Genomic DNA, 57,671 nt, shown 5'->3' with positions numbered 1-57,671 from the left:
TGATTTTAACATTATCCGCAAGCCATGATAAAACTGATCTTACAGCATTAATTTTACTTCCAGTTCCTAAATAATCATCTAAAAAACCATCGTCTGGAGGAACACCGCCTGCGGGTACATATCCTGCCGGTCCCTGATTGGCATTATTTAACCTATCAATTAACCAGTTCTTATCTATCCTTGTTTCGACTATCGAAGCTTCAGTTAGCGGAATTTGATGGTTAATATCCGATGTTCCTGATGCTGGAATTCCATTCGTAAAGTTATTAAACGCTGCCTGGAAACTACCGGCCGCAGTCGCGCCCCATCCTCCACGGATTGAACCGTTATCAATACGGTCGGCTACCGAAGCAAACGCTTCCATGTCGGACAACTTCGTATAAAGACTTCCTTCACTGCCGCCGCCGCCGCCCTGGCCATCCTTAAGGAAGTAATTTCCGTCAATGCCATTGTTAAGCTGGTCTAAAACGAAATCCCACTGAGCTTGCGAAAGATCCCCCAGCGGATCATTCATCATGATCGGGTTATTACCTGAATACTGGTAAACCGTCATGCTCTCCGCACTTTCGGCCTCGGGATCAACCGCTATCCACCTACCCAATGCAGCATCGTAATTACGGTAAAATGTCTGCTGCAGGTCGGGCAGGTTGCCATAGTCATTCTGCCATTCGCTTCCGCCATTGTATAATCGTTTATTATCAGTTACAGGAGTGGCTACGGGACTGTTCGCTAACGATAGGCCGAAACCATAATAACTGTTCTCCTGGCGTACTACCGCAGCCGCGCTGCCATTATCTTCGAAACTGATGCGGGCGTTGCCCTGCTGATCAGCAATTACATATTCCTGTTTCAGCGTTACAGTTCCCCCGGACCCGGTATTCCTCACCCGCCCTTCCGGCATAGCAAAATAGCTGATCACACCGTTCAAATATACCAATCCATCTACATAATCGGTAGTGGTACCTAAGGTATTATTGTCATAAGCCTGCTTCCGGACTAGTGTGCCGTCTGCACCATACGTGTAATTAATATACCGGCCGGTTGAGGTGGTTACTGTGATCTTGTCGGTCCGGTTCAACACGTTATAGCCAAGCGTAAGTCCTTTGTAAGGGTCGGCTGTGAGATTACCGTTTACATCGTAGGTGTAATTTCCTGTCGTTGTGCCCGTCATGTTACGGAATCCGAAACTTACATAATTCGTTCCCGTCAGATCCGTTACGCTTTTCAGCTGGTTCGGGTTGTTATTGTCATAAGTATACGTGAGGTTGTCGATCCCGGTGATGCTCCCTGTTGTGGTAATTGTGTTTCGTTTCAGCGTTAAAATATTACCTCCTTCGTCATAGGTGATCCCATTTTCAGAAAATCCGGCAGAATTTGTGTCAAATGCACCGGTAGCAGCTGTTGCCCGCTCAATATAGTTTGCACTTATATAACGGTTAAGACCATCGAACAAATATTTATACGCCCGTTCGTTGCCTGCTGTACCCGTTGCATCCCTGCTCATCCATTTCACCCCGGATAAGTTGCCGTTATAGCGTTTGGTATTTCCAAGATTAACATCTGCCTGATCATACAGCATTTCTATCCCAAACAGGTCATTGCTGTCGTCGTTCTTTATTCCGTCATTGCTCAGCTTACTGTTATTGATGCTTAGCAACTGTCCCCTGATATTATAACGCATATCCACGCTTTGCAACCAGGTTGTATTGCCGGCATTGGTCGACCCTAAATTTTTTTCGGTCGCCTGCCCCAATTCGTTATAGTTATATGCGGCTACCCGGACTGCTGTGGCTCCGTTGTATTTCTGATCAACCGCGGTAACCCGGTACATGTGGTCATAGCTCAGATTGGTTTGTACAGTCAATGACACAGTCGCGCTGCTCTTTTTGACAACCAGGCTTACCTGTGGCGTGCCGTTAAAATTAGGCACTATGGTTTTGGTATCTGTTAGCGCCGTAGCTCCGGTGTAATATACCTGATTGTTGCTCTTCACCTGGATGGCATTACCCCTTTTATCATAAAAGGTTACTTTGGTAAGCAGGGTATTGGTCAAGCCAGCGCCAACGGTGGTTTGGCTGATGACGGTGGGAACGCCTTTAAGCGGTGCTGTTGTCGCGCTGCCTTCCCCGCTGAGCCCCTGTGCTGTATAAGTGAAATCGGCTGCCCCGTCCTGGTTCAGGTCATAATTGTCAAAATAAGCGTAGGCCAGTGGCATGATCCCGGTTGTGGGGAAACTACTGTTGGTATAATAGCCGCTGTTAACGACTGTTCCCGAGCGGTTTTCAAACCAAGTGGTATTGTAAATGGCAAGCCCGCTTACATAAGTTTGCATATTTGCGCGGCCGATATTCGTATTGTCAAGGTAGATCCCCTGGCTGATCGTCCGGTTTTTCGAGTCGTACTTGATATAGTTCCATTTATTAACCAGGGCCATATTGGCATCCTGTAACAGCACCGGCCGGTTAAGCGGATCATAAACGATCACCATTTTACCTTTTGCTGGCACCGTCTTTTCAATGATCCGGCCCCTGGCATCGTACAGGTATTTAAATACAAGGTTACTCAGGGGGGCAACCGACAGGTTATAGCTGTTGGCCGACAAAAGCGTGGTGGCCTTCGGCGGAACGACATAGCTGATAGCCCCAGCCAGGTTATAGATATAATAGGTATCCAGGTTGCCCCCGCTCAGGATCTGCCGCTTCAGGATTGTGCGGCCGGCAATATCCGCGTAGCTCAGCGTTTCCACATTATCTTCGTCGATGCCATCCGTAACTGAAAGGGTATTGTCTGCATAATAAGTGCCTGCCGTAAAAGTGCCGTCGGCATTCCATGTCAGGATATTACCATCTGCTGTAGCGCTATTATAACGGTATTTTACTGTTTTATAATGGTTGCCGCTTACCGTCGGTTGAAAACCGTTGCCGACCTTCCCGACTGACAAAAGCCGCTGTAAAGGGCTATTTTCAAAAACCTGCTGGCTGTATGGGTAATTGTCGTCAGCTACTTTGTCAGCAGTACCGTTATTGTAAAACGCCGCCTGGTCTGTCGTTGCACTTGCCCGGTAACTTCCAATTACGTCTGTACTTTTACCTGCATAGGGCAGATAGCTCATCGTTTGTCTGCCCAGGTTATCGTAAACAAGGGGCTGGATAATATCATTTTGCAGTGGACTGGCCTGAACGGCCACTTGCTGTACCTCCCTTCCCAGGCCGTCGTAATAAATTCTGGAAGTTTGTTTGCCGTTCAGGGGCAAAGCTTTGAATGCAGCGTCGGTCTGTACGGGTTGCATAGCTGCTTCATGTTGTACAAAACCCAAATTAGCCTGGGCAAAACCGGTCGTATATTGAACTAACAACAGTAAAACTGTAATGGAAAAAGGCTTGAGGTTCATTTATTTTTCGCTTAGGTCAGGTTAATGGCAACTATTAAATACCACAGATAATGTAGGTGTAAATTCCAAAGTCGAGCACGTTGCAATTGCTCAGATCCGCATTAAAAGTGTATGTATTTGAACTGGCATAGGCAGAACAATCCGTCCAGCAGTCACCGGCCAGTTGGACGCTGGCATATCCCGATTGCGTTTTGGTATTATAAGGCCCTCCGGTCATTGCTACGACAACTCTATATGCGCCCTGCGGAACGGTGGAGCTACCCAACTGTGACTCAATAAAGGAATATAGCAGGTTAGCCCCTGAACTATCATAAAACTTTACACTGCTGATAGCCGCGCCTGAATTTGTATTATTATGATAGGTTAGATTAACGTTCAAAACATCGACGGAAACTGTTTTAGCAGGTACCACCTTATCTCCGAAAAGGGGTGAGTGCAAAGTTGCGGTTATGGACATTTGACCAGTCGTTGTATAGGTGTGATTTGGGCTGATCAGGCCACTTGATGTTACCGTCCCTGTTCCATCGCCAAAGTTCCAGTCAACGGTAACGCCGACAGCTGAACATGCGTCCGGGCCGCTTAAGGTAAATGTTCCGGGATGCCCTTTATAAAACTGGTTGTTACTTATTGAGGGATTGGCAATACCTTGTACATCCCCGTGAGACAGGTATGAGTTCCTTTCTATAATGTTTTTGTCCTGGTCTAATTTGTACAACATCCTTCCCCATTGGTCATTTACAAAATAGCCAGAAACACCATTGGTATTGGTCTCTGATGTTTTGTAATGATATACCGGATCGAAAGATGCCGTAGCCGCTGTAGCGACTTCGGGATACAGAAGGATATCATCTACTGAAATGTTCTGCGTGGATGATATGCTTAGTGTAAATGTTGCGGCCAACGCAGTAACCGGCACTTTTAGTTCATAATACTTCCAGGTCCCGGAATAACTGATCTGCCGGGCCAGGGTTGTACCGCCCGTAAAAGTAAGGTTCAGTGTTCCGGCGGTGGTGGCGTTGATCCATACCGAAAAAATGTAATTCGCCGAAGTAGTATTTTTTGTGATCGAAGGGGAAGCAAGCGTACCTGTTGTTGCCGGTAACCCGTAGGATGCGCCGGTATGACTGCCAGTTGGAGTGAAGCTGCCACTGCCACCGATAGTAAATCCATATGATGGCGAAGTAGGGACGTCCGTATCGAAGTCGCTGAATGCCATTTCACCAAATTTCGCTCTGGCAAAACTTGCAACAGGCTGACCGCTCATGTGATCCGTAAATCGTGTATTGTTATTTTTGTTATTGTCATCACCCGTTACCAAGTACCCGTAGTTGTCATATTTGGTAAAATTCCCGGCAGTGAAATAACGACTGTCGGAAGCAGATGTCTGATTGGTGCCATTGACACTGAAAGGAGTAAAAGCAGTAGGACTTGCCGCAGAAGGTACTCCATCAGGCTGTACCATGGTCAGTTGCTTTGAAGGCAGGTAACGGGTGTTACTTCCGAGCGTTGTCGCGCTGTAAAGCTTCAGTGATGCGCTTGTGGTAACTGTAGCAGAGCCTTTGGTCGCCTGCTGATAGCTTTCAACGGGCAGGTTCATATTCAGGGCCGGTTGCTGCATGTAGTAAAGCGCGTTAACGTTGGCGTTAGAACCGGCTGCGGCTGACGGATAATCTTTTACATAGGTATAGTTATTAGTCAGGACGCTGCCGTCACTATTGGTAACCTGCTGGCGGGTAAGCTTTTTATGGTTGGCACTGGCATAAAAATAGTTTGTTGTCTTCGTCCGGGCCTGGCTCAGGGTCGGCGAATCGTAAACCTTCTCGGTTACCTGGCTTACCAGTTCACCGGCATTATAATAGATATTGTATTTATTATAACCTTTTGACGTTAAGCCTGCAAATGTAATATCATCATATTTAAAAGCGGTTATAACAGCGGGTATGGCGTTCACTCTCTGATAAGTAAAAGTCCGCTCACTTACTTTTGTGCCCGCATCGTTAAATGCCGTCATTTTTAAGGGCAATCCTCTTTCGAAGTCATAATTTGGGTTCGGCACAAACGGATAGGAATATAAATCATTTTTCACATTCCAGTTGTTCGTATTACAACTGCTGCGGGCAGCGTAATTGATCGTGGGCGCCCACTCTGCACTACAGCCGGCGCAGGCAGGAGCTGCGCTGCTATCCCAATAGGTAGCAGGCATGTAAAATTGATACAGTGAACTCCCAGAGCCGGCCTGGCTTTTTTTTACATAACTGTAAACAATGGTATGATCTTCAACGGAAAGATCGTAATCAGACAATACAGTTACATAGTCCCACAAGCTCTGCCCGGTATTACCGGTAACGGCTGGCGCAGTAAAAGCGAACATCGGTAAGGTAACAGGTTTTCCGCTTGAAACAGCGCCTCCGGGAACTACATAGCTATAATTGCGGACAATATTATTGGCTGTATTTATACCATCGTAATCGGTGAGTTGCTGCACCCTGATCCCCCCTCCGATAACGCTTTGATTTGAAGGAACATCAAGGTAGGTATTTTGTTCGTAGGTGATAGTCGTTGAGCCACCTTGTGCATATCCAACGGTTCCAAGACATCCTATACAAACCTCGGCTTCACCTCCTAAGCTATTCATCGGCGGGCGATTATTACCCGCTGTGGAAGCATAAGTATAGCTTCCTCCACCGGTAGATGGATTGTAGATGGCGTACCTAGGATACGCTGAATTTGATGGATTAATCCAGACTTTAGGCAAGAGTGTTGTATTTGTCGTCGGCGAATAATATCCCCAGTAGTCAACCTTTACTGTTCCCGAATCGGGTAAAATTGTTGTATAATTCCCGTTTGAAACACTTTCGGCCTTGTAATTAAATGTATAGCTGACAGGAGAACTGCATCCAGCATCTGAAAAGCTTCGCAGGAATGCCCTGCTGTATCCGGTCGCTGAATAAATCACCGGTGTATAGGTGAACTGGAAATTATGTCCAATGCCCGTTATAGAGGTAATAATCGTCTGACCGGTCTGGCCTGGGGCAATTAGGGAGCTGCGGTTGAAGCTTAAACCGGTAGTTGTCGTTCCAACATCAAAAGTGTTGATTGTTGACAATTGCTGCGCCGACAATTTTTGTTGAATATAATATTGTACACTTGGTGTTGAAGAACCTGAAATATGTAATATAACCGGGTCGGTGCCGCTTCTGTCAGGAACAGTCACATAATTTAACTGGATGCCGTTCCCGCTTGGATCTGTCATACTGGTCAGGTGCCAGTTATTGTAAAAAGTTATCCCATTCTGGAATATTTTGTACTTCCGTACAAGGTATTGCGCATTGCCATTTGAACCCAGGACCGTTTTCTGCGTGATCTTATCGGGTGCCGCAAAAACGTATTTGATACCTTTGTCGTTGATGATCGTAAACGAATTGACCAAGCTTGCTGCGGCACCCGTGCCGCCGTTGGTGGTATAGGTAATGATCAGATCCTGGTAACTTACCAGTTTGAATTTGGCAGTTGCCCTGTCATAAACCAGTTGGCAAGACAATCCCGGCGCGTTCACGTCGAAAATATCCGGCTCCGTGTCTTCATTGGTGTCAACGAAATACCCATTGATATAGTTGACATCAGCGGTTTCATCCGGGCACGTAAGGTAATTGTTGTCATTTGCAATATTAAAGCCTGAAATAAATGCGGAGTAGTTTGTTTTCATCCAGCCATTTGAATAAACATTCTGGTCATCATAGCTGACATCATCAGGGATACCACGCAGCCTCCTGCTGATTTGCCCTCCCGCGATTACCTCCCAGCTCATGCCGGCTGTGCTTTCTACTTCTTTAGGCTTGATGCCGTTCGTACTGTATGCGAGACTGATGGGGAGGGATACCTGGCCTTTACTTAAGGTATAAACCGGGATGCTTACGTTCAGCGAACCTGTTGCTAGATTAACATCGACAGGCGTCTGTGCCCGTAAAATGCCGCAAAAACAAAGGCATAAGAACAGGCAAGAAACAAGATGCTTCTTATTCATTTTAGAAATCAAGATTAAATGTGCGTTATTTGAACCGTACGGTAAGTAGTTATGAGGTCAGGAGCGATCCTGGAAATAGTTTTTTTCATTGCGATAAGGTTGTTTGTCTGGCTCTAAAATAAATATTTAATATTAAAAACAAAACCTCTGGACAATTTATTCAGCTTTGCCCGCCTATTAGCAGATTGTACGAGTGATATATATCAGGAATGACCAATTCGCACTTTCAGATATGACTGATTGCTGGTATGGAGTGCGCGCAGTAACAGAGGGAAATCACGGGGAAATCAGCATCCGGGATTTCTCTATTGTTAGATAAGTGATCGACCGGATAATTGGATAATCTATTGAAAACTATTACTCATCTGGAACATGGGCAGGTACATGGCTATCAGGATCATACCTACTATCAACCCTAAAAAAATGATGATCAGCGGTTCCATCATGCTGCTGATCGTAGAGGTTTTATATTCCACTTCATCGATATACTGCTCCGAGATCCTGGCAAAGAAATAATCCAGTTGGTTGGTTTCTTCACCCACTTTCAACAACTGGATCATTTTGACGGGGTAGATCTTGAACTGCTGCAAGCTTTGGTGCAGGGATTTGCCTTTTATGATGTCGTCTTCCACTTTTTGCAGGGATGACTCGATAGGATAGTAACCGATCATTTGCCGGCTCAATGCAATGGCCCTCAGCAGGGGCAAACGGGCGTTGATCAGCAGGCGCATCGAATTGCAAAAACGGGCCAGGTAGATCTTTTGGACAATGTTGCCGGCTAGCGGGAGGCGTAGCACCAAAGCAGAGATAAACTGCCGGTAACGCTCTGTTTTACGGCTGTACCAGGTTAAGCCTGCAATGATCGCTATCACCATCACAAAACCATAAAAGTTATTTTCCATAGCCTGCGATACGCTGATGATCTTTTCCGTGATCCAGGGCAGCTGACCGCCAAAACGTTTAAATACATCACCGAACATCGGTACCACGAATTTCAGCATAAAGAACACCGCACCTAAGGACGTGCTTAATACCACACATGGGTAGGTGAGTGCCGAAACGATTTTCCGGCGCTGTTTGATCTTGTTCTGATAGAATTTCGCCAGATCACCGAGCACTTCGGTCAGCTTGCCGGTCTCTTCGCCGATCTGCAAGCTGTAAACCTCATAAAGCGAGAATTTGCCGGTTTGCTCCAGCGCCTGTGAAAAGGGCACCCCCTTCAATACAGCTTCCTGGATGGTATTGAACAACTGCTTATCCTTTTCTTTTTCCTGGTCGGCAGTAATGAGCTCAAAGCTGCTTTTGAGGTTGATGCCTGCCAGCAGCAGGGAGCTGAGTTCCAGGTATAAGGCTTCTTTCTTTTTATCACTCAGTTCCTTCCTGCCGAAACTGATGTCTTTATTGAGCAAAGCCGACAGGCTGCTTTCGCTGCCCTGCCTGGGTGGTTTTGGCGCTTTTTTAGGTTCGTACCTGCTCAGGTCAATGGATGGCATCAGTTTATAGGCTGGAATAGGTTAACGGAACTATATGTTTTATGGTAATGATACGGAATTTTCTGACCTTCTGTCAATAGTACGATTTGCAGGTCATCAATTTTCTTCGCCTCCCCGTCGGTCGGATTGCCCTCAACAGGAACAGATTCAAATGAGGTGATAAAACTTTCAGTGCTTACTTTAAACGTATCCGTAAGCAGCTTTTGGCGGATCACCCGGTCGGCCTGAAAACTGTAAATAACGGTATCGATATGGCTGCTCATGGTCACCGTATTGCTATCCCTGTATATCATTTCAGCCTTGTCGATATCCCGGTTCAGGCGTTGGTCGAGCAAGGCGAGCATGCCGGTGGTATTATTACGGTCAACAAAAGAAAGGTATGAATGGCTGATGATGGCGTAAGCACTGTACATCAGGCCGATCGCAATGGCCGAAATGAGCATGGCGACAGTAAGTTCCATGATCGTGAAAGCCGGGAGCCTGTTTTTATTCCTCATGGTTTATGATCACTTTTTTTAGCCGGGCTACCTGCTCATGATCAGGATCAAAAGCGGTCAGTGTAATGACCGATAACCCGGGTTCGTTTTCAAATGGTGTTATTTCCTGTTTGATGGTCATATCGTCAACGGTGATCGTTTGATCGGTATGATCTTTTGCCTGTTCGGCCTGAAGCAAGGTGTGCTGTAATAGGGCCTGCGCTTTCAGCTTTTTGGCAGAAAGTGATAAGCGGTTTACATTGGTAAAGATCATCATGGCGATACCGAACACCACAATGATGATGATCATCGAGATGATCACTTCCAGTATGGTAGAGCCCCTGACGCTATGCCTGTTTTTCAGTTTGCTTCCAGCCATTGTAAGATTTTTTTTGGTCTCCCGGCAACGGGCGTGAGATCACTGCTCAGGTAATAGGGAGAAAGCGCCCGGGAGTCCAGGCTGACATTGATCAGGTAGTTTTCGTACCGGGTGAACTCACTTTGGTATAAAAAACGTTTGGTGAATACGCTGCCGTTTATTGTTGTTCCGGCCCGCAGGTTCAAGATCCCCATGGAATAAACCTGGCCCAGCACCCTGGCCTTTTTGCCTAGTGAAATAACTGGCGGCAGTTGTTTATCGTCTTTCTGGTAACTAAAAATCAAACCTTCACAATCAGTCCGGTCCCCGATAGTTAGTTTGGCCGGGAGCCCAACCGTGTTGCCTGTAGTAAAGCGAAGTATGCCGAGACAGGACGGGTAGCTGAATTTGCAATCTCGTTCTACACTGATGGAATCTGTGGCAAAGAGCTGGCAGTTGCCCCGAAAACCACTCTTGATGACTATGCCCCTGGCAAACACCAATACATTGTTCAGACGGGCAGTGCTGTCAATGACCAGGGTGGTATCGGAATATAAAATGATGTTCCCGTTGAGGCTTACGTGGCCTATGGTCTTTGCTTCTTTAACAAAGCTGTAACTGAGCGTTGGTTTCAGAAAAGACCGGGCAATGCTGTCTACTCCTACGGGAAGATTGTTCATGGGCGGAGAAACCGACAATTGCTTTTGCAGTTGCCCCAGCCTGGCCATTGAAAGCGGCGGCAGCTTTCTTTCGCTGTCAAAGGTTTTGCCGTTAACAATATGCTGATCTCCGGTATAAGCCTGATTATCTACATAAGCTGTTCTTATACCTGCCTTGGGAATAAAAGCGTTCCCCCGAATAACCGTATTCCCGCTGACGGAAACGGGACGGTCTTCATCTATAAGGTATAACACTCCCCATTTGGCTGAATCGATTTGGTTTGCTAATGAAAAAACCTTATAAAGCGTATCCCTCTTAATAAATGCGCTTGCAGCGCACACGTCGAAAGTCCCCCAATCCGTTTTTTTTAAGCTTACCGAATCCGCGTCGTCGTTGAAAAGGCCGAACGTATGCCCGTCCTTGTAAATACTATCCTTACTACCAATTAAAATAGTGATACCAGAGTTCAGGTTGTTCCGTAACTGGTCGGTTCGGAACTTTGCCTGATACTGAGATTTATACAGGTATGCAGCTACGATAAGCGCGGAACAGATCACGCCAATAACTAAAGTGATCACAATAACCATATACAGCGCGGAGGCTTTGAGCATGTCAGGGTGTCTTGGGTTGCGGAGTTCCGGCTGCTTTCTTTTTGAAAATGTTGATCCGTTTCAGGAAACTGCTGTTTTTCGCCGGTACTATTTTCCCGTTTTTATACCGGATGGTTTTAATTGAGTCGGTGCCGGTATGGTACATGATCTTGCCGTCCAGTAAATCATGATCATAGCTACCGGATTGTGTTTCGTTACCGCCTGCATCATAGTAAGCGAATTTGCCTGTTTTTACGCCTTCATCCCAGGTAATCATGCTACCAAGCTTACCGCCTTCATTCCAGGTTTTCCAAACGCCATCTTTAAGGCCGCCCTTAAATCCTCCCTGCATGATCAAATGATGATACCTGTCGGATTCTTCGTAGCTGCCGTTGAGCAATTTGCCGCTGAAGCCGCCTTGCTGTTCATGAATTATGTTACTGCCAAACCAGTAATATAAAAGTCCCGGCCGCGTAAAAACCGTACCTGAAACCGGGTTTACCTGGGTACGGATGATTCTCGCTGAATCGCTGATATGAATATTATAAAGCCCGTAATCCGGCATTTGGGCCATAACGCCACGGGATAACAGAATGAAAATGAAAAGTAATAGTTTCTTCATGGCGTTGCTGGCTTAAGGGGGATGAATTTGATTTTGCCCTGGTAGTTGATCCTGATCGAATCCCGCAGGTTTTTGATAAGTTTCAGGCTGCCGCTCGATTCGCCTTCACTCATCATCAACTCGGTTCCGTTGAGGTGCACCATGGCCACCAGTTTTTTGGATCCAGGGTTCCTGACATAGCCCACATATCTGATAAAATCCCAGTTCATGGGAGGTACAGCCGGATGTAGTCCTGTCTGCGCCGGCCCTGATGAACTATGCTTATGGCTAATGGTATCTTTAGCAGCTACCATGCCGAATGGATCCCGGTAGTTCAGCAGTAAGTGCGTGGTGTCACGTGGAATGGCATAGTCATTATAGGCCTCTTTTTTTACCGGGCCGGATATTGCCGGTTCATCGGGTTCATTATCGGCCATCGCCCCGAATACACGGTACAGGATCAGCCCCCAGACGATCAGTACGGCGGCGCCAAGCAGGTATGTGAATTTTTTATTCTTCATAACGCCTGTTATTGCAGTACAAAACTTTGCAGCGCGGAGGGAGCACTTTCATTGCCGGCTGCATCGAGCGCGGTAATCCGCCAGTAGATCCTTTCCCCGGACGAGCCCAGGGTAAAGCTGTAAGTGTTGGTATTCAGTAAAGCAGGAAACGCTGTGCTGTACAAGGTAGTCGAGTCTGCCTTGTATACATATAGTTTATAATTGGATGCCGTGGCCGATTTAGTCCATTGCAGGCTGACCGGTTTGTTGACTACCGCATTGTTTTGCGGTGCGGAAAGCGTTACGCCGGCAGGGGCGGTGGCATCGAAGCTGATATTATTGACAACAGACCATTTTGATTGTTCCGTAGCGTTCTCTGCCCGCACCCGCCATTGATAAGTCTGGTCTTTCGGAAATTTATAAGTATACTGCTGGCCCGGGATGGTCAGGTCAATAAGAATGTGGCTGGCATCAGCGAAATTATTTGTATCCGCCTGGATGTGGTAGTTCACAGCGCTGAACAATGAAGCCCATTTAAAAGTTACGCTGCTTTGATTAGTGGCCGTATTATTGGCGGGGGAACTAAGGATCACCGTTTGGGCCGTAAGTGAAGAAGGAATGACGGTAAGGTGGTTGGGCGTACTGAATTCCGTTTGGGAGCTGCCGTTCTCTGCTCTTACCCGCCATTGATATTCTCCGGGATCAAGCGTTAACGTAAAGCGGTTCCCTTTAACCAAGGTATCAGCAACCAGACCGCCAATGGTGTCAAAGCCCGGTGTCACAACCTGCAGGCGATAGGAGAGCGCATCTTCCACTTCATCCCACCAAAAATTAATATTATAGTTCGTGCTTTGGTATTTATCTGAAGGCGCCTTGAGCGATACCAGCCGCCTGCTGATGTTCGGCTCGATAAAATCCTTGCAGGCCGATAGGGAAAATATCAGCATGGCAAACAAGGCCAACAGGATCTGTGCGGGTTTAAGTTTCATTTCGACTAAATTAAAAATAATTCATGAAAAGACTTGCAATGTTTTTTAACGCAGGGTTTGCAGGCTGTCTGTGCAGCTATAACCGATGGAGAGTTCATTCGGGTGTAATTTGTTTGTAATGAATAATTTGCTTTGATTTTAATACATAATAAATAAACTTTAATCAGCTGAATTTCAAATATTATTAAATGAGCATATTTGCATCAAAATAAATATTTGTTAGCTTAGTGCTGAAATTTGATAATGAAGTTGCCTAAATTGAAATCACAAAAGCGCCTTGTTGCGTACACACTTACCGAGATCCTCGTGGTTTTGGTGATCATCGGGATATTGGTTTTACTGGTATTGCCCAACCTGCTTCCTTTAATTACGAAGGCCAAAAGTACAGAGGCCAAATTACAACTCAATCATTTACAGGTATTAGAAAAAAACTATTTCTACGAGCATTCCAAATATTCCAGGGACCTGGCCGAGCTGGGTTTTGTCCAGGAAAAACTGAGTACAGAAGGAAAGGATGCCAAAGCTAATTACCGGATCGAGATCACCAACGCCTCTAACACCGGCTTTACAGCCAAAGCTACTGCTGTTGTTGATTTTAACGGTAACGGCACTTTTAATGTTTGGGAAATTGACCAGGACAAGAACCTGAAAGAAGTAACCCCGGATTGAGGTGTCGCTGGTTTTAAAATTAATCATCCTGACGGTGCTTGGCGCTTTGGCAGTGCAGGATTTTAAGAGCCGGTCGGTATATTGGTTTTGGTTCCCGTTGTTAGCGGTTGCTTTTGCTGGTATGCACTGGTTCAGGTTTCATCAACTGGAAGATTACTGGGAACCGGTTACTTTCAATCTTCTTTTTGTCGGTTTGCAACTCGCTGTACTGACTATATACTTTTCGCTTAAAAATCGGCGGATCGTCAATATTACTCACCAGCTTCTGGGCTGGGGAGATATTCTGTTCTTTTTAGCTACCGCTTTTTATTTGTCAATATTAAACTTCATGTTTTTTTATGTGGCAAGTTTGATTGTGGTATTGTTTTGCTGGTTGTTGTGGCAGCTCATTTGGGCAAAAGGCGGGGGCCACATCCCTCTTGCAGGGTTTCAATCTGTTTTATTAATTCTGTTTTTGATGGCCGACTGGCGGTGTTTTCACTTCGATGTGACAGAGGATAACTGGTTGCGTCATTTCCTTTTATTATGAGAAGCGGGGAAGAGATTTTATTATTAACTGAAAATATCCATTTGCTGAGCAAGGAGCAGGCCTGGCATTACCGTGTTCTTCCAAAAAACGGTACAGCCCTCCGAATGGAATTGTATTGTGAAGCAGGAGCAGAAGATGACAGTCTCGCTGCCGAACTGGAGGTGCTATTGGGTAAAGAGGTGTTGCTGGAGCCGATAGAGGCCGGTATGATTGCCAGGCTGCTTTCCAAGTATTACCTGCGGGATAACGCTGTAGAGGGTACCACCCAACTGCAATTGAGCAACCATGCGGATGATTTTCTCGAAAACCTGATCGCCGAAGCGAAAAATCTGAAGAGCAGCGATATCCATATTGAACGGTATGAGCATAAATGCCGGGTAAGGATCCGGATTGACGGCATGATGGTGGAGCGTTACTTGCTAAAAAATGACGATTACCCGGCACTGATCAACAAAATCAAGATCTACGCCAATCTGGACATTGCCGAAAAGCGGCTTCCACAGGATGGCAGGATCAACTTTAAAAGCGGGGATAGCCAGTTTGATATCCGTGTTTCCGTATTGCCAACTTTATACGGTGAAAAGGTAGTGTTGAGGTTGTTAAACAATGATGCGACAGATATCGATCTGAACAGCCTTGGTTTTTCGGGTTTTGACCTGGAGAATTACCTGCAGGGTGTAAAGCGCCCCAATGGTATCCTGCTGATCAGCGGGCCGACAGGTTCGGGAAAGACAACCACGCTGTATGCGACGTTAAAGTTATTGAATAAAGAAACCCGGAATATCCTGACCATTGAGGATCCGGTGGAATATACGCTGGAGGGGATCAACCAGGTGCAGTTAAAAGAATCAATTGGGCTGGGTTTCGCGGCTGCTTTGCGCACGTTCCTGCGGCAGGACCCGGATGTGATCATGGTCGGCGAGATCAGGGACCCGGAAACCGCCAATATGGCGATCAGGGCGGCACTGACCGGTCACCTGGTATTGTCAACTATCCATACCAATTCAGCCTGGGGAACGGTGTCGCGCCTGATCGATATGGGGATACCGCCTTTTTTGGTGGCTAATACACTGAGTACTACGGCAGCGCAACGTTTGATCAGGCTGTTGTGCCCGCATTGCAAAACGCTACATGATTTTGACAATTCAATGTATCCGCGCCAATACCGGCCTTCACGTGATGTAGCACATCATTACAAGCCGCATGGCTGTGAACAGTGTTACTATACCGGCTATAAAGGAAGGAAAGCGATTTATGAAGTAATCCCGATTGATCTTGAGCTGGCCGAAGAGATTAAGAGAGGAAATGCTAATATCCACCGGCTACTGACGGACCGTGGCATCCATACACTGGCAGAAAATGCATTTCAGGTATTCAGCGAGGGACATACTTCAATTGATGAGATTTACCCGCTGTTATTTAATTATTAAGAAGATATGGGGAAAAGATTTTTACTTTTTTTATTTTTTATCATTGCTGCCGGGTGCCTGAGCCCAACTATGGCTCAGGAAACGGAACGCATCCAGGGGATCCATCAGAAACTGGATGACCTGGCAGGCAAGGTGCCCGGGCTGAGCCAGCGTGTGCAACTGAGGGTTAGCGGTGTATCGATCCGGGAATACATGAATTCATTGGCCCGTGCCAATGAATTGAATATCAGCGTTGACCCGGCGCTGACAGTAATCGTTTACGATACATTTAACAATGCGACGACAGCCAATATTCTCATGTTGCTGGCGCAAAAGTATAACCTGGATATTTCGGTAGTGGGAACGATTATTTACGTGACCCCCTTTCAGGACCCCAATCGTTTTGTAAAGCCGCCGGTAAAGGATATCAACGCGAAGTATAACAAGATTGATAACACCTTATCGCTTGAATTACAGAATGACAGTCTGCCCGCGGTCGCCAAAAAGATCAGCCAGGTCTCCGGCAAAAACGTGATCGTGCCGGGCTCATTACAAGGTAAGCTGGTTACGGCCTTTATTGCCGGCGCGCCGTTTGAAGGAGCGTTGGAAAAGCTGGCCTACACTAATGAATTAAAAATGGTCAAGACTGCAGATGGCTTTTACCTTTTTCAACCGCTCGGGGAGAACGAGGAACTCTATGTCAATGGCGATAGAAATACGTCGGTCCGTAAAAATTTCCGGCCGGCTGGCGCTGCTACCGGGGGCGCGACAGGTTTGTACGTGAGGATAGTAAACGGGCAAAAGCTGATTTCCGCTGATGCGGTCAACGCGCCAATTAACGACATGGTTAAACAAGCCTCGCAGGAAACGGGCAAAAGCTATTCGATCTATTCGGAGATCAAAGGAAATATTACGCTGCATGTGACGGACGTAAGTTATGATACTTTCCTCAACCTCCTGTTTAAAAGTACAGAGTACACTTTCCATGCCGAAGGAGGGATCTATATTATCGGTGACCGCAAACAGGAGGGTTTAAGGTCTTACCGGGCGATCCACCTGCAGAACCGCGCGATCGATACGGTGATGATGATGATCCCGTCTGACTGGAAACGGGGCCTGGAGATCAAAGAATTTCGTGAACAGAACACCCTGCTGGTATCGGGGTCGGACGCTCAAATCAACGAGGTGGAAGCTTTTGTCAAGCAGTTGGATGTTTTGGTGCCAAGCGTGTTGGTTGAGGTGACATTGATCGATATTCATAAATCCAATACCATATCCACCGGGATCTCTGCGGGGGTTTCCGATAGTGTAAAAACAGGGGGAACAGTACTTTCCGGCCTGGACTATACGTTTGGGGCGAAATCGATCAACAGCTTCCTGAGCAGCCTGAGTAAAAACAGCTCTATCAACCTGGGCCGGGTGACCCCCAATTTTTATATCAGCCTGAAAGCGCTGGAGGAAAGCAATAATGTCGATGTCCGTTCAGTACCCAAGCTGGTCGCCCTGAACGGGCATACTGCTAAAATGAGCATCGGCAGTAAAAGATATTATAAAAATACAACCCAGAATGTGATCACAACAACGGCGACGCAATCCATCTTTTCCAATGTGTACGAGGCGGTGAATGCCGATCTGTCGATCGGGATCAAACCGCTTGTATCTGGCAATGATGAAGTTACGCTTGGTATCAGCGTTAATATTTCTGATTTTACATCCATACCTACAGATGGTTCACCACCGCCGCAGTCGATCAGCAAATTCGAGACCAGCTTGCGGGTACATAGTGAAGATACCATTGTACTGGGCGGCATTGAGAGGACGGAGAGTGATGAAAGCGGCTCAGGTATCCCTATTCTGTCGAGGATTCCGGTATTAAAATGGATCTTCAGCAGCAGGACTAAAACTAAATCAAAAGTAGTAAGCGTATTGTTTATTAAATCGACCATTATCAGATAGGTATATGGCAGTGTTGGATCGCTTTTACGGAATTAAGGAGGCAGAGGGACTGGGTATTGTTATTAGCAAAGATGGCAGCGCTACAGTTAATTGCTGTCAGCTATCACTGGATGGTAAAAACCTTTCCTTTGAAAACAAACTTACCGGGGTAAGCTTGCCGGAAATAAAAAAACAGGTTAAGGCGGGAATACCTCTCAGTATTAATATCTCGGGCAGGGGGGTGCTGTATAAACAACTGGAGAGGATAGAGGACATTACCCCTTCGAACTTTTCCTCCGTATTGCCTAACGCATCCATAGATGATTTTTACGTACAGCATTTTCCTTCCGGCGAGTATTCTTTTGTGTCCGTGATCCGCAAAACAGAGGCCGACAAATGGTTGGAAGCTATTTCGGAGCAGGGCCTTTCCCCGCTTATGCTGAGCCTTGGGCCTTTTCCAATAGCACATATCCTGCCGCAGTTGAATATCTATGATGAAGAAATCTTATTTGCAGGTATAAAAATTGCAAGATCGGCAGACAAAAACTGGGAAAAGGTCAGTTTTCATGAAGAATTCCAGGCACCCTATACCATTAAAGTAGAAAGCGAAGTATTAGACCAACAACTGCTGCTGCCATATGCGGCGGCTTTTCAATTGCTGTTGTCGGGTAAACTTGATGCAGTTAAGGCAGATATACCCATCCTGGGATCGGCATTTGACGGACTGATCAATGACAGAAAATTTAAGGTAAACGGGATGGCCATCCTGTTGGTTTTCTTCGTTTTGCTGCTGGGCAATTTTGTGTGGCTTTCAGGGCTGAATGCTGAAAATACCAGGCTTGCAGCCGAAGTAAGCAGCTCGGCCAGGACAAGTACAGATCAACAAGCTTTGAATGACGAAATCAGGCAGAAAGAATCCTTGTTAAAAGAGCTTGGCTGGGACGGCGGAATTAATAAAAGCAGTTTGATTGATCAGGCGGCGGCAATGATGCCTGCCGAGATTACGTTGAAAGAGATCAGCATCAATCCAGTCGATGCCGCTGCTGACCATGGATTTGGTGGAATAAAATTCCAGGAACGGAAGATATTGATCCGCGGGGAGGCGGCGCAGATCATACCGGTCAACGAATGGGCAGCCCGGCTGAAATCAAAGAAATGGGCAAAAAACGTGGAACTGGAAAGCTACAACTTCAACAATGAACTGAATACAGGTATATTCACGATAATGCTAACCTATTGATATGCTGAGATACTGGCCCTTTAAAAAAGTTTATCTGCTGGTACTGGGGGTAGTTTTGCTGGCTGCTGCAGGCTATGGCCTGGCCTTCAGGCATACGCTGCAAGCCAAAAGCCTGAACAAACAACTCCGGGAGCAGCTCGCACAACAAAACAATGCGACTGAGCAACCCGGGTATACGGACCGGAAAAATGCTAATCTGGACAGGATCATCAGTCTGTACAGTGCAGATACGCTGACGTACAGGAGCAGTGCGATCAATACCATCGCCTTTCTGGCAGAAAAAAATAATGTCAAATTTGTAAGCGCGCCCTTACAGGATAAAAACTATCATACGGAAAAATATATCCTTCAAAAACTGACCTTTTCCGGCGATTATTTTTCATTGCTGAAATTGCTGAACCAGCTACAGCAGGCAAACGGCACGGGTAGGATCCGTTCCTGTTCGCTTCGGGCGCCAACAAGGAATGAGGAAACCTCCGACAGCAGGATGATATTACTGGACGTGCTTTTTGAAGTTATCATAAAGTAGGTTACTATATACCTAACGCAACAGCTTCATCGTTGAAAGTTAGCTATGATATTTCCGGCTTTCAATACAGAGTACTCAATGATTACACGAAAGCGATTTTAAAATTCAAAAACGAACCTTGTGCCCAGCAAAAAAAGCGATCTGAAAATTATGAAAGTGACATTTTCCGCGTGAACTCTATTCAGATATGAGTTTGTAAAAGGCTTTGAAAAAGAAAAAATATTTTATTTATTTTTTTGTGTTTTTATAATCGTTGTATATTAGTGCGCTTACGCTTTTCACACGTATAAGCAAAAATATAAGTGTTCAATATAACCTTATCACTTCATAATGAAACGCATCATACTAACGTTGTCGTCGCTGTTTTTGTATTCCCTTTGTTCAGCGCAATCGTCCCCTCATGACTTTCAGAATCTGATCACTGTCGCCCCTGTATCCCCGGATGCAGCGAACCTGGGTAAATTCGGTAACATTCCGGTAAGTTATGCAACAGGTGTGCCCTCTGTAAACATCCCATTGTTTGAGATCAATACCGGGCATATCAAGATTCCGCTTTCACTTGATTATCATGGAGGAGGTGTTCGTGTTGACGAGATTTCGTCAAGTGTCGGTACAAGCTGGTCGCTTAGCGGAATCGGGCTGATATCGCGAAACCTGGTTGGTTTGCCTGATGAAAGCAGTTACGGAGGATATTTACAAGCCCCATCCTTCGATACTTTGCAAGACTATTACGGTTTTGGGATCTATGGTCCTACAAAAGATAAAGAATTGGGGCAATTTATGCAGGATGTGCGTGACAATATCAAGGAAACGGAGCCTGATGTTTTTTCATTCACACTCAATGGTTCAGGCGGAAAGTTCGTATATCGTCCTAACGGGTCGATTATGCAAATCCCGGTAACCAATAACCGCATTGAAAGGGTGAATGGGAACGATTTTAAGATAACGGACGAAAACGGGCTTGCCTATATTTTTGACCAGCACGAAATGACATCTGTCATCAGCGCTTCTGCTACCGGCCCCGGAGGGTATATAAGTGCATGGCGGCTTTCCAAGATCATTTCACCAAGCATGGCAGATACGGTTTATTTCAAATATCAATCGGGAAACAGTGGGATCACGCATAGCTGGAATTATTCCTACACTTTTGGAAGCATACCGGAGGGAGGGGGCTTGGGCACAGTCCATTTGAATGATGTCATGCAAGAAAATTCCTCCATATCGACTATCGAACAGGAGATAGCGCTTTTCCCATCAGAAATCAGCTGGCGGGGTGGTAAGGTAGTACTTGTAAATGCAGCTAACCGCCTGGACCGGCCAACGGAGTTTCGACTGGATAGCGTCAAAGTATATTCAAAACTGAACGGGGTTTTCAATTTGGTGAAAAATATTAAATTATACCAGTCTTATTTTTACAGTAACCCGGTAACCGGGATGACACCAGGTGAGCATAATTACAGGCTGCGGCTGGATTCGGTAGCTTATCTGCCTGTTGCGGCAGGTTTGAAACCACAAACTTATTCGATGGTGTACAACAATACGCCAATCGCTCCGAACGAATCTTTTGGACAGGATTATTGGGGCTTTAATAATGGAAAGTATGATAACCAAACGTTGATGCCCCGGCAGAGTGTATTGTGGAAGGGCGGATATTATAACGTCGGGGAAGCTGATACAGATCCTGACCAGACAAATACTTTTGTGCAGGCCTGCATGCTGCAGTCGATCAGGTATCCCACTAAGGGCAAAACTGTTTTTGAATTTGAGCCTCACAAATACCGGTTGAACTATAGGACAACGCAGCAAATAACGGCGAGCGTAGACCTTCACGACGGCGTTCATCAAACCACACAAACTACATTTACCCTTCCCGATTCGGCGTCTGCATTCCGTTACTCGGTTATGATAACGACCTTTAGTGCCCAACAGGGTGTAACGGATTACCCGAGAGCGATACTGACCGATCAAACTACCGGTGCGGAAGTTTTTCGTGTTACCAATATTCACGGAGATCAGACGGTATCCGTTAATAACCTGGCGATAACGCTTGTCCCGGGACATACTTATGTGCTTACCGGCAGTACATACACCCTCAATGCATCGGTCAGGGTTCAGGCGTATGTAACCTGGGTAATCCCTCAGCCGATCAACCAGGTTGTGGCAGGAGGGGGCTTAAGGATCAAAAGCATTACCAATTATAACCATAATGACCAGTTTATTAATAAGGAAACGTATGCCTACGGAACTGACGGCGTGGGAACGCTTTACACTGCGGCTTCCTATTTATTGTTGAATTATGAAAAAGTTTTTTATCAGCTTGGATATACGGACCCTAATAATACGTGTGGGGGCTGCATGGGTTGCATTCAATATCTGGGCGATTCTTCCAGGATTTACCACGCCAGGAGTGTGTACCCTGCAAGCCAGATCAGCGGCAGCCCGGTGGCCTACAAAACAGTTACTAAATTTGATACGGATAATGCCGGAAATGTAAACGGAAAGCAGGTGTTTACGTTTCCTGTTTTTGCCGACATTCCCAATACCTCTTATTTCAATCCAACTTTGGGGATATCAACAGATCCGGCAACGATAGGTATTTCGCTGGTATCCGATACCTGGCGAAACGGCATTATGGATCATCAATATACCTATAAATCTGTTGGCTCTAATTTTAGTTTAATTGAAAGTAAAGGGTTTAAATATCAGGATTACCGGGCAGATGGCTTTAGCGGCCTCAAAATAAAACCGCTTTATATCAAACTGTCGGGTTGCGAGTTTGCACCTGACACCATGAACACCAGGTCAGTCTCATATATGAACGATGGCCAGCGGCTTCATTACTTTGTAGGCAGGGTGCCTACCTCAACCGGCGCCCGGTTATTGCAAAGCGAGGCTGACACAACATGGGATGACCAGGGCAGGCAACAAGTCGTTTTGCACAACCTGTATTACGATGACCTGACGCATATCCTGCCGACAAAAAAGGAGACCTTCAACAGTACCGGCGATAACCTCACCGATGTAATTAAATATCCGCATGACTTTGCATCGGCGGGTAACGTTTATCAAAAGATGATGGACAGGAACATCATTTCGCCGGTTGTGCGCTTTCAGCAACTCAAAAACGGTAATCAGCTTGCGCTGGCCAATATCAACTATTATGACTGGTTTGGTAACAGTAAATTGCTGTTGCCTCAAACCGTAGATGAGCAGGTCCTGACCAATCCCATTGTTACCAGGACGCGTTTCAATAATTATGATGCTTATGGCGATATACTCCAACAGCAAAAAGTGAACGGGCCTTATCAAAGCTATCAATGGGGATATAACAAGCAATATCCGGTCGTAGTGATCGCCAATGCCGCAAGCAATGAGTTTTATGCTGAAAACTTTGAAGAAAGCACTGCGGCCAATGTAACCACAGGGACAGGCCATACCGGCACAAGATTTTATAACGGCAGTTATACCGTAAACTGGACGCGTCCCAATAGCCGGAGTTATGTAATCAGCTATTGGTATCTCAGCAACGGTTCCTGGCTACTCCAAAATGCTATCCCTTATACGGGCAGTTCATATACGCTTACCGGCGGTTCTGCCTATGATGATATCCGGATTTATCCGGTCGATTCACAAATGAGCACCTATACCTATTTACCGCTGATCGGGATGACCAGTGCAACAGATGCTAAAAACCTGACTACTTATTATGAATATGATGATTTTCAGCGTCTGAAAAATGTTAAGGATAAAGACGGAAACATTGTCAAACACGATGAATACCACTACAAGGAACAATAAAAATATACCTGAATGAAAAGAATGATCATAGTCATCATCCTGATGGCGGTAGGCATAGTAAAAAGTTCTGCTCAGCAGGCTGACAGTGTAAAAATAAACCGGGTAAGTTATATCAGGAACCTGTTGAAAACCGATACTTCGACAGCACGGAGGGCCAGCGATATCCAGGACAATTACAAGCAGGCTTTAAAGCTGGTTTTAAGCAATGAGGCACTGACCGACCGGCAGAAGCGTGCCGCGGTTGATTCACTGATGGATGAGAAGAACCGTCAGTTGGAGGGGCTGTTGCCGGAGGCGCAGCGTAACCTGATCATACCGACAACAGAGCGGAAGCGTACCTGGAAACGGGACACAACCCTGAAGACGAACTGATAACAATCACACTATACACTTCAACCTTATTACAATGAGAAAGATATTTTGCCTGCTGCTGTTGTTTGCGGGCATAGCTAACCGGATCCTCGCCCAGGGAACCACGATGGGCACCGCGATCAACGCGGGCAGCTATAGTGTATCGGGCAGTTATTCGGATACAAAGACGAATTCAACAGTCAATGGTTTTGTCAATAATTACGGGCAGGCATCACCGGAGGTATGGTACAGTTTTACCATCGGTGGCTCCACAAACTCCGTTAATGTATCATTATGCGAAAGCAATTTTGATACCTACCTGCATGTATTGAACAGCAGCGGTACGGAGATAGCAAGCAACGATGACGGTGGTCCGCTCTGTACAAGCAACCGGTCATCGCTGAGTTTTACCAACCTGGCGCCGGGGACCTACTATGTGGTTGCGGAGGGTTATTCAGCAAATACCGGAGCTATCATATTTGCTTTGGATGTGACCATCATTACGCCGCTAACGATCAGTTATGCCGGCCCTCAGACCTATTCGGCCGGAACGGCAATTACCGCGCTGAGCCCGACAGTAAGCGGCGCGGTATCCGCAGCGGGGCAGACCTCAACATTCGCGGGGACAGGAAGCGCCGGTTCAGCGGACGGTACCGGTACATCGGCAAGCTTTAACCAGCCGCTTGGTGCGACGGTAGATGCATCAGGAAATATCTATGTGGCCGAAGGCGGTTCGCATTTGATCCGAAAAATCACACCGGCCGGTGCCGTAACGACCCTAGCGGGAAGCGGATCTCAGGGATTCACGAACGGAACGGGAACAGCGGCGAGCTTTTATCATCCGGTAGGCCTGGCGGCTGATGCTTCCGGTAATATTTACGTTGCCGATGAGGATAATAACGCGATCAGAAAAATCACGCCGGCAGGTGTGGTAACAACTTTTGCAGGGAGCGGCGCACAGGGTAGCGGGGACGGTGCGGCAGCTTCGGCAACGTTCTATTACCCTTGCGGTGTGGCGGTAGACGGTTCCGGCAACGTGTACGTAGCGGATGCTTTCAATAACAAGATCCGAAAGATCACCTCGGCAGGTGTGGTCAGCACGCTTGCGGGCAGTGGTACTGCCAGTTCGGTAGACGGCACAGGCACAGGGGCCACGTTCAACCAGCCTTTCAGTGTGGTGACGGATGCCTCGGGAAATATCTATGTAGCGGACCGGGTTGGGGCAAAGATCAGGAAAGTGACCCCGGCAGGCGTGGTGACGACATTAGCGGGCAGCGGTACGGCATCTTTCGCAGATGGTACGGGAACTGCAGCAAGTTTTAACGCACCCACGGGCCTTGCAATTGACAAGGCAGGGAATCTGTATGTAACGGATGAGGCCAATAACCGGATCAGGAAAGTCACCTCAGCGGGCATTGTTACAACGCTATCCGGTACAGGCGGGCAAGGAAGCACAAACGGAGCCGGTACCGCATCAACGTTCAACCTGCCCTTTGCGATTGCGGCCAATGCCGGCGGTCTGGTGTATGTGGGTGACTTTACGACGGACCTGATCCGTAAGATCGTGGCCACGCCGTTTACGGTAAGCCCCGCATTACCTTCAGGTTTGGCGCTGAACAACGCGACAGGTGTGATCAGCGGTACACCATCGGCAGTTACCGCACAGGCGACCTATACGATCATCGCCAACAATAACTACAATTCTGCTACGGCACCGCTGGCGATCACAGTCGCGGCGGCGGTGATACCTGGTCCGAGCCAGGATCAGAATTATATCGTGACTTACACACCGAATAAGTCGGGTATCAACACGGACACCAGGCTCGACGGGTTAAAAACAAACAAGGACTCGGTACAGACAACGATCCAGTACCTGGACGGTTTAGGCAGGCCGTTGCAAACCGTGCAGCGACAAGCTTCGCCGTCGGCAAAAGATATTGTCCAGCCTTTCGCATATGATCAGTTTGGAAGGGAAGTTATAAAGTATCTGCCTTATTCTGCTTCTTCCACTGCGTATGGTACCTACAGGGCCGATGCGCTGAATGCCGGGGCAGGCGTTGCACAATTCTATAACCCTTCTGGAAATCCTGCCACAACAGTAACGCAGCAGACGAACGGCGTGGTTAACACTGCTTATCCTTTTGCCCAGTCGGCTTTCGAGGCATCGCCGCTGAACCGGGTTGTCGAACAGGGGGCGCCGGGCGCTGCCTGGCAATTGACCAGCCCAACAGGCACGGGCAGCAGCAATCACTCTGTACGGGTGGTGATCACCAATAATACCGACAGTACCTTTACTTCTGCCATAACGGGTAATAATGGCAGCAGACGAGTAGCATTATACACGGCTGCAATCAGTGCCAATCAAAGCCGCAAACTCGGTCGGACAAATAACACTGCAGTCTACAGCAACAACCAGTTATCCGTAGCGATTACCCGGAACGAGAACTGGAAACCGGGCGACGGCTGTTTCAATACCATGGAAGAATACAAGGACAAAGAAGGCCACGTGGTATTGAAACGCACTTATAATTTAAAAATAACGGGAACGACAGCCTCCCCGGTTAAAACAGCAGAAATGCTGTCCACCTATTATGTCTACGACGACCTGGGCAACTTGTCGTTTGTGTTACCTCCGGGGGCGGATCCGGATGCTACGGCAGCCCTGAGCCAGTCGACAATAGATAACGGTTGCTACCAGTACCGCTATGACGCCCTGAATAGGTTAGTACAAAAGAAGATCCCGGGCAAAGGTTGGGAATACATTATTTATAACAAGCTTGACCAGCCGGTAGCCACTCAGGATTCGGTGCAACGCATGAAGTCGCCGCAGGAATGGACGATCACCAAGTACGATGCCCTGGGAAGAACGGTACTGACCGGCATTTATCAGCATACGGGATCGACCGCAGGGACGGACAGTCACGCAGCCTTGCAGACGGTAGCAGATACCACCAGCAAGCAGTGGGAAACGCCGGTAAGCACCGGCATTGGTTATACGGCAAACACCTGGCCTAAAACATGGACAACAACTTTAAGCGTAAATTACTATGATAGTTATGTGGGTATCCCCGGTTTCCCGGGAAATTATGACCTGCATACAACGGTTGGTTACAGCAAACAGACCCAGGGCCTGCTTACCGCATCGAAAACACTGGTACTGAATACTACGGGTGATTATTTGTGGAGCGTGCCGTATTACGATGATGAAGGAAAAGTGATCAGGACTTTTAACCAGCATTATGTGGGTGGATCATCAGCGCTGAGCTTATACAATTACGATGACGTTTCTACCACGTATAACTTCCTGAAGCTTCCGACATTTGTAAGCCGCAGACACTACCTGAAGAATGCAGCCGGCACAGCCGGTACCTTGACGCTGACGGATAATAATAGTTACAGCTACGATCATGTGGGCCGTAAATTGGCCAATAATAATCAGATGCGTGACGGCAGCAATGCCACGCAAGCGACAGTCTTATTGTCCCGTACAGATTATAATGAGGTCGGCCAACTGAGATATAAACGCCTGCATTCTATTAACAGCGGGGCAAATTATTTACAGATCATCGATTACCGTTACAACCCCAGGGGCTGGCTGAGCAGCATCAACAACGCGAACCTGAACAGTGACGGGGGATTGACCAACAATGACTCCAGCGATAAGTTTGGGGAAGAATTAAGTTATGACGGCGCCGCCACGGCAGCCAAACAATATGGCGGCAATATTGCCACCGCGGTATGGAAATCGGCCCCTATTATCATCGGGGGGACAACGATAACGCCAATAAAGCAAACCTATGATTACGGGTATGACAACTTGAACAGGTTACGATCTGCCGTATCCACCAGTAGCACTTCAAAAGACAACCTGTATGGTGAAAATGTGACCTATGACAATATGGGTAACATTAGGGGCTTGGGCAGGTATGACAATATCAGCGGCAAAATACAGATTGATACACTGGCATATACCTATAGCAATTATAAGGTGACCCAGGTTGACGATGTATCGTCTTACGCGGGAACAGCCGGCTTTCAGGACCCGGTAAAGCAAGCTAATGAATATACCTATGATGGAAACGGCAATGAACTGAAAGATTTGAACAAAAGCATCAGCAGCATTACCTATAACATATTGAACCTGCCTCAAACGATCACCAAAAGTGATGGTAGCACGGTGACGTATGTTTATAACGCATCAGGTAACAAACTGAGGAAAATACTGACCGCAGGCGGTAATACCACCATTACAGAGTACGACAACGGGATACAATATGATAACAGCACTACGACGGTCGCGTTTATTCAAACGGAAGAAGGCAGGGCAAGGTACACCGGTTCAGCTTATGTGTACGAGTATGACCTGAAAGACCATTTGGGCAACACCAGGGTAACCTTAACCCCTGACCCGGCTGACAACACCCAGCAAACAGTAAAATTGTTACAGGAGAATGATTACTACGCATTTGGATATGGGATCCAGTCCATGCAACAAACCATATCTCCCAAAAATGAATATCTTTATAACCATAAGGAACTACAGGAAGAGACGGGGTTGTATGATTATGGGGCAAGGTTCTATGACCCGGTGATTGCAAGGTGGGGAAGTGTTGATCCGTTGGCGGAAAAAGGAAGAAGATGGTCGCCGTACGTTTATGGGTTTGATGATCCAATTAGATTTGAAGACCCAGATGGTATGTGGCCAGCTCCAATTATGCCGACATGGTTATTGAGTGCTGTTAGAAGTGTTGCTACCTGGATGGGATATGTTGGAAATAAAAGTAGTTCTTTAAGAAAGCAATATACAAATAGGGCATCCACTCTAACGGAAAGAACTGCTGAAAACAGAATAAAAAGAGCAGAGCTAAAGGCAGAAATCCGAGACGCTACCCCGCAACCAGTAAGAGCACATTTAGATCAGATAAGACCTATGGATGCAGAAAAGGCTAAGGCCGCTGAAGGAGCCGTAAATAATCCATCTAAAACCAATGAGAAATTCAACCAGCTCGGCGAGAACTTAGGAACTGTAGGGAAAGTTGCTACCGGTGTAGCTGTTGGAGTTTCTGTTTATAACATTGCGACTTCTGACAATAAACCGAAAGCCGTTGTAGAAGAAGCGGGCGGCTGGGCTGGTGCTTGGGCTGGCGGAGTAGCCGGAGCTGAATCAGGAGCCGGAGTAGGTGCTGTAGTTGGATTTGGGATTTTTGATGAAGTAACCATTCCTGTTGGAAGTTTATTAGGCGGTATTGGTGGTAGTATTTGGGGTGGAATACATGGTAAAAATATTGGAACTTCCGTCTACGATGCTACGACACAGAAGAAGGAAGCTGAAAAACAAAAAAATAATAAACAACAATAATGTCCATACTAATAAAAAAGCTGAAAGATATTGCAGCTAAATCTTTGCAAATCAAAAAATCAGATATAATTGAGTTTGATATAATACACTCATTCCCTTTTTCTGAAGCTGCAATTAATGCAGTTGAAGAAAATATCAAAATTGAAGGAATCAGCTCGCTAAAGTGGATCAATGAGAACGAGTTAACGGATAGTAACGACACCTTGATCGTTTGCAAGTGCCTAACTTCTCAGCAAGTTATTAAGATACTTCTTTTTAGCGACCCATATGAGCTTTATGAGCCAACAATCTTAATTAAGACCCTTAACGTTCCCCAATAAGAATTGCTATGAAAACCCTAACAATGCCTAGCTTTTACAGCCGGGGCGTAAACAGCGCAGCAGGACAGCGCTCACTGCGCCTATCACCACCTGTAGCATAAGAAAGACTCTAAGCAGAATAATCCCTTATGCGTTTGAGGACAGTGCTAAAAGCTGGTGAAAGAGAAAAAAACAAATTAAACGGAATACCAAGAGGCTGTATCATAAATCAACCGATACAGCTTTTATATGTCCTCCGCTGGGGCTGACTTAAAGTCAAAAGTTGCATTTTTATGTTTTGAGTTTCTTAAATTAATGTCGCTTTCGTAGCGATTTATCAATTTAGTGTTTAAAATGAATGTGTTTATTGATAAATCCCTAAAATAAATTCTACTAATTTAGTCTTTTTAGTCAGCTCCTCCATTGCAAACTCTTGCATATGCAAATCCCGGATGTTGATTCCGTCCGGAATTTTGCTGTAAATAGGTAAGCCAATATTCTATTATGGTTAATCCGAAGCGGCTACGCTCGGCAGTATCCCTTGTCCAGGAGCTGCGGTTAGAGATTTTAATTGGACACCGGCGGTCAGACCAAGAACACAAAAAGTTTGAAATGTGTGATAACTGTAAAGTAATATTTAATAAAAAATAATCCCATAGACATGTTTACAGAAGAAGAACAATTAGGTTTTGATATAAATTGTTTTTTTACCGATAACAAATACATTGCTTTTGCCGCTTCGGCAGGAGGACTATTACCCGAATCAATCTCTAAAGCTACTGGAAATTATGAATTACTTTCAGCTTATTTTAGAGGCTTGCCAGAGATATCTGAGATTTCAATAAATAAAGATGTAAGTCAGATAATCGGCTTTATTTGAAAGGTAAATATCCCTTTCTCAGGATTGAAAAATATTAAGTTGTTCAATGAAAGTTAAGTTTAATGTGATAAAAGCCAGTTCAACCAGCTTCATCTAAAAGGTAGACTTCTCAAGGCACTTTCTAATTTTTTCTATGATCTTATAACTATCCTATTATAGGAAAGTTTATCAGAGAATCAGGAACCTTTAACAGCTATATGCTACATGTGTAATTGATATAAGTAAGAGAATGAATACCACAATAAAACGATGCATTGAAAATATTTTTTTCAATATGATATAACATATTATAAAATCGTGTAGATTTATTTAATCAAACCTCAACATATCATAATTAAATGAAAACCCTTACAATTAATTCCAAGCAGCTAAATTCCCGATTTTCTCAGTGGTGTATAGTGTCAACAGTTCCGGTTATTAAATTATAACAACATACTTTTCAGGCAATAGGCAGGGGTACAGACCCTGCAAATTCATTTTCATCATATGATAAATAAGATTTATCCAGTGCTCTTACTGGGCATTTTGTTTTTTAGCAATACAGCATCTGCCCAGAAACGTAATTTAACGGTAAACCCGCTGACGGGTGCCGCGCAGGTAAACATTCCCATTTATAATGTCAGTATCGGACAACTTTCATTACCGATCAGCCTGAACTATTATGGCGGTGGTATAAAAAACAAAGACGCCGAAGGTACTGCGGGTATCGGTTGGAACCTCTCGGTCGGCGGGCAGGTCAGCCGTGTAGTGCGCGGGCTGCCTGATGATGTCATCAAAGATAATTCGGGAAATAACCGCTTCGGCTGGATGAGCGCTTCCAATACCGGTGCTGCCTCGATCGACGGTTTTACGATTGCCAATACGGCCAACGTATGTACTACCGAAGCTACGGACCTATCTTATATGAGTGCACATTTTGGCGTTAACTACGATACTGAGCCCGATATTTTCAATGTCAGCGCGCCGGGGCTTTCCTGCCAGTTGATTTATAACAGGACCACCGGAAAATTCGTACCGGTGGGTTACGATGACCTGGTTGTTACCTATGCGGCTGATCTGACGACTCACCTGATCAATTCGTTCACGATCACCAACGACAAAGGGGTTACCTATGTTTTTGGAAATAATTTTGATACGAACGCTGCCAATGAAAAAGTGACGGAAACAGCTGTGGGCACTTCTCCTTCCTATTTTACCAATAGGTTTCAACAATACCAGTATGGAATTACCTATAGTGATAACTGGGGATTGCTCAGTATGACGGATGCAAACCATAACCTGATCGAGCTGTTTTACAGCACGCCGTTTTTGCGGTTAAGCAAAGATACGGTTTCTGTTTATCCCGGAGGTTCTACCACTGCTTCGATGCAATACTATATGTCCCACAGGGTGGAGCCGGTACAGTTGCAAAGCATCGAGATTGCCAACGCTTATAATTACCAGCAAAATCATCTTACTTTCACGTGGTCCAATCTTGCGCCGGTAATCTCAACTATCAGCGGGAGTGGGCTGAATTACAAGTTTGGTTACCGGTATGTCACTTACGGCACGTCAGGAAAAGGACGTTACTTTTTAGGTAATGTAACAGACCTGGGCTGTAATACGCCGGTCAATTATCAATTCGCCTATAACGGGGAGACCCAACAAGCTAACGGTTCTTACATGACGGTACTTCCCGACTCTTTGTCCAGGAAATCGGATTACTGGGGGTATTATTCAACGCTTCCCGCAACTACTTCCCAGATCCCTTCGGTATATGTTAATCCTTCAAACAGCGCGTATCCAAGATACCTGATCGCCGCTTCCGGCACAGCGGGATCGGCATATACCTATACGCTGTCCAATAACGATCGCTCTGCCGATGCCACGGTAATCGCTTCCGGCTCACTCAATAAAATTACTTATGCGGAAGGTGGCAGTACGAATATCGTTTATGAGCCCAATGATTTTTATGATCCGACGACCGCGACGGTGATCAAAGGCGGCGGTGCCAGGGTGAAACAGGTGATTGATTCGGTGGGTACACATTCGTCGAATAATATCATACAAAACTATACCTACCTAAACCCGTCGACGGGTAAAAGCAGCGGCAAGCCGCTTTCGCTGCCGCAGTACGCCTTTACTCAGCCATACAGCGGTACCAATACAGGGCTGGCCCTGTGGACAAGCGCCACTGTGCTTTCGACGATCGACCTGTCGGAAGATGACCATACCATCATGTACGAATATGCTAAATCAAGCCAGACCGGGGCGGGTAGCACCCAGTATCAATATTATTTACCAGCGACCTATTATGATGCGAGCGCGGCTCCGGCAAGCGGAGGCGCAGCGGAATGGTATCCGACAATAGATAACGTGGCCAGAAATAATTGCTCACAGAACTTCGGCCCGGTTACCAACGGAGTTGGTGGTTCACCTTTCACTCCAAATACAAACTACGATTTTGAACGTGGATTACCGCTTAGTGTTACGAATTATAATGAGGATGCCACACCAAAAGTTGTGAGCCAAACCACTTATACTTATCAGCGTCCTAATAGTCCTTCCGTGATCAACGCTTTTCGTTTCGATGATATTTTCAATGGAGCTTTTTATGTTAGGGACTATAGTAAGTATAAAGTATTTTACAATGCCGGGGAGCTAAACGCCAAAGTGATCAGCAAAGTATTCGACTCGCCTACGCTGAGCGTGGCGCGGATCGATACGACGACCTATACTTTTGGTGGTGCTAATCATCACCTCGTTACCCAGGTGCAAAAAACGGGCAGTAATAAGAGCATTAGCACAACAACTATTAAATATACCAAGGATTATACTGCAGCGGCGGGCTCTAACCCGAATGTAACGGCCATTTATAATCTCCAGCAGCAAAATATCAATATCCCTGTAGAAAGCTACCAGCAGGTTACGCAGGGAGGTACAACCAAAACTATTGGCGCCGGGCTTACCTTGTTCAAAAAGGTTATTGCCGGTAGCAATAACCTTTATCTGCCGGCCCAGCAGTTTAAAATGGTACAGGCCGACGGGCTTACGGGCTTTGTACCGATGAGCATCAGCGGGCAGACACTGACCTACGATGCTGCTCATTATGTACAAAGCCTGAATGTGGATAGCTGTGATAATACCGGTACGCCACTCACGGTAAGTGATATCTTTAAGCACCGGAGCACAGTACTTACCGATCATTTCGCGGGCAAGCCCGTCGCAACCTTTAAAAATGTATCCTATGCTGAAGTGGCTTACAGCAGTTTTGACAGTGATATTCCCAATCCGGGCTATGCTTTTACTATTAACGGGACCGGGTTTGCAGCCAACGGCAGCCATGCAGGCAATGCTTATGGTTTAGCTACAACCCAAATGCTGACCCATACCTTCAGTAAGAACCCGGTTTCACAGAAATATATCCTTTCGGCCTGGATCAATGCACCGGCTGGTACCAATACCGTGCAGTTATCACTGGCCGGGGCCGGGTATGTCAACTATACTTATACAGGTACCGGTGGCTGGAAATATTATGAATGGGCGGTGCCGGTATCGGCACTGGGATCAACTTTCAGCTTCAGCCTGCAAAGCCTTCAGAATATTTCTATCGACGATATCCTGTTTTACCCGGATCTGGCAGAAGTCAGCACGGCAAATTATAATGCTGTAAACTATACTAAGACAGCGGAGACAAATACCAACGGGGTATCCGCTTATTACACCTATGACAAATGGGGACGGTTATTGAACAGCTTTGACCAGGACCATAATATCGTGGGCAAAAACACTTATATAAGCTCCGGTACAGCAGGGGGGTATGCTTACACCCCCCTTTCGATCACTCCACCCGCCACAATCTATAGTGCTTTCCCGGCAACATTTTCCGTGTATGGACTTGACTCTTGTACCATGGCAGGTGTTTCAGTTACCTGGAACTTCGGTGACGGGACAAGCCCGGTTACCACAGCAGGCCTGATCAGCCCCTCACATGCTTATACTAACGGTGTTCAAACATACACGGTAAATGCGACCCTCAATTCACCGTTGTTCGGTTCAAGGGCATTGCCACCAATAAACGTTACAACCCAGCTTGCCAATATCCCGATCCATTATACCACCGACGGTATGGGCGGAGGCGACATTACATCCGTTTCCTTCGTGCCTGTAGGCGGTGGCACCACTTATAGTTTTACGGGTTCCCAACTGAATAGCTCAACGGTGCTGCAAGGGGATTATACTATCAATATCTACCTAGCATCAGGGCAGCATTTCAACGCCACGACAGGGATAGGCTATAATTCCGTGTCGATAGCCAACCAGCAATATAACATGAATTGTTCCAACTGGGTATCGAACAACCGATATGCGATGAGTTGCTACCTTTTAGGCGCTACGGCTATTTACATTACCGTGTCACACTACGACTGCTCCCACTTCCTTAACCCCGAATAATATCGGCGCATCCAATGGTTTCATTCATACAATTAACCTAAACATGAAATACAAAATATTCCATATATCACTATTGCTCGGGATACTGGTTTGCATTAATTCGGTATTACATGCCCAAAGTAAGCAGGGCTTTGTGCAGCAAGAGAAAGTCAATATAGCAGGTGTAACGGCGGATACGTCCCTGGCTAAGCTGAATGTTTTCCAGAAACAGACCAGCCGGGTGTATTATGACGGCCTGGGCCGTACAATTCAAAGTATAGTAGTGAAAGCCAGCCCGCTGCAGAACGACCTGATCCAGCCGGTGGCTTATGATAACCTGGGTCGGCAGACCAAGAGCTACCTGCCTTACGCCGGCAAGGCTACAGATACGACGGGCTTTTACCGTCCGAACGCGGTAAGCACCGATCAGCCCGGTTTTTATAATAACCTGACCCAATACCTGACCGCCAATGATGGGAACCCCTACAGTCAGCAGGTATTTGAGAACAGCCCGCTGCAGCGGCAGCTTTCATCGGGCATGGTGGGTTCCGGTTTTCAGCCGGTTAGCGGGCAGCATTATAAGACTGCGGTTTACCGTTACAACAGTTCCGCACAGGACGGTAGTATCCCGGTCTGGAATTATGACGGCAGCTTTACGGCAAGTAACTATTACCCCAATAATTCATTATCGGTAACGGATGGCAAAGACGAGGACAATACCGAAACATTGGTTTTCACCAATAAAGAGGGGCAAACGGTACTGAAGCGGCAAAAACTGGGCGCTGCCAACCTGGATACTTATTACATATATAATATGGCCGGGATGATCAGCTACGTGGTGCCGCCGCAGGCCGTATCGCTGATGGCCGGGAGTTATAGCCTGAGCACCACTGCGGTTAAAAACCTAGTATTCCATTACCTGTATGATTCGATGGGTAGACTGGTTGAGAAGAAAGTTCCTTCGGCCGGGACAGTAGCCATTGTTTATGATCCGGTGAACCGGCCGGTGCTGGTGCAGGATTCCAATATGCGGGTAGCTAATAAATGGAATTATATCAAATACGACGCGAAGGGACGGGTGGTTTCGCAGGGGATTTATACTGATGTTACCCGCACCGGCCGCACTGCTATGCAAAGCTATGTAAGTGGCCTGGCATCCAGTTATAACACGACCTGGTATGAAAGCAGGACCGCCACGCTGACCAACAGCGGCTATTATACCAGCACTATTTTCCCAACCAGCAGCACCGGTACATTGACACCGCTGGCCTATGCCTATTATGATGACTATGATGTAGATAACAATGGCACGGCCAATTTTAGTTATGCTGCTCAGGGACTGACCAATGAAAGTTCGCCTACGCAATCGACGTTACGTGGCGTACCTACGGTGATCTGCCAGTCCACAGTCGGCAGCGCGATAGCCTCCAATATCTGGCTTACCAAAGTAACTTTTTACGATAAGCGCGGCAACCCCATACAGGTACAGAGCAATAACCAGCTAAGTTATACGGCCATGTTTACGCTCACTGATAAAAAGACCACTGTTCCCGACTTTACCGGGGCACCCCAGATTACCAAAACGTCGGTACAGGCCCCTTCAGGAACAACCAGTGTACAAACCAATTTTACGTACGACCATATGTACCGGGTTACCGCGATTGATCAGTATTATAACGGCTCAGCGACGGTAAGCCATGTGGCCACCTATAGCTATAATGAACTGGGGCAGGTCTATCAGAAAAAGCTGGCCCCGGTAAGCGCTTCCAGTTACCTTCAAAGCGTAGACCTGCGTTATAATATCCGGGGGCAACTGCTGAGCATCAACAACAGCAAACTGAGCAATGACAGCGGGCAGACGAACGGGGATACTAACGACCTGTTCGGTATGCAGTTGTTGTACGAGAAGGTGGATGCCAATCTTGGTAATACCGGCTATTATAACGGCAAGCTTTCGGCTATCAAATGGATGAGCAGGGACGGCAGCAACAACAGCAGCTACGAGAGGGCCTTTAAATATTATTATGACGGGCTTAACCGCGATACCGCTGCGGTATATGCTGAGCGGACTACGGCGGGCACGGGCGCTTTCAGCATTACGCATGGCTGGGATGAGGATAGGATCACATATGACCTGAACGGGAATATCAAAACGCTTTACCGGAACGCCACCACACAGGGCACCGGGGGACACAGTACCATCGATAACCTGACCTATACCTATGACGCGAATAGCCCTAACCAGCTGAAAACGGTGTCGGATGCCAGTGGCAATACTACCGGTTTTATGGGAGGAAGCGGAACGTATACTTACGATGGTAACGGCAACCTGACTAATGAACCGTATAAAGGATTATCCGCGATAAGCTATAATGTGCTTAACCGGACGGATCAGATCTCCTTCAGTTCATCAGCTAACAGGTTTATCAAGTATGCCTATAGTGCGTCCGGCATATTGATCCGCAAGCAGCAGTACGACAACGTAGGTGGCGTGGCAACGTTGCAAACTACGACTGATTATATCGATGGCTTTGTGTTTACCACGGCCGGAGCAGGTACTGCGGCGCTGCAATACTTTAATATGCCGGAAGGCCGGGTATTAAACAACGCCGGTACGTTGAGCCAGGAGTTTACCATAGCCGACCAGCAGGGTAACGTACGCATCGCTTTTGATAATACCGGCACAGGTGGCACAGCCAAAACCCGGCAGGAGAACAGTTATTATGCTTTTGGTATGATCATGCCGGGTAGTACAGTAGCCACACCCGGCAACCCGAATAAAAACCTGTACAATGGCGGCAGCGAATGGCAGAATGATTATGGCAACCTGCCTGATTATTATCAAACTTTTTACCGAAATTACGACGCTGCTTTGGGCAGGTGGATAGGTGTCGATCCAAAGGGTGAAAGCGCTGAAAGCATGACTGGCTATCAGTATGCTGGCAATAATCCGGCGATGATGAATGACCCAATGGGGGATTTATTTGAAGCAACCGATGGTATAGCAAAACAATTAAGCGGGCACGAGATCGAAAATATGAATTTGTGGCTGAATAGCGGAGGGATGCAAGGTGGGCTTTTGGATAATGTGCCAACGGTCGGGGGAGTATCTACCGCTGGCGGTGGCAAGAATGGTGTTTCGGTGTATATTGATGCCGACGGGAATGTGTCGTACATGGAGGGTAGCAAAAATAGCTATATTGTAAAGCAGAACGAAAATAATGAATGGATTTTCAATAAGGTTTCATCAAATGTTGTTCAGGATTTTAGTGGTTTAGCAAAAAACTTTCTATCGAACGAATTCGGATATATCCCAGTTAACTTAGGCTTTGAAGCATATAACTTTCTTGGTAGTAGAATTGAAAAAGGAATAGCCGCAGGTTTACGAAATGATAATCCAACAAATTTGCTTGCACCTAATGATTTTCAACTTGAACAGCAAAATTTAGTTTTTGATAGGATGTCGCGAGCGGTGAGTTACTTCAATAGAAACGGCGAAGTGTTTGAGGCCGGGCTGGAAAAAACATTTGCTACAACAGCGAAAACATTAGGTTTTGCGTCAACACTTGTTGGAACTGCGTTGTCCGTATATAATAGAAATGGAGTGATCACATTGGGAGACGCTGTGAAGGGGGTAATCGGCTATGCGTCAACCGTTGGGCCAATTGGATGGATCTATACAGGACTTGACATAGGAACTGCCTATTTAACGGGTAAATCAATCACAGATCGAATTGGAAGTGCTGTCGATGAAGCTTTTCCCGAAGCAAAAATGAAGTTATATTAAAATATTTATTTTGCATAACTTTAAGATGGATAGACGTAATTTAAATGTATGAAGAGAAAAAAAATCAGTTACATAGACTGGGCCGTAATGGTCATATTTATTGCAATTATTATTGGAAGGTGCGTTGTATTAGCTTTCTTCTTCAAGCCAATGCTAATTTTTTTTTATGATTTCATTTTCGCATTTTTAATACTAACATTGATGATGTCCTCTTATTTGTATAAGTACTCAAATATGTCATTTTCTCTAATGTGGTTTCTGTTATGTATAATTTATGCCTTACCCGGTAACAGACCACTTGCCTTTTTCGGATTGTTGCTATTTATAGCATATCATATAATTAGATTGAGTTATATAAGGAGATTTGGACAGGAATTTATTCCCCCTGAACCATCTAAAAACAGATTTATACCCGTCTACAATATAGATGAACAACGTGAAAGTAATGAACAGGATAATTTATATATGAGAATCTTTACGTGGTGCGGCTTGATTATTTTAATTGCTTGCGTTTTTGTCCAAGGGCATATCACTAGATGATTTTTTTAATAAAGATTGTATATAACAGCTCATACAATGGTCGAGGTTTAGCAACGCGTAACTTCGACCTAAAACAAAACAAGCATCCTGCTTGTAAAACGTTGTAATCCTGGATGAAACTATCATCCGGGATTTGTTGTAAATAGGTAATCTGTTATTAAAAAAGCCCTTGGTAAATCTGCGAGCCGCTGCGAGTTTGAACACGGAATTTAACGCAGGTATTTAAAACTATCTTCTTGTAAAATGCCACTTTTACATATTTTTATCTTGTGGTTGCCTTTACCTTCTGGAAATGATTGAATGCAACCACTGTTGGGATTCCCCTTGCAGCCCATAGAAACCCCTCGTTGTTGCAGACAGTCACAAACTTCAACGCATTATCGGGCATAACCTTGAATATTAGGCACGCTGTAGCGTTCTCCTTAAATTTTCCTCCGAAATCCCAATTTTAACGAGCAGATCTGTATTTAGCCTGTGGAAGTGTAATTGCGGGGCAGGTAGAAGGAATATCAAAACGTTTTACTGCGCCTGTCTACCTTGGATGCCGCACCATTAATTAAAACGATAATTGTAAATTTGAAAAAAATCAATGAAATATTGATTTGTGATAAGGTTTAGAAAAAGCCCCGGGAAGCGAGTTCTACGGGGCTTTTACATCTTTTAAGCTGGGGGTACTGAGTGCTGTGGCATTATTCAAACTTGATCTTTGCTGAACGATTCACAAATATGCAGGACTTCTTTTTACACTGCAGTTTGCAGGAAATGGCGCGGAGTTAACACCGACCAAGAGCAGAAATTAGTCTGGTTGTTAATCAGGATTTCGTTATACATCCAACGACGCTTTTATTCCCCGATTTTACAGCACTTTTGTTAGGGGCATGAGGTTGATGATTACCTTTATGGTTCCCGATGTGATGCCTGTCATAGAGATAACCAGATTTCCCAAAGCGTTGACCGTATAAACAGGAGCCGGGTAACCATAACTATTAAAGTGTCTAATCGCGGCGAGAATATTGATATAGCCGGCAGGCCCCCCGTAGCCGTCGTGGGTACCGCACAGCAAATCACGCCAGTCAAAATTCGGCGCCTGGAAGGTGACCCTGAGGAGGTCGCTGTCTGTAAACTCCCCCACGTTTATTCCCGTGTCATTGTCTCCCGGATTCAAGGTTATAGTTTTCGAAGAGGGCTTTTTATTATATCGTACGAGGTTTCCCGTCATTGTGCCCGTTACATTCAGAGCGTCTGTAAGTGTTACATCCCCAAGGTTAAACCAGGTTATTCCCTGAACTGTACCAAGATGAAATATCTGAGCCGCAGCGGTTCTGAAAATTTTGCAAGCGTCCGATTGATCAGGCTGAACGGGGTCATATCCACCTTCAAATGTAATAGCACCATGGAATTGTGCTATCCGGGAAGAATTGTTTTGAACCACCGTTTGCCCGCTTCCCAGGGACCATACCTGAAGATCCATCGGCGCATTGTAAGGGTACGCACTGCCGTCGATCGTTATGACCGGAAGTTTATTTACGTCGGCTATATTTACTGTACACCGTAAAAGACCGGACCCGTGAAAACTACTGTCGACTCCCGGTTCATTATAATAGCGCAATGACTGCAGGCATTCTACTGTAAAATCGCACCGTTCGGCTACGACGAATTCCGTAAATTCGTGTATAACCCTGTTATGAAGATAAATGCCCAGCTTATTACGGGCGAAAGAACAGTTAATGATCCGGTAACCTCCCTTTCCGGCAACTTCTACAGCGGTCGCAACAGAAGGGGGCGTATTCGGGCCGGGAACAATCTTGTCCTTAAAAGTGATATCCTTCAGGTAACCGGAGGTCAGACCGCCTGAGCCACCCAGAACTGTTATTGCCGTAAACCCTGCAACGGTTGAATCATAGGTGATGGCCGTATTCGCTCTTCCGTCCCCGGTTATTTTTTCGGTGATTGTCGGATTACCGATGTTCCCGATAACGAGGCCGGAGGCGATGTAATAATTGCCGGCAGGCAACCTTAAGGCTTGTTTTAAGGTCTGTGCGGCGTCAATGGCTTTTTGCAGGAATGGCTGATCATTATTGATATCGTTGCCCTTTGCGCCGAACCATTTAACATTCAAGCAATCTGAATATAGTCGTTTCCATCTTCCGCTGCTCACCCCAGTAACTTTGATAATTGTACCGTCATTATCAGGCGAAACGCTATCCGTACTGTCCCAGAAAAAAAGGCCTTCGCCGCCGTCGCTGGTCAAGCTATATCCCTGTACAAAAACGACATCGGTAAAATTGGTATAAGCTCTTAAAGCTGTAATAGTTGTGCATAAAGGCATAGGTATAGAGTATTATGTGGATTGTGCCATTGAAATTACGACAATTAATATTATTTTAAAATTAAATTGTCAAAAAATAGCCAAATATAGCTATACTATATTCGGCCACTAACACTGTTTTTTTCACTACAAAAGTTAGTGTTTTGCTGATGGCAGGAAGTTATCGAAATTAAAGCAGGGGTACGGAAGTATCTATTACCATTTATTGATAAACGAATACAATTATCGTGTTGGGAGAACAGAATATCGTTGGGCAATGCTTTAAAATAACTTTGTTTATAAAAATATGAACCGACATTTGCAATAGATGTTTCAATCAAGGCAAACCGTTTACGGTATATAGTGAGGTGTTAACACAGGCCACAAGCAAACTTCAACTCGTCAGGTAGATTTTAAAAAACTGTGTTGATACGTTCGCTTTGCTGCTCTTTCTTAATTCAAAATTAGGCCACCCGTTTTTATTCAATAATGACAGGACTGCTTTACTGTAGTCCAGTTGCGGATCGTTATAATACACCACCTGGTTATTTGAGTGCGAAATATCATAGGGTGCGGTGTCTAAGTTAGACTGCACTCCGTTTGCTGTCAATAATTTGTTGATACTTTCTGCTTTTCCTTTGAGGGCAGGTAAATAATAAATTTTAACGGTTAAAATTTCCTGTCAAATTTTGGTCGAGAAGTCACCCGTAATTTCCCTGCTAAGGGTTATTAAGCATCATTAAGCGTAAATAAGCGCCCTAAGCGACTTAATTTCCACTCGATTTTGCGACAACACGCTAAAGGGAGATTTGGGTTACATCTGAGTTACAAAAGTCAGTAAAACAGGGTCAAATATCCAAGAATTTGGACAAGAAGAATTAATATAACTTATTAACAATGAGATATTTACTTGTCATAAGTTATCGTTAGTATGTGTTATTCTGCGTGCCTATTTTCCGATACAAAACTTGCTAAATATATTCTCCAGCAAATCATCTGTGGTAACAACACCGGTGATCTCACCGAGGTAGTGAAGCGCCTGTTTAATATCCATCGACAAAAAATCGGAAGTTATGCTGCCATCAATACCGCCCAATACCCTTACAAGCGCCTCTTCAGTTTTTTGTAAGGCTTCGAGGTGGCGGATATTGGTTACCAGCGTTTCATCGCCACTGAGCTGGTTTTTTACGGCAGACGAGTAGATCTTGTGTTTCAGATCGTCAATATGATGTTTTTCTTTGGCGGAGATAAAAATTATGTCCGGAAGTCCGAAAGTCCGAAAGTCAGGGGATGGAGAAGTGAATAAACCTCGTTCCCCGAAACTGTAAGCATTATCGAATAAATCAGCGAAGCTTCTTTCGGACTTTTCGACTTTCTGGCTTTCTGACTTATTTAACAAATCTGCTTTATTGGCTACCACTAACATGGTAACCCCGGGTTTTTGCAGGCTGGCGATATCACTATTCAGTTCTTCAATAGTAATTTTGGCGGCGTCAAAAACGTAAACCAACAGGGCTGATTGGCTGATCTTTTCCATGGTGCGCTGTACGCCTATCTGTTCAATGGCATCGGTAGCTTCCCGGATCCCGGCAGTATCAATCAGCCTGAAATTAATGCCCTGGATATTCAGCACCTCTTCAATCGTGTCTCTTGTGGTTCCGGGGATGTGGCTCACTATGGCACGCTCTTCATTAAGCAGGGCGTTCAGCAGGGTTGATTTGCCCGCATTTGGCCTGCCTGCTATTACCGTGTTTACACCGTTTTTAATGGCGTTACCCAACTCAAATGAATTAATTAACCGGCCAACAATTTTGGTAATCTCGTGGATCAACTGTTTCAGCTGATCACGGTTGGCAAACTCTACATCTTCCTCAGCAAAATCGAGTTCCAGTTCAATGAGCGAAGCAAAGTTTACCAGTTGCTCGCGCAGGGCCTGTAACTGAGTGCTGAAGCCTCCGCGAAGTTGTTGCAGGGCCACCTGCTGCGATGCTTTAGAGTTGGAGGCGATCAGATCGGCAACAGCCTCGGCCTGGCTCAGGTCGAGCTGACCATTCAGGAATGCCCTTAGCGTAAATTCGCCGGGTTTGGCCGACCGTGCACCTTTTTTGATGAACAGCTTAATGATACTTTCAATAATATAACCCGAAGCATGACATGAGATCTCAACCACGTTTTCGCGGGTGTATGACCGCGGGCCAACAAACAACGATACCAGCACCTCGTCCAAAATCAAATCGCCATCGGCAATGCTGCCGAAATGGATAGTATGCGATGCCTGTTTGCTCAGGTCTTTACCTTTAAATACACTGTTGGCTATGTTTATGGCATCAGGGCCCGAAAGGCGAATCACAGCAATGGCACCCACGCCGTTTGGTGTGGCAAGGGCAACTATGGTATCGGTATTATCTGTCATTTTTTAGTTGATGGTTAATGGTTCATAGATCATAGCCTAAGCCCGCCTAATTTACCAAAGTGCAAAGGTCGTTATTTCGTGGTGATTTTTCTCACCTACTCCTCCTAATCCATCTCCATATGACTTGAACATGAAAAACGCGGGCACACCATGAACTATGATCCATGAACCATTAACTAAAATCTTTACCTTCGCAGGCAATTATGGTAACTTTTTTTGAAGCTTCGCTCGAAACTATTTCGGTACATCACGTTGGTAATCAGTCGCAGGAAGAGATGTATGCACTTTCCGAACAGCCATTGGAATTAAAGGATGAGATTATTCCCAACCTGCTTATGCAATATTTTCTGAAACCTTTTGAAAAGGCTAACGAGGTTTATCACCTGATGCACAGCAGTGGCGACCTTGAACTAAACGAGCTGCACCACTTTGCCACACAGGTATTTGATGACAACACTAAGTTTCATGAGGCATCTGAGAAAATAGCGAAGCATTTATACAAGGTTACCAATCACCCTAATATTAAAGGCGGCGAGCTTTATGTGGTTTACTTTAATAAAGTGCAAATTGAAGGCAACCCACTGGATGCCATCGGTATCTTCAAGTCGGAAAACAAGGAAACTTACCTTAAAGTTTACCCGGACAAAGGCGGTTTCCAGGTTGATTATGAGCAGGATGCCATCAACATCAATAAGCTGGATAAAGGCGTGTTGATCTTCAATATCGAAAAAGAAAACGGCTACAAAGTAGTGGTAGTGGATAAAACCAACGGCGGCCAGGAAGCTGCGAGATTTTGGAAGGACGATTTTTTGCAGTTGAAGATCCGCAATGACAGTTTCAACCAAACCAACAATACCCTGGGCATTTACAAAAACTTCATCACCGAAAAAATCGATGAAGAATTTGAGATGAGCAAGGCAGATAAAATCGACCTGCTGAACCGCTCCATGAAGTATTTTAAAGAAAAGGAAACTTTTGATATGGAGGAGTTTTCGAATGAAGTGATCGGCAACGAACAGGCTATTGAATCATTCAAAACTTTCAAAAACCAGTACGAGCAGGAATTTGACAGCCCTATTGCCGATAATTTTATTATATCAGAAAATGCGGTAAAGAAGCAGGCCCGTGTTTACAAAAGCGTTTTAAAGCTTGATAAAAACTTCCACATCTATATTCATGGCGATAAAGAACTGATTGAGAAAGGTTTTGACGATGGGAGGGCGATGAATTATTATAAGGTTTATTTTAAGGAGGAGGCGTAAAAGATTAAGCTTTAAAATTTAATAAACCTGATACACTGCAACATCGCATCTTCAAACAAATGTTTAGTAAACCTTTCCATTTGTGAAAAGTCATACTGGTACAACACAGTATTACTAACCAAATCACAACACACAAATGAAAAGGTCATTCATAATCATCTCATTGTTATTCGTCATTACAAGCTGCAGCGTATTACAAAATGGGGGCGTTCAGCAATATGCACTTGGCATGAGCGAAAAAGATTTTACAGCCTCTCAACGATTTAACCTCTCGCTGGTCGAAGCCACACCAGGCCATTCTATTTACAAGCGTACTGTTGAAGCCGATGCCCAAAGGGTAATTGCAAACATGTATTACTATTTTGATGATGGTAAATTAGTGCGTATGCGCCGGGTAGAAGAACCCAAACCCATAGTTGTAGTTGAGCAAAAACCAGCCACTTTATAACCGATAAATGATCAAAACTGCACTCCCCAACGCTCTTCAATCCCCAAACCAAACAAGGCAAAATCATATTTAACCGGATCGTTAGGATCGAACTCACGGAGTCTTTCGGTTAATTCAAGGGCCGTTTGCCAGTCGGTTTGTTTACGGGTGATGAGGTTGAGTTTGCGGGAAACTCTGTCAACATGTAAATCAAGCGGGCAGATCAGGTCGGAAGGTTTGATGCGGTTCCAGATGCCAAAATCAACGCCGTTATCGTCCTTCCGCACCATCCAGCGTAAAAACATATTTAGCCGTTTGCAGGTTGATTTTTGCGATGGTGATGACACATGTTTTTTAGTACGATGCGGAAAATCGGGCAAAGAAAAAAAGTATGAGCGAAAATGATTTAAAGTAGCCTCAATAGCTTGAACATTTGCCTCCCCCTTCAGGAGGGTGGGGGGTACAAACGCATCCTCCAACGATTCAAACCGTTCATAATGCTGCCGAAAAAAAGCGATGAAATATAAAGTATCCACATCATTAAAAGTGCGGTGCTTGAACTTTAACAGCTTTTTCAGATCAGGCTCTTCATGGTTGATGATAAAATCGTGAGGTGCGCCATCCATCAACGTAATAAGCTCTTTGCATTTTTTGATAATGGTAACCCGTTGTCCCCAGGCCAGTGTGGCAGCCCAAAAACCCATGATCTCGATATCCTGCTTTTGGCTAAACATGTGCGGGATGGTTACCGGATCATTCTCAATAAATTCAGGGCGATTATACTGGGCAACCTTAGCGTCGAGGAAGGCTTTGAGAGCTTCGCCCCCTGCCCCCCTAAAGGGGGAACTGTTCTTATTGTATCCTATATCCATGTGCCGAAATGTTCACATTTAATATATTTCACGTGAACCACTGTTTATCATACCTATTGCTTCCATAAAAGTAAGAGCAATAGGTTCGTAGTCGGTTGAGTAATCATTAAAAATGCCCACTGCATTTCGCTTAAAGCCAATAACGTGGCTCATTATTAAAAAATCACAAAAGCCTATAATATTCTTATTCTCGCTTTCGACAAATTCTTCTATAATCCTATTGAGTGACCAAAAAGAAAACATATACTCTTGCCATTCATAATCATCAAACCCGTTTACAATAGCATAAAGCGCTTTAAAATCATCAGGAAAGCTAAAGCTTAGAATAGTTTCAGCTTTCTCGAAATCCGCGGCAGTTGCGGGTGGCTTCATTTTCACTTCACATTCATCCCAAAACGTAATAGCTTCCTTTATCCAATCCTCCATAAGAAAGTTTTGATTAAAGGTTCATTTTTTAGCTTAACGCCTGTTTAATATCCTCCAGCAAATCTTCTATATCTTCTACACCTACGCTCAGGCGCAGCAGGTTATCAACTACGCCTGCTTTTTCACGTTCGGCTTTAGGGATTGAGCCGTGGGTCATGCTTACCGGGTGGTTGATCAATGATTCAACACCACCTAATGACTCGGCCAATGAAAATACTTTAAATGATGATGCAATACGGAAAGTCTCCTGCAGATCGGCACCTTTCAATACGATGCTGATCATGCCACCAAAATCGCGCATTTGTTTTTTTGCGATATCATGATTAGGATGATCGGTAAAGCCCGGCCAGTAGATCTTTTCAACTTTTGGATGATCTTTCAAAAACTCGGCTATCTGCTTTCCGTTTTCGCAATGAGCTTTCATGCGCAGGTGCAGGGTTTTGATACCACGCAAAACTAAAAAGCTATCCATAGGTCCTGGTGTAGCACCGCAGGCATTATAGATGAACCAGAGCTTTTTATAAAGGTCCTCATCGTTCAGCATCAGTGCACCCATCACCACATCGCTGTGGCCACCTATGTATTTGGTTACCGAATGCATTACAATATCAGCACCCAAATCAATTGGGTTTTGCAGGTATGGTGATGCAAATGTATTATCTACCACAAAAAGTAAATTCTTCTCTTTCGTGATCTTACCTATGGCTTCTATATCCACAATCCGCATGGTTGGGTTGGTAGGTGTTTCAATCCAAACCAGCTTAGTTTTATCATTTACATGGGCACGAACAAGTTCCGGATCAGACAGATCCAAAAAGTGGAACTTGATGCCGTAGTTAGCAAAGATCTTGGTGAAGATCCGGTATGAACCACCGTAAAGGTCATTACCGGTAATAACTTCATCGCCGGGCGCAAGCAGTTTCATCACCGCATCAGTAGCGCCCATACCGCTCGAAAACGCCAGGCCAAACTTTGCGTTTTCCAAAGCAGCCAAACAATCTTCCAGCGCTTTACGGGTAGGGTTGGTACCACGCGAGTACTCATAGCCCTTATTATCCCCCGGCGATTTTTGCCAGTAGGTTGATGTTTGATATATTGGCGTCATGATAGCGCCGGTTGTTGGATCGGGCTCCTGCCCTGCGTGTATTGCTTTAGTTGCGAATTTCATGAGTTGTGCTGTAAGCACGGTCCGTAGTCGATAGTTCATGGACCATAGTAAAAAAACAATTATTCATAGCTATGGACTATCGACCATAAACTATGGACTTTACAAAATTAATACGCCCTCGCAAATAACACCCGCTGCGTCGATGGCTTACCTGTCAAAATACATTTACCTTCTTCCTGTTTATTATCCAAAGGTATGCAACGGATTGTCGCCTTAGTTTCCTCTTTTATTTTTTGTTCGGTTTCGGATGTACCGTCCCAGTGTGCACTGATAAAACCTGGCTCTTCATCGAGCATGCGTTTAAATTCGTCCCAGGTATCAACCTCGGTTGTGTTTTCGGCACGGAAATCAAATGCTTTTTTATAGATATTTTGTTGAATCTCTTCAAGCAGGTTTTCTATAACCTGAGCAAGACCTTCCTGGTTAACGGTTTCTTTTGTTTTGGTATCACGGCGGGCCAGTTCAACTGTTCCGTTCTGCATATCACGGCTGCCTATGGCCACGCGTAATGGAACACCTTTCAGTTCGTATTCAGCAAATTTAGCTCCCGGGCGGTGGGTATCGCGGTTATCAAACTTAACCGAAATACCTTTAGCCTTAAGTTCCTTTTTTAGCGAGTTAACATAAGCGCTGATGTTATCAAGCTCTTCCTGGTGCTTGTAAATCGGAACAACTACTACCTGAATAGGTGCCAGCTTTGGAGGCAATACTAACCCCGCGTCATCGCTATGGGCCATAATAAGCGCTCCAATCAAACGGGTTGAAACACCCCATGAAGTGGCCCAAACATGCTCAATTTTATTTTCTTTGTTGGTGAACTTTACGTCAAAAGCTTTTGCAAAGTTTTGTCCCAAAAAGTGTGATGTGCCGGCTTGCAGGGCTTTACCATCCTGCATTAGCGCCTCAATACAATAGGTATCCAAAGCTCCTGCAAAACGCTCGTTAGCTGTTTTACGACCTTTCACCACCGGCAAAGCCATCCAGTTTTCGGCAAAATCGGCATATACATTCAGCATTTGCTCGGTTTCGGCTACGGCCTCATCAGCTGTTGCGTGGGCTGTGTGGCCTTCCTGCCATAAAAATTCACTGGTACGCAAAAACAAACGCGTACGCATTTCCCAGCGCATTACGTTGGCCCACTGGTTAACCAGGATAGGCAGGTCGCGGTATGATTGGATCCAGCCCTTGTAAGTGTTCCAGATAATAGTCTCTGATGTCGGACGGATGATGAGCTCCTCTTCAAGCTTGGCTTCTTCGTCAACAATAATATTTCCTTCGCCATCATTTTTGAGGCGGTAATGAGTTACAACAGCACATTCTTTGGCAAAACCGTCAACATGGCTGGCCTCTTTACTAAAGAACGACTTGGGTATTAAAAGCGGGAAGTAAGCGTTGCTGTGACCGGTGTCTTTAAACATCTCGTCAAGTACCGCCTGGATCTTTTCCCATATCGAATAACCGTACGGTTTAATGATCATACAGCCTCTAATCGGCGAATACTCGGCCATGTCAGATTTAATTACTAAGTCGTTAAACCATTGCGAATAATCTTCGTCTTTACTAATAACACCTTTGCTCATATTGATTGGATAGAATTTGGACTTGTGTAATTGTTGTATATTGCTGCCAAATTTATAAATTTAAAACTTATTTGACCTTGCACTTTTTACTTACCTGTATATGAAACGGAACATCGCGATAGGAATGTTTATTATCGGTGCCATGGCATTGAGTTCCTGCTCTACAACCAAGCTTGCATCAAACCAAAGTAATGACAACGTTTATTTTTCTGATGCACGAGCGGGCGATGAACCTGTTTATGCACAACAGCCGGCTTACAACCAAACCCCGGTTGCAGAGGACGGATATAGCGATGACGACGATGATTACTTTTACTACGATGATTATTCGGCACGTATAAACCGTTTCAGTTACTTTTCTCCTTTCGGCTATTATGACGACTTTTATTCGGCGTACAATAACTATCCTTACTACAACTATGGATTGAGCTATGGTGGTTTAGGATATTATGGCGGTGCTGGTTATTACAACGGCTGGGGATTGGGTTATGGCGGCTACTACGGCGGCCTTGGCTTAGGATTAGGTTATGGATACGGCGGTTATTATGGTGGCTGGGGCTTAGGCTACGGATATGGTGGATACGGCGGTTATTACGGCGGCGGTTATGGATACGGTGGATATGGCGGTTACTATGGTGGAGGCTATGCTTCGTCAGGTACAGCGCGTCCTTATCGTGGTAATGGCAATCCTTTTGCAGGCAGCGGGCGCCGCCCTGTTAGCAGTGCCACCTCCGGTATAGGCTACATTCCCGGAGGCCGTAACAGACCATTGGGCAGCAGAACGAACACTTACAGTAACGGCAGCAGCAATAGCGGAAATAACAGTTATAATAATAACAATGGCACCCGCTATGCACGCCCGGCCCGTACGGACGCGGCGCCTACCCGTGATGCACAGCCGGTTTACAGACAGCCACAGGTTGAACGTACATCGCAGCAACCATCGTATACGCCATCACCAAGCTCAAGCGGCGGCAGTTCACGCAGCACCGGCAGCAGCAGTGGCGGCGGTGGCGGCAGACCATCAAGACCATAAACCTAAATCTTATATTTTATTTACCTGAATTTTATGAAAATCAAGTATTTACTAAGCATAATTGCTATAGTAGCAATTACTAAAGATAGTTTTGCGCAATACTCACAGGATGCCATCCGGTTTTCAACCTTTCAAACCGGATCAACTTCACGTATCAAAGCTATTGGGAACGCCGGCACAGCTGTAGGCGGCGATTTGAGTTCAGTTAGCGGCAATCCTGCCGGCTTAGGCTTTTTTACACACTCGGAGGTTAGTATTACCCCTGAGTATGATAACTCCAAAATAAGCTCCAGCTTTTTTGGGCAGGCAGGCAGCGCCAACCGTAACGATGTGAACATGAACAACGCAGCCATCGTATTTTATCAGCAGCTAACCACCCGTGGGCGCGACAAAAGCAAAGGCTGGTTAAGTATTAACTATGGCGCGGGCTACAGCCGTACCAATAACTTTTATGAAAACGTTGCTTACGGCGGTACAAACCAAACCAGTTCTATTTCTGATTACTATGCCGGTATCGCCAAGCGGGAAGTATCTCAATATGGCAGTGTTAACCCTAATGGCCTTGATGGATGGGCATATGATCATGTCCTGATCGATAATTTCGGCCCGGCATCAGACCCGAACTCATATTCAAGCACAGTGAATGTTCCGGTAAGGCAATTGGCGGGGATTACCCGTACCGGCGGCCAGTCGGAGTTTAACCTTTCGTTCGGTGCCAATTACAGCAATAAGCTTTACTTAGGTTTGGGACTGGCTATTACCGATATCAGGTATAATTCGCACGCCAGGTTTACCGAAAATGGCAACGCCATTATAACCAATGGCGGCAACCCTACCGACTTTTCATCCACTTTTGCGCAAGACCAAAGCACCAAAGGCTCGGGCTTTAACGCCAAATTAGGTATTATTTATAAACCCATACAAGCTTTACGCCTGGGCTTTGTATTTACCTCACCAACGTTTTATAATATTGATGATTCATATTCCGAAGGGCTTGCCACGCAATACACAGGTGGCAAGAGTCATGAAAACGAATCCGAACCATATCAGCTAAGCTACAATCTGCGTACGCCGTTAAAATTAGCAGGTGGCGCGTCTGTTTTCATAGGCAAATATGGTTTCATAAGCGGCGATGTTGAATATATCGATTATACCACTACTCATTTAAGCAGTAACGACAGTTATACTGCCGATGGTGACAACAGCGATATCAAATCACTTTACCGTTCAACAGTGAACCTTCATGTGGGCGCCGAAGTAAACGTGAACAGCCTCGTTTATCTGCGCGGCGGTTACAGCCAGCAAGGTAACCCGATGAAAGACCTTGGCAGCGATATTAAAACAGTTAGCGGCGGTATAGGCTTTCATTTTGGTGCTTATTTTGTTGACGCTACTTACGCCAGGGTAACCGGCAAGCAAACCATTTTCCCTTATGAAGTAGGTGCAACCAGTCCTTTTGCCGATTTGAAAAAAACTAACAACAATGCATTCCTTACTTTAGGGTACCGCTTTTAACCGTTGATTTTTTTGATTGATTACGCTTATTGCGTTGATCTGTTCAGCCTGGCTTTCTGTTACGGAAAGACAGGCTGTTTCATTTAACGTATATCGTTGTGCCGTTGTTGATGTCGTCGCCAGCAATGCCGAAAAAGTCAAAATGTGCTATTATCAGCGAAATCAACGTAATCAAAAATATCAACGGTCAAATTAAGTAACTTGCCATTCATAATTTAAATTGACCATGAACAAAAATCTACTTAAAAGCACCGGTTTGTTAGTGCTATTGACTGGTATCGGCATTAATGCCCGGGCGCAGCAATCAGCCGAAACAAAAGCATGGGTAGCCAAATCAAATGCGTATACCAAAATCATTATTGATCTGGATAAAAAATACTCGCCCGAATACGGATCATCACAAGGCCTGGCCGAGTATGACAGTGACATAGCTATACCAACCCTCCAAAACATCATGGCCGAACGCAAGGATGAAGAGGCCGTTGTCGCTAAACTTACCGAAGCCCTTAAGACTGAAAAAAATACTTTTATTCAACAGGATATCAATATCATTATAACCCACCTCAAACTGGGTTTTCGCCAGCAGGACTTTGAGTTGAGCCGCCAGGTCCCTTTTTTGAATGCGTCCTCAACAATTTACGGCGGACTGGAAACACTGCTTGACGATCAAACCCCCGAAGCCCGTCGCCAGGCAGCGGTAATGCGTATCCGTAAATATGCAGGACTGGAAAAAGGTTATAAACCATTGACAACCATTTACAGGGAACGCCTGCAGCACCAGATGGGCGGCAAAAACATGATCTATCCGTCAAAGCAACGCATGGAAACCGATCTGTCGCGCAATGCGAGTATCGTAAGCGGCATTGCCGAACTTTGTTCCAAATACAGGGTGACCGGCTGGGAACAACCTTATGCCACCCTGAAAAAACAGCTTGAAGATTATGACAAATGGGTAAAAGCAAATGTACTGGTAAAAGCCCGTACAGATTTCAGGCTCCCACCCGAAGAGTATGCTATGAACCTCGAAGCTTATGGTATAGATATTCCCCCTGCGAAAGTAGCTGAAATGGCACATGCCCTGTTCAACCAGATCCAGGACGAGATGAAACCTATTGCCGGGCAGATAGCCAAAAAACGTGGCTTGCCATCAAGTGACTATCGGGCTGTAATTCGTGAACTTAAAAAAGAGCAGATCCACGGAGATTCTATTATTCCGCTGTACGAGCAGCATTTAAAAGATATTGAAGGCATCATTCGCGATCATCAACTGGTAACGCTGCCAAACCGCCCGGCTATTATCCGTTTAGCTACGGCCGCCGAGACTGCGCAGAGCCCGGCCCCACACATGGTGCCACCGCCGTTTCTGAATAATACCGGCCAGCGTGGCGTATTTGTACTGCCATTAAACATGCCCGCATCACCCGGCGAAAAAGCTACAGACAAGTACGATGACTTTACTTTTGATGCCGCCTCGTGGACCATCATAGCCCATGAAGCAAGGCCGGGCCACGAATTACAGTTTGATAAAATGGTGGAAGAAGGGGTATCACAGGCACGCGCCCTGTACGCCTTTAACTCCACCAATGTGGAAGGCTGGGGCTTATATTCCGAATACATTACCCGCCCTTACATGCCTTTAGAAGGACAGTTGGTTTCGTTAGATTATCGCTTGCTCAGGGCCGCGCGCGCCTTCCTTGATCCTGAATTGCAGGCTGGTAAGATAACCCAGCAACAGGCGCTTGATGTATTGATGAACGATGTAGTACAATCGCGTGCCTTTGCCCGCCAGGAAGTTGAGCGTTATACCATTAACGCTCCCGGCCAGGCCAATAGCTATTTTTATGGTTTTACCAAAATGATTGCCCTGCGCAAAGATACCGAGGCTGCATTAGGCAACAAATTCAACGCTTTGCATTTCCATGATTTCATCCTGTCGCAAGGGATCCTGCCGCCGGCATTGATCCGCGAGGCGGTAATGAATGATTTTGTGCCGAAGGAGAAGGCGTTGTAAGTTTTCTATAAAACGCAAAAAGCGGGATATTTTAAAATTATCCCGCTTTATTAGTTATTTACGATGTCGCGATAGAGCAGGGGGAGCAAGCGTGACAAAATAATGCAGCCCGTGATTCGGTCCGATTTGCAGGGCCAGTCGCTTAATAACAAAAGAACACAAGGGCGATGACGGTATCGATATGTATACCTTATTCCGTAAACACCCTATAATTAACATCCATTACGCTCCGGCTTTGCAGCTTTGATTTTAGCAGCTCAAGCAGCGTGGCCCATTCCGGTGCCGAAAGTTCATGATCGGCCGGGGTTATATAAATATCGGTTGTTTTAATAAAACCTTCTCTGGGATTGGCTGAGATACTTACCCCTTTGCTTACGCGGATGTTTTTCATTTTTGCTCCAAGCTCATATCTGCAGAAACTTGTTAGATCGGCAAGGGTAACTATGCGGTCTTTAGTGGTGAGGCCGTATTTATAGGCCTGGATCCGCTCGGAAGCTCCAAGGCTGTTTCGGCCGCCCGTGGTCGTGGTAAGGAGCCTTAAAGTATCCGGCTTAAGTTTAATGGCTTCCGCCTGTTGTAGCTTTGAGCCTTTGCGGATATTGTTGGCATTATCGGCAAGTGTTGTCCAAAAACTGAGGTATAACATGGCCGCTTTGTTTGCCGGTTTTAGTACCAGGTAATTTACCAGTTCATGATTATCTTTTGAACTTTTGGATTTTTTTTCGATAACGGAAATATTTTGCTCCAGTGTTTTTAGGGCCGTTGTTAAAAAGTCGCTTCCGTATGCGGCAAAGGCCGCTTTTTCGTCGCGAAGCAGCTCAAACAAATATTCGATGGTTTGCCGGGCGTTACGTGCATCAAAACGCTCGGCGCCACCGTTCCTGATGGAGTAACTGCCCTCATAATTAATACCGGCCTGGCTATACGGGATCTCGTTATACCGAACGTCATTGTCGTCATGCAGCTCATGGATCGATAAAAAATGATCATAAGCACCTGGTTTTATTGGGATGATATCGCTGATCTCCTTGATCCTGAATTTTTGTTGGTGAAGCCGCCTGCTCATTACCGGGAAACAGTTTAAATGTAACTGCAGTTCATCAATGGCATTTGCCGGGATTGCCGCCGGGAATACGATCTTGAACCACAGGCAGGGCTTAAGTGCTTTCAAATCCTGCTCGTTAAAAAACGACAGCAACTCAACCGGATAATTTGCTTTGAAGTCGGTAATATTGCTTAGCCGCTCATCGGTAAGCGAAATAAAATGATTGTTGTAATAGGTCCTGACGTCGCGGGTTATAAGGTTAATGATATGCTGATCATAAAAAACAGGTTTCTGATCGTCGGCTTGTTCATCAGCGTAAATGAGGCCAGGTTCAGTATCAAGCTGTGAACCATCCAGGTAAAATTTAGTTACCTGGAGCAGGCTGTAAAAATCGGTATTGCTGATGTAAACAGGCCAGTCGAAATAGATTCCTGCATTTTTAAAAGTATTCAATGCTACTGCTGTTTCAATGCCTATCCAAAGGGTGTTAGGTTCGCCAAAAGCACCGGTGCGGACGTTTAGCAATGTATTCTTCTGTCCATTTTCAATATGTTCCTGCAGCCTGCCCCCGTTGAAGCTGTATTTTATTTCTGCATTAAATACAGAGTTAGCACCTGCCGGTGTAAAGTAAATGTCCAGTTGGTCCGGGCTGGTTTTGCCAACCTCTGCTGCCAATTGTTTCCGGAAATAAAAATGATTGCCGATGTTCAATATTTCTGAAGCCTCGATGGGTTTACCTTTTAATATGGCATGGGCGGGGAGCGGGGCCGTTAAATAGTCGGAAGCCAGGATCCTGGATATTTTGTTCAGGATGCGATGCTCCAGGTTTTTAACATCATTGTTTAAGTTGAACAACTCGGTGCTTAGGGCTTCAATCAAAAGCTTTACCAGCGGATCAACATCATTTACGTTTTGAACGCCCCAAAACTCGGTAGCGTTCTTCAGCATGCGGTTCCTGATCTCTTCTTTTGAATTATAAAATATAGCGCTCATAGGTTTATGCTGATAGCGGGCTTAGGAATAAAGCAGTTTTGAACAAATATGTTTCGCCGGTTTTGTTCAATTTGCCTTTAATAGTAATATCTACTTTCTTTTTTATTTCGCTCACATTGCGCAAGGGGTAAAATTTGTTGATCTCGGTAATGTTCACGCTGATATCAATATCATAAATCCTATTTTCAAATTTGCTGATAGAGCGCAACAACGATTGCCTCAGCTTTTCTTCCCAAATAGTCTCACTCATAATGAGTTCAAAATCCATATCCCAAATCTCGCAGCCAAATTCGGGGTTGTAACGGTGCTCGCCAAAACGGGTAAAAATAATGAGTTCGATGTATTGCGATATAGACGCGCCAAGGTCTTGTTTATCAAGGTCCTGGCCATTATTGATATGGCTAAAGCGGATCGGTTTTGAATAAAGCGGGTTTAGCATAAATGATATTATTGGATTTCGCTTATGTTAAATTTTAACTTTTTATAAACATTTATTTTCAAAAATAGTTGTAGATATGTTTTATTGGTTACAAATAGTTGATAAAGTGTTGATTTTTTGATAATTATTACACTATTGGTTAATTAATAAATAATGAGTTAAGTATTATAAATGCAGCTTTTTTAGCTGTAAATAAACCGAACCGATACTATAATATTAGATGAAACCTGTAAACAATAGCGACCTAAACCGGGCTTATCGCAAATTCATGATGTACCTTATTACATTACTGGGTTTGGCCATCATTATCGTTTACTTCTTTTTTGCAACCTCGGGCCGTGAGCTTGAATTATTAAATGACCGCGTTAAAAAAACAGATCAGCTGATAGCGCTCCGTACCGATATCAATAACAGCTTTGAATTGATCCTGCTGCGCATGCAGCAACTCTCGCAGTATGCAAAAATGAATTCGCAGGAGCTTAATAACCAAACGGTACTGCTCAATGATATCCAGGAGAGCAATCAGCATATCCGTGAGCGGCTGCAAAGTAACCCTTACCCGCTTAAAAGTTTTGAACTGTATAAAAAGCTCAGCAACGATATTGAAACCATTGCCAGCATCAAAGATTCGCTTTTTACCACACGTTTCCAGATCGAAAGCCTTCGCTCACAGTTAGAGTCATGCAGCCGGGTAAATAAATCGGCTATTAACCAGTTAAACCATCACTATCCGCATTAATAAGCCATATGTTAAAATTTAGTTTAAAAGAACGGAGAGAAAAATTCCTGTTTTTCATGGGGATGTTTTTAGTGACGTCGGTGATATTGTGCGTGGCTATATTTTATAATTATGGCAACGAAGGGTTTGTATCAAAAAACGAGTTTGCTAAAAAAGTAAACGAAGAAGAGCAGTTTGAAAGCCTTGTTACAGAAGCGTTACCAACCGTTGATACCACGTATCATAAAATAGTAAAGTTTAACCCCAACGTGCAGGCCGTTTTTTTGGAGAATGACATCAGCGGTTCAATAGGTGCTGTAAAATCATATTACAACCGCCGCCCTTATGACGCGCGGTATAAATGCTTTATCCACGCTTCAAAACTGTTGCAGGCTCTTTTTTATGATAAGCGCGAACTAACGGGCAATTATAACGATATCAGGAACATAAAAGGATCGGTTGATGACTGCCACATTGCACAGCGGCAATTGCAGCAAAACATGAGCATGGCCCGGTAAGCATCATCATACATCTACCATATATAACCTAAGCAAAATGAAAAACGATTACAACGACGGGAGGCCCGTCGATACTAACCGGAACACCTACACCTTTTTATACATTTTTACTGGTGTAGT

The 57,671-nt window shown here is 45.3% G+C and carries 38 protein-coding genes (2 of these 38 only partly in view); 21 read left to right on the top strand and 17 right to left on the bottom strand.

Translation table 11 applies throughout. The annotated features are described in order from the left end of the window. From BLP33_RS18365 to BLP33_RS18325, 9 genes are all read right to left on the bottom strand, one after another. Positions 1-3,391: the 5' portion of a DUF6443 domain-containing protein gene (locus tag BLP33_RS18365; RefSeq protein ID WP_090531769.1), read on the bottom strand. Its footprint begins 317 nt before the window's first position; the window shows 3,391 of its 3,708 coding nt (coding positions 1-3,391); its start codon is at positions 3,389-3,391; its stop codon lies off the left edge, out of view. Positions 3,392-3,425: 34 nt separating this feature from the next. Further along, positions 3,426-7,415 carry a PKD domain-containing protein gene (locus BLP33_RS18360; RefSeq protein ID WP_090531767.1) on the bottom strand — a complete coding sequence of 1,330 codons (3,990 nt, stop codon included), beginning with the start codon at positions 7,413-7,415 and terminating at the stop codon, positions 3,426-3,428. 344 nt (positions 7,416-7,759) lie between these two features. Next, a complete protein-coding gene (locus BLP33_RS18355) occupies positions 7,760-8,908 on the bottom strand; it encodes a type II secretion system F family protein (protein WP_090531765.1) in 1,149 nt (382 codons plus the stop codon). Then, positions 8,908-9,369: a hypothetical protein gene (locus BLP33_RS18350; protein ID WP_175490053.1), complete on the bottom strand. Its 462-nt coding sequence runs from the start codon at positions 9,367-9,369 to the stop codon at positions 8,908-8,910. The genes BLP33_RS18355 and BLP33_RS18350 overlap by 1 nt, the downstream gene beginning before the upstream one ends. A 25-nt stretch (positions 9,370-9,394) precedes the next feature. Beyond that, positions 9,395-9,763 (bottom strand): hypothetical protein, encoded by a 369-nt coding sequence (locus BLP33_RS18345; protein ID WP_090531761.1) that lies wholly within the window; start codon positions 9,761-9,763, stop codon positions 9,395-9,397. Continuing rightward, positions 9,745-11,013 carry a hypothetical protein gene (locus BLP33_RS18340; protein WP_090531759.1) on the bottom strand — a complete coding sequence of 423 codons (1,269 nt, stop codon included), beginning with the start codon at positions 11,011-11,013 and terminating at the stop codon, positions 9,745-9,747. The genes BLP33_RS18345 and BLP33_RS18340 overlap by 19 nt, the downstream gene beginning before the upstream one ends. A 1-nt stretch (position 11,014) precedes the next feature. After that, the gene (locus BLP33_RS18335; RefSeq protein ID WP_139160019.1) at positions 11,015-11,614 is read right to left on the bottom strand and encodes a toxin-antitoxin system YwqK family antitoxin; all 600 of its coding nucleotides are present in this window, start codon (positions 11,612-11,614) and stop codon (positions 11,015-11,017) included. Continuing rightward, positions 11,611-12,114 carry a hypothetical protein gene (locus tag BLP33_RS18330; RefSeq protein WP_090531755.1) on the bottom strand — a complete coding sequence of 168 codons (504 nt, stop codon included), beginning with the start codon at positions 12,112-12,114 and terminating at the stop codon, positions 11,611-11,613. Before BLP33_RS18330 ends, BLP33_RS18335 begins: the two co-directional genes overlap by 4 nt. A gap of 8 nt (positions 12,115-12,122) precedes the next feature. Continuing rightward, the gene (locus BLP33_RS18325; RefSeq protein WP_090531753.1) at positions 12,123-13,082 is read right to left on the bottom strand and encodes a fibronectin type III domain-containing protein; all 960 of its coding nucleotides are present in this window, start codon (positions 13,080-13,082) and stop codon (positions 12,123-12,125) included. A 243-nt stretch (positions 13,083-13,325) separates the two neighbouring features. Between BLP33_RS18325 and BLP33_RS18320 the strand changes: the two genes are divergently transcribed. The 13 genes from BLP33_RS18320 to BLP33_RS18260 all read left to right on the top strand — a co-directional run bounded on the left by BLP33_RS18320 (position 13,326) and on the right by BLP33_RS18260 (position 38,280). Beyond that, entirely contained in the window at positions 13,326-13,751 is a 426-nt protein-coding gene (locus BLP33_RS18320) for a type IV pilin protein (RefSeq protein WP_090531751.1), read from the top strand. A gap of 1 nt (position 13,752) precedes the next feature. Further along, positions 13,753-14,280, top strand: coding sequence for a hypothetical protein (locus BLP33_RS18315; RefSeq protein WP_090531749.1), 528 nt, complete (start codon positions 13,753-13,755; stop codon positions 14,278-14,280). Further along, complete coding sequence (locus BLP33_RS18310) at positions 14,277-15,710, top strand: GspE/PulE family protein (RefSeq protein WP_090531747.1); 1,434 nt, start codon at positions 14,277-14,279, stop codon at positions 15,708-15,710. Before BLP33_RS18315 ends, BLP33_RS18310 begins: the two co-directional genes overlap by 4 nt. Before the next feature lie 69 nt (positions 15,711-15,779). Beyond that, complete coding sequence (locus tag BLP33_RS18305) at positions 15,780-17,645, top strand: type II secretion system protein GspD (protein WP_254780192.1); 1,866 nt, start codon at positions 15,780-15,782, stop codon at positions 17,643-17,645. 4 nt (positions 17,646-17,649) lie between these two features. Further along, positions 17,650-18,864: a hypothetical protein gene (locus BLP33_RS18300; RefSeq protein ID WP_090531745.1), complete on the top strand. Its 1,215-nt coding sequence runs from the start codon at positions 17,650-17,652 to the stop codon at positions 18,862-18,864. A gap of 1 nt (position 18,865) precedes the next feature. Continuing rightward, positions 18,866-19,393 carry a hypothetical protein gene (locus BLP33_RS18295; RefSeq protein ID WP_090531743.1) on the top strand — a complete coding sequence of 176 codons (528 nt, stop codon included), beginning with the start codon at positions 18,866-18,868 and terminating at the stop codon, positions 19,391-19,393. 330 nt (positions 19,394-19,723) lie between these two features. Further along, positions 19,724-23,191 (top strand): hypothetical protein, encoded by a 3,468-nt coding sequence (locus BLP33_RS18290; RefSeq protein WP_090531741.1) that lies wholly within the window; start codon positions 19,724-19,726, stop codon positions 23,189-23,191. A 12-nt stretch (positions 23,192-23,203) separates the two neighbouring features. Beyond that, positions 23,204-23,563: a hypothetical protein gene (locus BLP33_RS18285; protein ID WP_139160018.1), complete on the top strand. Its 360-nt coding sequence runs from the start codon at positions 23,204-23,206 to the stop codon at positions 23,561-23,563. A gap of 34 nt (positions 23,564-23,597) precedes the next feature. Next, entirely contained in the window at positions 23,598-28,901 is a 5,304-nt protein-coding gene (locus tag BLP33_RS18280; protein ID WP_090531737.1) for a DUF6443 domain-containing protein, read from the top strand. Continuing rightward, a complete protein-coding gene (locus BLP33_RS18275; RefSeq protein ID WP_090531735.1) occupies positions 28,901-29,221 on the top strand; it encodes a hypothetical protein in 321 nt (106 codons plus the stop codon). Before BLP33_RS18280 ends, BLP33_RS18275 begins: the two co-directional genes overlap by 1 nt. Positions 29,222-29,861: 640 nt before the next feature. Further along, positions 29,862-30,080, top strand: a complete 219-nt coding sequence (locus tag BLP33_RS18270) for a hypothetical protein (protein ID WP_090531733.1) — start codon at positions 29,862-29,864, stop codon at positions 30,078-30,080. Positions 30,081-30,566: 486 nt separating this feature from the next. Next, positions 30,567-34,514, top strand: a complete 3,948-nt coding sequence (locus BLP33_RS18265; protein ID WP_090531732.1) for an RHS repeat domain-containing protein — start codon at positions 30,567-30,569, stop codon at positions 34,512-34,514. 43 nt (positions 34,515-34,557) lie between these two features. Further along, entirely contained in the window at positions 34,558-38,280 is a 3,723-nt protein-coding gene (locus tag BLP33_RS18260) for a DUF6443 domain-containing protein (RefSeq protein ID WP_090531730.1), read from the top strand. Positions 38,281-39,676: 1,396 nt separating this feature from the next. Here BLP33_RS18260 and BLP33_RS18250 read toward each other — a convergent pair. Both BLP33_RS18250 and mnmE read right to left on the bottom strand, forming a co-directional pair. Further along, on the bottom strand, positions 39,677-41,149 hold the full coding sequence (locus BLP33_RS18250; RefSeq protein WP_090531726.1) for a glycosyl hydrolase family 28-related protein: 1,473 nt from the start codon (positions 41,147-41,149) through the stop codon (positions 39,677-39,679). A 928-nt stretch (positions 41,150-42,077) separates the two neighbouring features. After that, on the bottom strand, positions 42,078-43,541 hold the full coding sequence (mnmE, locus tag BLP33_RS18245) for a tRNA uridine-5-carboxymethylaminomethyl(34) synthesis GTPase MnmE (RefSeq protein ID WP_090531722.1): 1,464 nt from the start codon (positions 43,539-43,541) through the stop codon (positions 42,078-42,080). Between the two features lie 203 nt (positions 43,542-43,744). Here mnmE and BLP33_RS18240 point away from each other — a divergent pair, with 203 nt between their 5' ends. Beyond that, positions 43,745-44,803 (top strand): nucleoid-associated protein, encoded by a 1,059-nt coding sequence (locus tag BLP33_RS18240; protein WP_090531721.1) that lies wholly within the window; start codon positions 43,745-43,747, stop codon positions 44,801-44,803. Between the two features lie 136 nt (positions 44,804-44,939). After that, positions 44,940-45,251: a hypothetical protein gene (locus BLP33_RS18235; RefSeq protein ID WP_090531719.1), complete on the top strand. Its 312-nt coding sequence runs from the start codon at positions 44,940-44,942 to the stop codon at positions 45,249-45,251. 11 nt (positions 45,252-45,262) lie between these two features. Here BLP33_RS18235 and BLP33_RS18230 read toward each other — a convergent pair whose 3' ends face one another. The 4 genes from BLP33_RS18230 to proS form a co-directional block, all read right to left on the bottom strand. Beyond that, on the bottom strand, positions 45,263-46,102 hold the full coding sequence (locus BLP33_RS18230; protein WP_090531717.1) for a TIGR02757 family protein: 840 nt from the start codon (positions 46,100-46,102) through the stop codon (positions 45,263-45,265). An 18-nt stretch (positions 46,103-46,120) separates the two neighbouring features. Beyond that, positions 46,121-46,528, bottom strand: a complete 408-nt coding sequence (locus BLP33_RS18225; protein WP_090531715.1) for an SMI1/KNR4 family protein — start codon at positions 46,526-46,528, stop codon at positions 46,121-46,123. Between the two features lie 28 nt (positions 46,529-46,556). Then, positions 46,557-47,696: a cystathionine gamma-synthase gene (locus BLP33_RS18220; RefSeq protein ID WP_090532057.1), complete on the bottom strand. Its 1,140-nt coding sequence runs from the start codon at positions 47,694-47,696 to the stop codon at positions 46,557-46,559. 107 nt (positions 47,697-47,803) lie between these two features. Beyond that, positions 47,804-49,276, bottom strand: a complete 1,473-nt coding sequence (proS, locus tag BLP33_RS18215) for a proline--tRNA ligase (protein WP_090531713.1) — start codon at positions 49,274-49,276, stop codon at positions 47,804-47,806. A gap of 100 nt (positions 49,277-49,376) precedes the next feature. Here proS and BLP33_RS27490 point away from each other — a divergent pair, with 100 nt between their 5' ends. From BLP33_RS27490 to BLP33_RS18200, 3 genes are all read left to right on the top strand, one after another. Next, entirely contained in the window at positions 49,377-50,312 is a 936-nt protein-coding gene (locus BLP33_RS27490; protein ID WP_175490052.1) for a hypothetical protein, read from the top strand. Positions 50,313-50,345: 33 nt separating this feature from the next. Further along, positions 50,346-51,827: an OmpP1/FadL family transporter gene (locus BLP33_RS18205; RefSeq protein WP_090531709.1), complete on the top strand. Its 1,482-nt coding sequence runs from the start codon at positions 50,346-50,348 to the stop codon at positions 51,825-51,827. 226 nt (positions 51,828-52,053) lie between these two features. Continuing rightward, positions 52,054-53,838 (top strand): DUF885 domain-containing protein, encoded by a 1,785-nt coding sequence (locus tag BLP33_RS18200; RefSeq protein WP_090531707.1) that lies wholly within the window; start codon positions 52,054-52,056, stop codon positions 53,836-53,838. Positions 53,839-54,028: 190 nt separating this feature from the next. On the opposite strand, the gene BLP33_RS18195 is transcribed toward BLP33_RS18200, so the two are convergent. Next, complete coding sequence (locus BLP33_RS18195; RefSeq protein WP_090531705.1) at positions 54,029-55,876, bottom strand: type VI secretion system baseplate subunit TssF; 1,848 nt, start codon at positions 55,874-55,876, stop codon at positions 54,029-54,031. A gap of 4 nt (positions 55,877-55,880) precedes the next feature. Beyond that, a complete protein-coding gene (locus BLP33_RS18190; RefSeq protein ID WP_090531703.1) occupies positions 55,881-56,315 on the bottom strand; it encodes a GPW/gp25 family protein in 435 nt (144 codons plus the stop codon). Between the two features lie 220 nt (positions 56,316-56,535). Here BLP33_RS18190 and BLP33_RS18185 point away from each other — a divergent pair, with 220 nt between their 5' ends. The 3 genes in view from BLP33_RS18185 to BLP33_RS18175 are tightly spaced (at most 37 nt apart) and all read left to right on the top strand, a layout consistent with a single transcriptional unit that may run on beyond the window. After that, positions 56,536-57,054, top strand: coding sequence for a type VI secretion system TssO (locus BLP33_RS18185; protein WP_090531702.1), 519 nt, complete (start codon positions 56,536-56,538; stop codon positions 57,052-57,054). An 8-nt stretch (positions 57,055-57,062) separates the two neighbouring features. Continuing rightward, the gene (locus tag BLP33_RS18180) at positions 57,063-57,551 is read left to right on the top strand and encodes a type VI secretion system transmembrane protein TssO (RefSeq protein WP_139160017.1); all 489 of its coding nucleotides are present in this window, start codon (positions 57,063-57,065) and stop codon (positions 57,549-57,551) included. A gap of 37 nt (positions 57,552-57,588) precedes the next feature. After that, positions 57,589-57,671 carry the 5' end (the start) of a PKD domain-containing protein gene (locus BLP33_RS18175; RefSeq protein WP_090531699.1) on the top strand. It continues 880 nt past the right edge of the window, so only the first 83 of its 963 coding nucleotides appear in the window; it begins with the start codon at positions 57,589-57,591; its stop codon lies beyond the right edge, outside the window.

It is taken from the genome of Mucilaginibacter sp. NFR10 (assembly GCF_900100445.1).
GTDB classification, from domain to species: Bacteria; Bacteroidota; Bacteroidia; order Sphingobacteriales; family Sphingobacteriaceae; genus Mucilaginibacter; species Mucilaginibacter rubeus.
The sequence above is the reverse complement of the archived record's forward strand: the minus strand, read 5'-3'. Positions and strand labels throughout refer to the sequence as shown.

Excerpts from the sequence above, each read along its gene's own strand:
- BLP33_RS18285 (WP_139160018.1), top strand. The coding sequence starts at position 23,204 with ATGAAAAGAATGATCATAGTCATCATCCTGATGGCGGTAGGCATAGTA.
- BLP33_RS18200 (WP_090531707.1), top strand. The coding sequence starts at position 52,054 with ATGAACAAAAATCTACTTAAAAGCACCGGTTTGTTAGTGCTATTGACT.
- BLP33_RS18270 (WP_090531733.1), top strand. The coding sequence starts at position 29,862 with ATGTTTACAGAAGAAGAACAATTAGGTTTTGATATAAATTGTTTTTTT.
- BLP33_RS18330 (WP_090531755.1), bottom strand. The coding sequence starts at position 12,114 with ATGAAGAATAAAAAATTCACATACCTGCTTGGCGCCGCCGTACTGATC.
- BLP33_RS18220 (WP_090532057.1), bottom strand. The coding sequence starts at position 47,696 with ATGAAATTCGCAACTAAAGCAATACACGCAGGGCAGGAGCCCGATCCA.
- BLP33_RS18360 (WP_090531767.1), bottom strand. The coding sequence starts at position 7,415 with ATGAATAAGAAGCATCTTGTTTCTTGCCTGTTCTTATGCCTTTGTTTT.
- BLP33_RS18260 (WP_090531730.1), top strand. The coding sequence starts at position 34,558 with ATGAAATACAAAATATTCCATATATCACTATTGCTCGGGATACTGGTT.
- BLP33_RS18235 (WP_090531719.1), top strand. The coding sequence starts at position 44,940 with ATGAAAAGGTCATTCATAATCATCTCATTGTTATTCGTCATTACAAGC.
- BLP33_RS18290 (WP_090531741.1), top strand. The coding sequence starts at position 19,724 with ATGAAACGCATCATACTAACGTTGTCGTCGCTGTTTTTGTATTCCCTT.
- proS (WP_090531713.1), bottom strand. The coding sequence starts at position 49,276 with ATGAGCAAAGGTGTTATTAGTAAAGACGAAGATTATTCGCAATGGTTT.
- BLP33_RS18335 (WP_139160019.1), bottom strand. The coding sequence starts at position 11,614 with ATGAAGAAACTATTACTTTTCATTTTCATTCTGTTATCCCGTGGCGTT.
- BLP33_RS18205 (WP_090531709.1), top strand. The coding sequence starts at position 50,346 with ATGAAAATCAAGTATTTACTAAGCATAATTGCTATAGTAGCAATTACT.
- BLP33_RS27490 (WP_175490052.1), top strand. The coding sequence starts at position 49,377 with ATGAAACGGAACATCGCGATAGGAATGTTTATTATCGGTGCCATGGCA.
- mnmE (WP_090531722.1), bottom strand. The coding sequence starts at position 43,541 with ATGACAGATAATACCGATACCATAGTTGCCCTTGCCACACCAAACGGC.
- BLP33_RS18180 (WP_139160017.1), top strand. The coding sequence starts at position 57,063 with ATGTTAAAATTTAGTTTAAAAGAACGGAGAGAAAAATTCCTGTTTTTC.
- BLP33_RS18195 (WP_090531705.1), bottom strand. The coding sequence starts at position 55,876 with ATGAGCGCTATATTTTATAATTCAAAAGAAGAGATCAGGAACCGCATG.
- BLP33_RS18300 (WP_090531745.1), top strand. The coding sequence starts at position 17,650 with ATGGCAGTGTTGGATCGCTTTTACGGAATTAAGGAGGCAGAGGGACTG.
- BLP33_RS18305 (WP_254780192.1), top strand. The coding sequence starts at position 15,780 with ATGGCTCAGGAAACGGAACGCATCCAGGGGATCCATCAGAAACTGGAT.
- BLP33_RS18265 (WP_090531732.1), top strand. The coding sequence starts at position 30,567 with ATGATAAATAAGATTTATCCAGTGCTCTTACTGGGCATTTTGTTTTTT.
- BLP33_RS18250 (WP_090531726.1), bottom strand. The coding sequence starts at position 41,149 with ATGCCTTTATGCACAACTATTACAGCTTTAAGAGCTTATACCAATTTT.
- BLP33_RS18325 (WP_090531753.1), bottom strand. The coding sequence starts at position 13,082 with ATGAAACTTAAACCCGCACAGATCCTGTTGGCCTTGTTTGCCATGCTG.
- BLP33_RS18310 (WP_090531747.1), top strand. The coding sequence starts at position 14,277 with ATGAGAAGCGGGGAAGAGATTTTATTATTAACTGAAAATATCCATTTG.
- BLP33_RS18355 (WP_090531765.1), bottom strand. The coding sequence starts at position 8,908 with ATGCCATCCATTGACCTGAGCAGGTACGAACCTAAAAAAGCGCCAAAA.
- BLP33_RS18345 (WP_090531761.1), bottom strand. The coding sequence starts at position 9,763 with ATGGCTGGAAGCAAACTGAAAAACAGGCATAGCGTCAGGGGCTCTACC.
- BLP33_RS18190 (WP_090531703.1), bottom strand. The coding sequence starts at position 56,315 with ATGCTAAACCCGCTTTATTCAAAACCGATCCGCTTTAGCCATATCAAT.
- BLP33_RS18275 (WP_090531735.1), top strand. The coding sequence starts at position 28,901 with ATGTCCATACTAATAAAAAAGCTGAAAGATATTGCAGCTAAATCTTTG.
- BLP33_RS18185 (WP_090531702.1), top strand. The coding sequence starts at position 56,536 with ATGAAACCTGTAAACAATAGCGACCTAAACCGGGCTTATCGCAAATTC.
- BLP33_RS18350 (WP_175490053.1), bottom strand. The coding sequence starts at position 9,369 with ATGGAACTTACTGTCGCCATGCTCATTTCGGCCATTGCGATCGGCCTG.
- BLP33_RS18230 (WP_090531717.1), bottom strand. The coding sequence starts at position 46,102 with ATGGATATAGGATACAATAAGAACAGTTCCCCCTTTAGGGGGGCAGGG.
- BLP33_RS18225 (WP_090531715.1), bottom strand. The coding sequence starts at position 46,528 with ATGGAGGATTGGATAAAGGAAGCTATTACGTTTTGGGATGAATGTGAA.
- BLP33_RS18295 (WP_090531743.1), top strand. The coding sequence starts at position 18,866 with ATGCTGAGATACTGGCCCTTTAAAAAAGTTTATCTGCTGGTACTGGGG.
- BLP33_RS18240 (WP_090531721.1), top strand. The coding sequence starts at position 43,745 with ATGGTAACTTTTTTTGAAGCTTCGCTCGAAACTATTTCGGTACATCAC.
- BLP33_RS18340 (WP_090531759.1), bottom strand. The coding sequence starts at position 11,013 with ATGCTCAAAGCCTCCGCGCTGTATATGGTTATTGTGATCACTTTAGTT.
- BLP33_RS18280 (WP_090531737.1), top strand. The coding sequence starts at position 23,598 with ATGAGAAAGATATTTTGCCTGCTGCTGTTGTTTGCGGGCATAGCTAAC.
- BLP33_RS18320 (WP_090531751.1), top strand. The coding sequence starts at position 13,326 with ATGAAGTTGCCTAAATTGAAATCACAAAAGCGCCTTGTTGCGTACACA.